The sequence below is a fragment of the Aestuariispira insulae genome, assembly GCF_003385955.1.
Lineage (GTDB): Bacteria > Pseudomonadota > Alphaproteobacteria > UBA8366 > Aestuariispiraceae > Aestuariispira > Aestuariispira insulae.
Genome location: NZ_QRDW01000004.1, coordinates 345032 through 402485, shown reverse-complemented (window position 1 = coordinate 402485; position 57454 = coordinate 345032). Strand labels below are relative to the sequence as shown.

Annotated in this window: 53 protein-coding genes and 2 tRNA genes (2 of these 55 cut by a window edge); 19 read left to right on the top strand and 36 right to left on the bottom strand. The window is 53.3% G+C overall.

Going from position 1 to position 57454, the window contains the following annotated elements:
* The 3 genes from DFP90_RS12720 to DFP90_RS12710 all read left to right on the top strand — a co-directional run.
* Positions 1-1600: the 3' portion of an EAL domain-containing protein gene (locus DFP90_RS12720; protein ID WP_115936856.1), read on the top strand. It extends 5 nt beyond the left edge of the window; the window shows 1600 of its 1605 coding nt (coding positions 6-1605); the start codon falls outside the window, past its left edge; its stop codon occupies positions 1598-1600.
* 105 nt (positions 1601-1705) lie between these two features.
* Positions 1706-1795: transfer RNA gene (locus DFP90_RS12715), tRNA-Ser, on the top strand.
* A gap of 100 nt (positions 1796-1895) precedes the next feature.
* Entirely contained in the window at positions 1896-2492 is a 597-nt protein-coding gene (locus tag DFP90_RS12710; RefSeq protein ID WP_115936855.1) for a PAS domain-containing protein, read from the top strand.
* A 16-nt stretch (positions 2493-2508) separates the two neighbouring features.
* Here DFP90_RS12710 and DFP90_RS12705 read toward each other — a convergent pair whose 3' ends face one another.
* The 3 genes from DFP90_RS12705 to DFP90_RS12695 all read right to left on the bottom strand — a co-directional run bounded on the left by DFP90_RS12705 (position 2509) and on the right by DFP90_RS12695 (position 4122).
* On the bottom strand, positions 2509-2712 hold the full coding sequence (locus DFP90_RS12705) for a hypothetical protein (protein WP_115936854.1): 204 nt from the start codon (positions 2710-2712) through the stop codon (positions 2509-2511).
* 247 nt (positions 2713-2959) lie between these two features.
* Positions 2960-3178, bottom strand: coding sequence for a translation initiation factor IF-1 (gene infA, locus DFP90_RS12700; protein WP_115936853.1), 219 nt, complete (start codon positions 3176-3178; stop codon positions 2960-2962).
* Between the two features lie 176 nt (positions 3179-3354).
* The gene (locus DFP90_RS12695) at positions 3355-4122 is read right to left on the bottom strand and encodes an SDR family NAD(P)-dependent oxidoreductase (RefSeq protein WP_115936892.1); all 768 of its coding nucleotides are present in this window, start codon (positions 4120-4122) and stop codon (positions 3355-3357) included.
* 156 nt (positions 4123-4278) lie between these two features.
* Here DFP90_RS12695 and DFP90_RS12690 point away from each other — a divergent pair, with 156 nt between their 5' ends.
* Entirely contained in the window at positions 4279-5625 is a 1347-nt protein-coding gene (locus DFP90_RS12690; protein ID WP_115936852.1) for a diguanylate cyclase domain-containing protein, read from the top strand.
* Positions 5626-5640: 15 nt separating this feature from the next.
* Positions 5641-6312, top strand: coding sequence for a DsbA family oxidoreductase (locus DFP90_RS12685; RefSeq protein WP_245957058.1), 672 nt, complete (start codon positions 5641-5643; stop codon positions 6310-6312).
* 28 nt (positions 6313-6340) lie between these two features.
* Here DFP90_RS12685 and mfd read toward each other — a convergent pair whose 3' ends face one another.
* Entirely contained in the window at positions 6341-9835 is a 3495-nt protein-coding gene (mfd, locus tag DFP90_RS12680) for a transcription-repair coupling factor (RefSeq protein ID WP_115936851.1), read from the bottom strand.
* Between the two features lies 1 nt (position 9836).
* Positions 9837-10112, bottom strand: a complete 276-nt coding sequence (locus tag DFP90_RS12675; protein WP_115936850.1) for an FAD assembly factor SdhE — start codon at positions 10110-10112, stop codon at positions 9837-9839.
* Between the two features lie 187 nt (positions 10113-10299).
* On the opposite strand from DFP90_RS12675, the gene recG reads away from it, so the two are divergent.
* Entirely contained in the window at positions 10300-12381 is a 2082-nt protein-coding gene (recG, locus tag DFP90_RS12670) for an ATP-dependent DNA helicase RecG (RefSeq protein WP_115936849.1), read from the top strand.
* A 24-nt stretch (positions 12382-12405) separates the two neighbouring features.
* Here the strand turns inward: recG and DFP90_RS12665 are convergent, their stop codons facing one another.
* Positions 12406-13152, bottom strand: coding sequence for a DUF502 domain-containing protein (locus DFP90_RS12665; RefSeq protein WP_115936848.1), 747 nt, complete (start codon positions 13150-13152; stop codon positions 12406-12408).
* Between the two features lie 231 nt (positions 13153-13383).
* Between DFP90_RS12665 and DFP90_RS12660 the strand changes: the two genes are divergently transcribed.
* From DFP90_RS12660 to DFP90_RS12645, 4 genes are all read left to right on the top strand, one after another.
* Complete coding sequence (locus DFP90_RS12660) at positions 13384-14082, top strand: Crp/Fnr family transcriptional regulator (RefSeq protein WP_115936847.1); 699 nt, start codon at positions 13384-13386, stop codon at positions 14080-14082.
* Between the two features lie 459 nt (positions 14083-14541).
* Positions 14542-14617, top strand: a tRNA-Lys gene (locus DFP90_RS12655).
* Between the two features lie 288 nt (positions 14618-14905).
* Positions 14906-16033: a DUF2336 domain-containing protein gene (locus DFP90_RS12650; protein ID WP_115936846.1), complete on the top strand. Its 1128-nt coding sequence runs from the start codon at positions 14906-14908 to the stop codon at positions 16031-16033.
* Positions 16014-18167, top strand: a complete 2154-nt coding sequence (locus DFP90_RS12645) for a bifunctional diguanylate cyclase/phosphodiesterase (RefSeq protein ID WP_115936845.1) — start codon at positions 16014-16016, stop codon at positions 18165-18167. Before DFP90_RS12650 ends, DFP90_RS12645 begins: the two co-directional genes overlap by 20 nt.
* Here the strand turns inward: DFP90_RS12645 and DFP90_RS12640 are convergent.
* The 5 genes from DFP90_RS12640 to ssb form a co-directional block, all read right to left on the bottom strand.
* Positions 18157-18393, bottom strand: a complete 237-nt coding sequence (locus DFP90_RS12640; protein WP_115936844.1) for a hypothetical protein — start codon at positions 18391-18393, stop codon at positions 18157-18159. The genes DFP90_RS12645 and DFP90_RS12640 overlap by 11 nt on opposite strands.
* A gap of 165 nt (positions 18394-18558) precedes the next feature.
* Positions 18559-18735, bottom strand: coding sequence for a hypothetical protein (locus DFP90_RS22885; RefSeq protein ID WP_181905334.1), 177 nt, complete (start codon positions 18733-18735; stop codon positions 18559-18561).
* A gap of 94 nt (positions 18736-18829) precedes the next feature.
* Positions 18830-19342 (bottom strand): pantetheine-phosphate adenylyltransferase, encoded by a 513-nt coding sequence (coaD, locus tag DFP90_RS12635; protein WP_245957057.1) that lies wholly within the window; start codon positions 19340-19342, stop codon positions 18830-18832.
* Positions 19326-22166: a DNA gyrase subunit A gene (gene gyrA / locus DFP90_RS12630; protein WP_115936842.1), complete on the bottom strand. Its 2841-nt coding sequence runs from the start codon at positions 22164-22166 to the stop codon at positions 19326-19328. The genes coaD and gyrA overlap by 17 nt, the downstream gene beginning before the upstream one ends.
* 306 nt (positions 22167-22472) lie before the next feature.
* Positions 22473-22967 (bottom strand): single-stranded DNA-binding protein, encoded by a 495-nt coding sequence (gene ssb, locus DFP90_RS12625; RefSeq protein ID WP_115936841.1) that lies wholly within the window; start codon positions 22965-22967, stop codon positions 22473-22475.
* A gap of 220 nt (positions 22968-23187) precedes the next feature.
* Between ssb and DFP90_RS12620 the strand changes: the two genes are divergently transcribed.
* Positions 23188-24396 carry an ABC transporter substrate-binding protein gene (locus tag DFP90_RS12620; RefSeq protein ID WP_115936840.1) on the top strand — a complete coding sequence of 403 codons (1209 nt, stop codon included), beginning with the start codon at positions 23188-23190 and terminating at the stop codon, positions 24394-24396.
* A gap of 215 nt (positions 24397-24611) precedes the next feature.
* Positions 24612-26759 (top strand): HAMP domain-containing methyl-accepting chemotaxis protein, encoded by a 2148-nt coding sequence (locus DFP90_RS12615; RefSeq protein ID WP_115936839.1) that lies wholly within the window; start codon positions 24612-24614, stop codon positions 26757-26759.
* 103 nt (positions 26760-26862) lie between these two features.
* Here the strand turns inward: DFP90_RS12615 and DFP90_RS12610 are convergent, their stop codons facing one another.
* The 4 genes from DFP90_RS12610 to DFP90_RS12595 are packed head-to-tail and all read right to left on the bottom strand — an operon-like array spanning position 26863 to position 30175.
* Positions 26863-27801 (bottom strand): branched-chain amino acid ABC transporter permease, encoded by a 939-nt coding sequence (locus tag DFP90_RS12610; RefSeq protein WP_115936838.1) that lies wholly within the window; start codon positions 27799-27801, stop codon positions 26863-26865.
* 2 nt (positions 27802-27803) lie between these two features.
* Positions 27804-28667 carry a branched-chain amino acid ABC transporter permease gene (locus DFP90_RS12605; protein WP_115936837.1) on the bottom strand — a complete coding sequence of 288 codons (864 nt, stop codon included), beginning with the start codon at positions 28665-28667 and terminating at the stop codon, positions 27804-27806.
* A gap of 15 nt (positions 28668-28682) precedes the next feature.
* Entirely contained in the window at positions 28683-29393 is a 711-nt protein-coding gene (locus DFP90_RS12600; RefSeq protein ID WP_115936836.1) for an ABC transporter ATP-binding protein, read from the bottom strand.
* Positions 29393-30175: an ABC transporter ATP-binding protein gene (locus DFP90_RS12595; protein WP_115936835.1), complete on the bottom strand. Its 783-nt coding sequence runs from the start codon at positions 30173-30175 to the stop codon at positions 29393-29395. The genes DFP90_RS12600 and DFP90_RS12595 overlap by 1 nt, the downstream gene beginning before the upstream one ends.
* A 368-nt stretch (positions 30176-30543) precedes the next feature.
* Between DFP90_RS12595 and DFP90_RS12590 the strand changes: the two genes are divergently transcribed.
* The 4 genes from DFP90_RS12590 (at position 30544) to trmFO (ending at position 36323) form a co-directional block, all read left to right on the top strand.
* Positions 30544-31275, top strand: a complete 732-nt coding sequence (locus DFP90_RS12590; RefSeq protein ID WP_115936834.1) for a type 2 periplasmic-binding domain-containing protein — start codon at positions 30544-30546, stop codon at positions 31273-31275.
* Between the two features lie 306 nt (positions 31276-31581).
* Positions 31582-34422, top strand: a complete 2841-nt coding sequence (gene uvrA / locus DFP90_RS12585) for an excinuclease ABC subunit UvrA (RefSeq protein WP_115936833.1) — start codon at positions 31582-31584, stop codon at positions 34420-34422.
* Between the two features lie 98 nt (positions 34423-34520).
* Positions 34521-34856, top strand: coding sequence for a DMT family transporter (locus tag DFP90_RS12580; RefSeq protein ID WP_115936832.1), 336 nt, complete (start codon positions 34521-34523; stop codon positions 34854-34856).
* A 111-nt stretch (positions 34857-34967) separates the two neighbouring features.
* Complete coding sequence (gene trmFO / locus DFP90_RS12575; protein WP_218044660.1) at positions 34968-36323, top strand: methylenetetrahydrofolate--tRNA-(uracil(54)-C(5))-methyltransferase (FADH(2)-oxidizing) TrmFO; 1356 nt, start codon at positions 34968-34970, stop codon at positions 36321-36323.
* On the opposite strand, the gene DFP90_RS12570 is transcribed toward trmFO, so the two are convergent.
* The 7 genes from DFP90_RS12570 to yajC are packed head-to-tail and all read right to left on the bottom strand — an operon-like array spanning position 36317 to position 42334.
* Positions 36317-37123 carry a substrate-binding periplasmic protein gene (locus DFP90_RS12570; protein ID WP_181905333.1) on the bottom strand — a complete coding sequence of 269 codons (807 nt, stop codon included), beginning with the start codon at positions 37121-37123 and terminating at the stop codon, positions 36317-36319. The genes trmFO and DFP90_RS12570 overlap by 7 nt on opposite strands.
* 26 nt (positions 37124-37149) lie before the next feature.
* On the bottom strand, positions 37150-37998 hold the full coding sequence (locus DFP90_RS12565) for a phytoene/squalene synthase family protein (RefSeq protein WP_115936829.1): 849 nt from the start codon (positions 37996-37998) through the stop codon (positions 37150-37152).
* A gap of 23 nt (positions 37999-38021) precedes the next feature.
* Positions 38022-38936, bottom strand: a complete 915-nt coding sequence (locus DFP90_RS12560) for a phytoene/squalene synthase family protein (RefSeq protein WP_115936828.1) — start codon at positions 38934-38936, stop codon at positions 38022-38024.
* A 14-nt stretch (positions 38937-38950) separates the two neighbouring features.
* The gene (locus DFP90_RS12555) at positions 38951-39340 is read right to left on the bottom strand and encodes an Mth938-like domain-containing protein (RefSeq protein ID WP_115936827.1); all 390 of its coding nucleotides are present in this window, start codon (positions 39338-39340) and stop codon (positions 38951-38953) included.
* Between the two features lie 3 nt (positions 39341-39343).
* On the bottom strand, positions 39344-40282 hold the full coding sequence (secF, locus tag DFP90_RS12550) for a protein translocase subunit SecF (RefSeq protein ID WP_115936826.1): 939 nt from the start codon (positions 40280-40282) through the stop codon (positions 39344-39346).
* 19 nt (positions 40283-40301) lie between these two features.
* A complete protein-coding gene (secD, locus tag DFP90_RS12545; RefSeq protein WP_115936825.1) occupies positions 40302-41882 on the bottom strand; it encodes a protein translocase subunit SecD in 1581 nt (526 codons plus the stop codon).
* Between the two features lie 50 nt (positions 41883-41932).
* Entirely contained in the window at positions 41933-42334 is a 402-nt protein-coding gene (gene yajC, locus DFP90_RS12540) for a preprotein translocase subunit YajC (protein ID WP_115936824.1), read from the bottom strand.
* Between the two features lie 242 nt (positions 42335-42576).
* Between yajC and DFP90_RS12535 the strand changes: the two genes are divergently transcribed.
* Positions 42577-43434 (top strand): ATP-binding protein, encoded by an 858-nt coding sequence (locus DFP90_RS12535; RefSeq protein ID WP_115936823.1) that lies wholly within the window; start codon positions 42577-42579, stop codon positions 43432-43434.
* 12 nt (positions 43435-43446) lie between these two features.
* On the opposite strand, the gene DFP90_RS12530 is transcribed toward DFP90_RS12535, so the two are convergent.
* From DFP90_RS12530 to DFP90_RS12470, 13 genes are all read right to left on the bottom strand, one after another.
* Positions 43447-44478 carry a LysM peptidoglycan-binding domain-containing M23 family metallopeptidase gene (locus DFP90_RS12530; RefSeq protein WP_181905332.1) on the bottom strand — a complete coding sequence of 344 codons (1032 nt, stop codon included), beginning with the start codon at positions 44476-44478 and terminating at the stop codon, positions 43447-43449.
* A gap of 86 nt (positions 44479-44564) precedes the next feature.
* Positions 44565-45209: a protein-L-isoaspartate(D-aspartate) O-methyltransferase gene (locus DFP90_RS12525; RefSeq protein ID WP_115936821.1), complete on the bottom strand. Its 645-nt coding sequence runs from the start codon at positions 45207-45209 to the stop codon at positions 44565-44567.
* 30 nt (positions 45210-45239) lie between these two features.
* Positions 45240-46526 (bottom strand): serine--tRNA ligase, encoded by a 1287-nt coding sequence (serS, locus tag DFP90_RS12520; protein WP_115936820.1) that lies wholly within the window; start codon positions 46524-46526, stop codon positions 45240-45242.
* A 151-nt stretch (positions 46527-46677) separates the two neighbouring features.
* Entirely contained in the window at positions 46678-47508 is an 831-nt protein-coding gene (gene tatC, locus DFP90_RS12515; protein WP_115936819.1) for a twin-arginine translocase subunit TatC, read from the bottom strand.
* Positions 47505-47939: a Sec-independent protein translocase protein TatB gene (gene tatB, locus DFP90_RS12510; protein ID WP_115936818.1), complete on the bottom strand. Its 435-nt coding sequence runs from the start codon at positions 47937-47939 to the stop codon at positions 47505-47507. The genes tatC and tatB overlap by 4 nt, the downstream gene beginning before the upstream one ends.
* Before the next feature lie 47 nt (positions 47940-47986).
* Positions 47987-48223: a twin-arginine translocase TatA/TatE family subunit gene (locus DFP90_RS12505; protein ID WP_115936817.1), complete on the bottom strand. Its 237-nt coding sequence runs from the start codon at positions 48221-48223 to the stop codon at positions 47987-47989.
* Between the two features lie 151 nt (positions 48224-48374).
* Positions 48375-49448, bottom strand: a complete 1074-nt coding sequence (locus tag DFP90_RS12500; protein ID WP_115936816.1) for an ABC transporter ATP-binding protein — start codon at positions 49446-49448, stop codon at positions 48375-48377.
* An 85-nt stretch (positions 49449-49533) separates the two neighbouring features.
* The gene (gene scpB / locus DFP90_RS12495; protein WP_115936815.1) at positions 49534-50208 is read right to left on the bottom strand and encodes an SMC-Scp complex subunit ScpB; all 675 of its coding nucleotides are present in this window, start codon (positions 50206-50208) and stop codon (positions 49534-49536) included.
* Positions 50208-51074, bottom strand: coding sequence for a segregation and condensation protein A (locus DFP90_RS12490; RefSeq protein WP_115936814.1), 867 nt, complete (start codon positions 51072-51074; stop codon positions 50208-50210). Before DFP90_RS12490 ends, scpB begins: the two co-directional genes overlap by 1 nt.
* A gap of 74 nt (positions 51075-51148) precedes the next feature.
* A complete protein-coding gene (gene nagZ / locus DFP90_RS12485; protein WP_115936813.1) occupies positions 51149-52174 on the bottom strand; it encodes a beta-N-acetylhexosaminidase in 1026 nt (341 codons plus the stop codon).
* Positions 52155-53078 (bottom strand): SPOR domain-containing protein, encoded by a 924-nt coding sequence (locus tag DFP90_RS12480; RefSeq protein WP_115936812.1) that lies wholly within the window; start codon positions 53076-53078, stop codon positions 52155-52157. Before DFP90_RS12480 ends, nagZ begins: the two co-directional genes overlap by 20 nt.
* A 25-nt stretch (positions 53079-53103) precedes the next feature.
* Complete coding sequence (argS, locus tag DFP90_RS12475; protein ID WP_115936811.1) at positions 53104-54855, bottom strand: arginine--tRNA ligase; 1752 nt, start codon at positions 54853-54855, stop codon at positions 53104-53106.
* A gap of 10 nt (positions 54856-54865) precedes the next feature.
* Positions 54866-56035 (bottom strand): deoxyguanosinetriphosphate triphosphohydrolase, encoded by a 1170-nt coding sequence (locus DFP90_RS12470; protein ID WP_115936810.1) that lies wholly within the window; start codon positions 56033-56035, stop codon positions 54866-54868.
* 124 nt (positions 56036-56159) lie between these two features.
* On the opposite strand from DFP90_RS12470, the gene erpA reads away from it, so the two are divergent.
* Positions 56160-56543 (top strand): iron-sulfur cluster insertion protein ErpA, encoded by a 384-nt coding sequence (gene erpA, locus DFP90_RS12465; protein ID WP_115936809.1) that lies wholly within the window; start codon positions 56160-56162, stop codon positions 56541-56543.
* A gap of 50 nt (positions 56544-56593) precedes the next feature.
* Positions 56594-57394, top strand: a complete 801-nt coding sequence (locus tag DFP90_RS12460) for an exodeoxyribonuclease III (protein ID WP_115936808.1) — start codon at positions 56594-56596, stop codon at positions 57392-57394.
* 29 nt (positions 57395-57423) lie between these two features.
* On the opposite strand, the gene DFP90_RS12455 is transcribed toward DFP90_RS12460, so the two are convergent.
* Positions 57424-57454: the 3' end of a M81 family metallopeptidase gene (locus tag DFP90_RS12455; RefSeq protein WP_115936807.1), read on the bottom strand. It continues 1448 nt past the right edge of the window; only the last 31 of its 1479 coding nucleotides appear in the window; its start codon lies beyond the right edge, outside the window; the stop codon is at positions 57424-57426.

The following is a 57454-nucleotide window of genomic DNA, read 5'->3' as shown; positions in this document are numbered from 1 at the left end:
TTCGATTCTGACCGCAGACGGCGAAATTTACGAAGATGAAGAAACGCTCAAACGTAAGTTTCAGCTATATGTGGATGTGGCGGGTGACATTCTTCGAGGAACCGGGGAAACCGAACGTTGGCTGGGCAAGGATGGCGCCGCTCTTGCCGGAGAGAACCTTACGCACATTATTGCCAGGCAATCATTGTTTTTATCTTCCGAGATTATATTTCATGCTGCGTCCGGTGAGCGTTTGAAACCCTGCCAGATCGTTTTGAAAAAACCGACAGGGGGAAATGCAGGCTTTAAGCTGAAAGGTGAGCATCTGCCGCAGCAGGATGAATTTAAACTGGAATTCACCCAAGATCCCGGGATGGATATCGGGGATGACGAATTTAACTCGGTCAAGGGATTGGCCAACTCAGTTAGTGGGCATTTAGCGGATAACCCCGACACCGATCTTGATTTGACATTTGTAGAAATCGGCGATGTGGAAGCCCTCGCTCGGGATATGACCGTCAACAAGGGTGAAATTGACGATTTTACCCGTGAGATTGAGGACCGGTTGCGTCGGGACAGTATCTCGCCAGATGCGGTCAGCCGGGTTGAGAATGGCAAATATGGCGTCGTGCATGAAAATGGGGCTGATCTCAAGGCGATGCAGCAGGATCTGCAGGGCTTGGCGGAAAGGGTCGATCCTTCCGGTCGCTTGCTGAATGTTGCAACCAAAACAATAGAGCTTGATTCGGATGGCATTGATGAGGCGGATATCGTTGACGCGGTTGAGCATGCCGCCCGTGAATTTGCGGATCAGGGGCTGGATGCGATCATTTTTGATACGCTTAGTGACAGTCATGCTTCCTATATGGATAAAAAGCGGGACCAAACGGAAATGTTGGTCAGGGCTTTGGCGGAAAATTTATTAACCGTTGCCTATCAAAGTGTGGTGGATGCCCATCTCTGGAAAACGGATCATCTGTTGGCCGAGTTCCGCGCGGATTTCGAGGAAGACGGCCTCGGTGCTGAGGAAATCCTGAAGATCGTTTCTGGTAATCTTGAGCTGCGGGCGCAGATTGATGAGGCCCAGGTAAAATTCATTTCCGGCGGAGATTGGCTGGAGGGGCTTACGGTCGCGATCAGTCTGGATATCCATTCCCTGGCAACCCGGGATATGCTTGCCAATCTGCTTGCATTTGCGGATCGCGCCGGCGACAGGCATGTGGTTTTGCGGATCGGCGGGCTGACGCCGGAGATTGTTGAAAAGATTGATGCACTCAAGATCCTGCAGGATTCCGGTTTTGCCCTGGCTTTGAAATCCGAGGAGATCGGCGCGCAGGATGAAGAAAAACTGAAGCGGCTGCCCGCGGATTACGTCATCTTAGATGAAAATCTGGTCAGTTCGGAAACGGCCCTGAATGCCAATTTGAACATGTTGATTGAAATGGCAAAACGCTGTGGAGCGAACGGCAAGACATTGATGTTTGAAGGGATCTCCAGCGGTGAAGTGGCAAAGTTGATCTCGAAAATTCCAGGTTCGGTCGCAAGCGGGCCCTATTTCGGCAATGCCATTGAAAGCTTTGAGGAACTTCGTTATCCGATGAAAGTGAAGGGAAAAAGTTGATTGGGCGCATATCCGGTCTTGCCTGGCCGGATTTTGCAGGATAGAAACACCCCTGCCCTCATTCTGGCATCATGATGATCGGTTCAATACCGGATCATTCTTATAGGACAGGTGGCAGAGTGGTTGAATGCAACGGTCTTGAAAACCGTCGTGCGTGGAAGCGTACCGTGGGTTCGAATCCCACCCTGTCCGCCATCTTATCTCGATAAAATTCATGCGAGCTGACGTAACAGTTCTTTGGCCTGGTCGGCAGGAAACAGGTTGCGAATTTGATTTTGTTGCCGAATGACTTACCATGATACTCTTTGAAATGGCGAATCCGGATGATGATCGGAACGCATGGGGGTATGGACACTACATGGTTTCTGACTCTGCCCAACAAAATCAGGGCTTGGCGATTCGCCAGGACGAATGGCATGTGGTCCAGAAAAATCGCGACGCCTTTTTCGAGTTACTTCCTTCTTTCCAGCAACGTGCCATTTATCGTTATTGGGAAGAAAAGATGCTTGCCCGTGGTGCATTACCGGGGCGTGCCGATTTTGATCCGGTCGATGTCTATCGAACCCTACCCTGGCTCAATCTTGTGGATGTGAAGTGGCAGCCGGAGCAAGGAAGCTATCGCTTTCGCCAGCGTTTGATCGGTACGGCGTTAACAGAAAAATTCAACCGGGATGTCACGGGTGGCTGGTATGAGGATATTTATCATCCTGACTACCTGGAGGATCATATTAGGCCATTGTTGGAAATCATCGAAGGGCGCAAACCTTGCCTGACCCGCATTCGCTTTCCCTCACCTGACCGAAAGCATGTGATTTACACAAGGCTGATGCTTCCAATGGCCAGCGATGGCGAGAATGTCGACCTCATATTGCAAGTGATGAATTTCGATTGATTGTTTCCAGATCGGTCTAGTTGGTCGCGGGCCTCAGGTTCAAACCGACTACTTCAGCTTTTGCCGGCTCATCTTCCAACCCGGTTAGGGATGACAGCATCATAGCGGCTGCAGTGACGCCTTCTTTATGCGCTTCCAGCTTGCTGACCGAACGGGCCAGGGCCTCTTCAGCTGTTTCAAAATAAGTTTCTTCGATCAGGCCGCGCATTGACGGATCCATGGTCTGCCCCCGGAATGATGCGTTGAATATCCAGAGAGCTATTTACAAAAGAATTGTAAATTGAACGTTAAATGCTGTGGCGTGATCGAAAGAAAGCTGTGGATAACGCACGCTTTCTTTGTATGGGGCTGATTTGCAAAGAAAAATAGATGCTACATCCAGATGCAAACAGGACGCAAAAACAACCTTGCCGGACGCTCATTCGTCCGGCATTCCAATGAAGCTCTTATTATGAAGCGCTTTCGGCTTACTTATGCCGGAAAGTGATGCGGCCCTTGGTCAGGTCATAGGGAGTCATTTCAACATCCACTTTGTCGCCGACCATGACGCGGATGCGGAATTTGCGCATCTTGCCTGCCGTGTGGGCAATGATTTCATGCCCGTTGTCCAGTTGAACACGGAACATTGCGTTGGGGAGTTTTTCAACAACCGTCCCCTGAAACTCGATCAGATCTTCTTTAGCCATGAATTCTTTCAGTATCCCTGAAGGGGCAATCAAAAATGTTGTCCCCGGACCCAGGTCCAGGGAAGCACTGCCATGGTATGTTTCATCTCGTTCGGAAATTCAAGCTAAGAGTGACGAAATCCGGATTAATTTCTGAAAAATGTCTAGGATTTGCGGTTTTAGGCAACTTTTGGCGCTCAGGGAATCATCAGGGAATGGCCGCCATCTATGGTAAGGATGCTGCCGGTCATATATCCGCTGCCCTCCCCTGCCAGCAGCAACAACGGTTGGTCCAGATCCGCTAATTGGCCAAATCGTTTTTGTGGAATGCCCGCACACATTTTTTTCCCCATGGGGCTATCCAGAAACTCCCGGTTAATATCGGTTTTAAAGTAACCGGGCGCCAGGGCATTAACCCGAATATCGTACCTGGCCCATTCGATCGCCAGGCTACGGGTCAGTTGGATCACAGCAGCTTTGGAAGCACAATAAGCGGAAAGGCCGGGTTTGACGCTGACGCCAAGCATGGAGGCGATATTGATGATGCTGCCAGTGCGCTTTTGTTCAACCATCATTTTTGCCAATGTCCGGGCTGTCAGAAAAACGCCGTTTAAATTGGTTTGAAGCACTTGATTCCAATTGTCGTAATCTTGCTCCAACGCGGCAGTTGAAGAGGCAATGCCGGCATTATTCACCAAGATATTGATTCCGCCGGTGAGGTCCCATGCTTCATGGATGCTTTTTTTTATGGAGGATTCCTGCGTGACATCCATGAGACAGGAATGGGCGGAAATCCCCTGTTTCACCAACTGCCTGCAGCTATTCTCCAAAAGATTCGCCCGCCTGGCGCAGAGGATTACCTGGGCACCGGCATTCCCCAGAATGTGCGCAAAATGCAGGCCCAGGCCTGTGCTGGCACCGGTAATAAGGGCTGTTTTGCCCGATAGCGTCTTCTTTTCTGTCATGGTGATCATGTAACCATGCAATTTTCCGGAACGGAAGCGATCATTTCCCGTGTTAGTGTTGTTGTCTGTCCCCGTAAGCGTTTATGATCAACGGGGTAACAGGCTATTATCCCCTTGTTGCATCTAGGGACAAACGCAATTCCGGAGAGGTATGGCATGGCGCATAGCAAAGCGCGTATTTTGGTCGCGGACGGGGGGAAAGCGAACGCGACGGCCTTGAGCGGCATCTTGTCGGGTGAAGGTTATCATGTGACGGTCGTTGCCGATGATGAGGATCTAAAAACCGGGATTGAACGATCCCGCCCGGATGTCATCTTGATCGGCCCGTTGGCCGATGATGATCCGGTGAATGCCGCTTCCGCTTTGAGAGAGGTTGGGATTAATGCGCCAGTCCTGCTCTATGGCGGCGATGGTTCCCAGCATCTTTACGACCAAGCCAAAAAAGCCGGTGTTGATGATGTTATGGAAGGTATACCGACCAAAGAAATGCTTCTGGCCCGCCTGCCGCATCTGGTTCGTTTGTCGACATTGCAGGCGGAAATGTTTCGCCGATTGGAGACATCCCGTGAATTCGGCTTAGAAGTTCGCGAGGATCAGTTTGACCGTTTCGGTGATAAGCCGTTTCAGGTCATGTATATTTGCGCCAGCCAGGACCCGGAAATCGATTCGGCGGACATCAGCCGCGCATTGATCGACGCGGGATTGTCCGTTCGTCAGGAAAGCAATGTATATCATGCTGGCAACCGCCTGGGAGACGAGCGGTTTGAGGCTTGTGTGGTGCGTATCAATATTAAAGAGGATTTGGAGACAAGCCTCTATCTTTGCTCCCAAGTGCGCGACAATCCCCGATTATTCAGCCTGCCGGTTTTGATTGCTGCGGATGCCGGGTTGATAGCGGATGAAAAAGCCTTCTATGACGCAGGCGCTACACTTGTCTTGCCTGGCGGATTGCAGCCTACCAAAATCGCCCGGCATGTAGAAATTCTGGTGGCACGCCAACGGTTCAAATGGAACCTTAGAGATCCCCTTCTGGCCACCTTAACTGATGCCACGGGCAACCCGCGGGAAGGCACTTACAGTGAGGCATTTTTTGAAAAACACTTGGAAAGGGTTTTAACCGCGGCAAAGACTCAGAAGACAGAGCTGTCCGTGAGTGTTTTTTCCATCCGCAATTTCCATGAGGTTCAGTCCAGATATGGCGAGGAAGCAGCTCGGATCCTGATGCGTCAAATGGCCAGTTGGATCAAAGGGCTGCTACGTATTGAGGATGTCACTGCAAGGCTGTCGGATGCAGAATTTGGTGTCGTGTTGCCGGATACGTCCCTTGATGATGCCCGAAGTGTCGCCAATCGCATTGTCGGCATTCTGCATCATTCGGATTTCCGCCTGACTGACGAGATCATGGAAGCGGTTCAGGTCAGTGTCAGCCTTGGTGTGGCGGCTTATGAGCCGACGGATCAGGGGCAAGATCTTCTCGCCCGCGCCAAATCGCAGATTATCTGATGGGGCTGGCTGATCATGGATAGTGGAAAGATTGGCATCGAAGTTTTTTCGGATCCCATCTGCCCCTGGTGTTTCATCGGCAAAAGGCGGCTGGAAGAGGCATTGGATCAACGCGAGGATATTGATGTTGAAGTGACCTGGCGCACTTTTCAGCTCAATCCGCAGATGCCCGCTGACGGCATGGACCGGCGGGAATATCTGGAAGGGAAATTCGGCGGACCGGAGAATGCCGACCGGGTATATGGGAATATTGCCCGCGCCGGGCAGACTGCAGGGATCGATTTCGCTTTCGATAAAATACAAGTTACTCCCAACACCCAGGATGCCCACCGATTGATCCGTCTATGCCAAAACCGGGATGCGGGGCTGGCCGAACGTCTGGTGAAACGGTTGTTTGAGGCCTATTTCCTGGAAGGTCGGAATATCGGTGACCGCAGCACCCTGGTTGATCTGGCGGGCTGTGTGGGATTGGCCCCGATGGATGCGGAAACGCTGTTATTAGGCAAAGACCTGCTGCGCGAGATCCTGGAAGAAGACAATATGGCGCGTCGTCTCGGCGTGAATGGGGTGCCTTGTTTCATCATTGATGGTCAGTTCGCGCTTTCCGGCGCCCAAGAGGCTAAAGCCTTTTTCCCACTATTTGATCTTGCTGCGGAAAGGCGCAGAAGCGGCAGTCTATCCCGTTAAAGAATTTGGCGTGGATTGCGGCAAGGGCTTAACTGCCCTTCTCCGCAATCTGGGCCAGCTTGGCCATGAATTTAGTGACCCCGTTCAACCGCTGCTGAGATGTTTCCCAAGGCCTCATAATCACCAGTTTCTGGTCTGGCCTCAGTTTTAGGCTGCCCAACTGTTGTTGCAGGAAACCGACGAGGCCGACGGGATTCGGAAAGCTATTATTGCGGAAGGTAACCACGGCACCTTTCGGACCGGCATCGACTTTTTCAATAGATGCCCGCTTGCAGAATTGTTTGATTTCAACAACTTTCAATAGGTTTGAAACCTCTTGCGGCAAGGGGCCGAAACGGTCGGCCAGCTCGACGGCAAAGGAATCAATTTCCGATTTGTCCTTAAGGTCGGAAAGGCGGCGATATAGGCTCAGGCGCACGGACAGGTCGGCCACATATTGTTCCGGAATCATGACGGCACTGCCCAGATTGATCGTTGGCGACCACGTTTCCTGGACCTCTTCGACAAGATTGTCTTTGGCGGCTGCAACGGCTTCCTCCAGCATGCGCTGGTAAAGCTCCACGCCGACTTCCTTGATGTGGCCGGATTGCTCGTCACCCAGCAAGTTCCCCGCCCCGCGGATATCCAAATCATGGCTGGCTAGGGAGAATCCTGCACCCAGGCTGTCCAGGGTCTGCATCACTTCCAGGCGCTTCTTAGCGGAATCGGAAAGGATCCGGCCGGGCGGCAAGGTCAGGTAACAATAAGCCCGGATTTTCGAACGTCCGATACGTCCGCGCAGCTGATAGAGCTGTGCCAGACCGAACATATCGGAACGGTGAATGATCATCGTGTTCGCGGTTGGAATATCCAGCCCGCTTTCTACGATATTGGTCGACAGAAGCAGATCATATTTGCCATCGACAAAATCATTCATGACCTCTTCCAGGCTGGTCGCCGTTAGCTGGCCATGGGCGACGGCGATTTTAATCTCCGGCACCAGTTCTTTTAGTTTCTGATGCATCCGGTCCAGATCGGCGACACGCGGGCAAACATAATAGACCTGGCCGCCGCGATGATGTTCGCGCATGATCGCTTCGCGCAAAACAACGGGATCATGAGGCAGGACAAAAGTGCGCACCGCCAGACGGTCCACTGGGGGCGTTGCAATGATCGATAGTTCCCTGACACCGGTCAGGGCCATTTGCAGGGTCCGGGGAATCGGCGTGGCGGTCAGGGTTAAGACATGGACATTAGCGCGTAACTGTTTCAGGCGCTCTTTTTGCGTCACGCCGAAATGCTGTTCCTCATCCACGACCAACAGCCCCAGATTCTGAAACTCCACGCCTTTGCCAAGTAACGCATGAGTGCCGACCACGATATCGACACTGCCGTCACGGATGCCCTGTTTGGCGTTGTTCAAGTCCTTCCCGGTGACCAGTCTGGACATTTGCACAACATTGACTGGCAAGCCTTCGAACCGTTCCTTAAAATTCTTATAATGCTGGCGGGCCAGCAAGGTGGTTGGCACCACAACGGCGACCTGCATGCCGCTCATGGCGGCAACAAAAGCGGCACGCATGGCCACTTCGGTCTTGCCAAAACCCACATCACCGCAGACCAGGCGGTCCATGGGCCTACCCGACCCAAGATCACCGATCACATCGCCGATCGCCCGGAATTGATCATCGGTTTCCGAATAGCGGAAACGCGCGCAAAATTCGTCATAAAGGCCGGATGGCGGTGTGACCGCCTCGCCTTTTCGAAGCGCACGCTCGGCCGCAATCTTCAGCAGTTTGTCGGCAATATCCTTGACCCGCTCCTTGATCTTGGCCTTGCGGGCCTGCCAGGCGACGCCGCCCAGCTTATCCAATTGCGCCGTGCTGTCTTCGGAGCCGAAGCGTGACAGCATCTCGATATTTTCCGCCGGGACATAAAGCTTGTCGTCGTCGGCATAAAGAATGCGCAGACAGTCATGGGGCGCTTTGTCGACTGTTAGGGTCTCCAGGCCGTCGTACCGGCCAATGCCATGCTCTACATGGACCACCAGGTCGCCCAGCTCCAGCGCTGAGATCTCGGAGATGAATTCTTCCCCCCGGCGCCGTCGCTTGACCGGGCGTGCCAGTCGTTCGCCCAGGATATCCTGTTCGGAATAGATGGTTATGTCGTCTGTCCGGAAGCCCTTTTCCAGATCCATGACGGCAATGGCGGTCTGATTGCTGGACAGTTTGGAGAGCTCGCTCCAGTTTTGGACGGAAACGAGATCGCTCTTGCCATGTTCGGAAAGAAGATTGCTTAGCCGGTCCAGCGCGCCATTACTGGAGACGGCGATGACCGTTTTGCTGCCTTTGTGGCTATTTAACCGCTCGATCAGCTGTTCGAAAATATTGCTGTCCGGTTTTTTCCTGGCTTCGGTGAAATCCAATACACCCTTGCCGCCGGCATCGATCACCTCTTGCTGGCCAACGCCTTCCGGTTGCTGGAAGCTGGAAAACTCAATAACCGGCCGATTGCTGAGAATACGGTTAAACTCGTCAGTCAGGACAAAAAGCGCCTGCGGCGGGATCGGTTTATAAATCGTGGCGCTGTCTGTTGCGGTTTTTTTCTGGCTTTGCGCCTGTTCGTAAATGGTTTGGCGTGCCTGGAAGTAATCCAGGATGGCCTCATGTCGTGTTTCCGTCGCCTCACCTGCCTGGCTGTTCAGGAAAACGGGGGCGCCGGGCAGATAATCAAATACTGTCTCCATTTTTTCATGGAAGAGCGGCAGCCAATGTTCCATGCCCGGGTGACGTCGGCCTTCACGAACAGCTTCATAAAGCGGGTCGTCTTCTGTAGTGGCACCGAAATGTTCTCGATATTGCTGGCGGAACAAAGCCTGGCTTTTTTCGTCCAGCGTGACCTCACTCACGGGAATGAGGGACAGGCTTTTAACCTTGCCGGTGGTGCGCTGGCTAACGGGGTCGAAGCTGCGGATTGATTCCACTTCGTCACCGAAAAGATCAATTCGGACCGGCTCTGCGCGTCCTGCCGGGAAAATATCGATGATGCCACCGCGAACGGCATATTCACCGGCTTCACGCACGGTGCCGGCGCGATGGTAACCATTTTGCAGCAGGTAACCGTAGAGCTGATCTTCATCCAGCTGCCCGCCCACAGATGCCGCCAAATGGGCTTTTTCGAGACTTGCTTTTGCGGGAAGGCGCTGTAATGCGGCGCTGACGGTCACAATGAGAATATCGGGAATGTCCCGGCCCTCGGCCAACTGGCACAAAATCTTTAGGCGCTGGGCCACGGTTTCGGCATTCGGCGAAACCCGATCATAGGGAAGACAGTCCCAGGCCGGGAGGGACAGCACCTTAAGAGACGGCTTCATGAAACCGATTAGGTTACGCATCCGCTCTGCATGGCTGTCGTCATGGACCAAAAAGAGAATTGGCCCCTCAGCTTGGTCAACGGCTTCCGAAATCGTCAGGGCGTCCACGCCGGTCGGCGCAGAACAAACCGTCGCCCGGCCCGGAGCAAGGATATGTTTTCCGAGATTCATTTTAACGTAAATCAGTTTTCTGTTGGATGGCATAATCGATCATTTGGCGCAGCAACGGGCAGTCAAGCTGTTCCGGGATATCCCTCTCCCGGCGCAATATCGCATAAAACTGCTGATCGGGTACATGCATCAGGGCTTCGAACTGGTCGAGTTCCAGATCGCTGAGCTTTTCCAGATACTGTTTGGCAAAGCCGCCGACCAGGATGTCCAATTCCCGTATGCCACGATGATCCGCCCGGAAATTCAGTTTCTTGAGGCGTTTTTCCCGTTCGGTCATCTCAGTCACGACATATTCCTTTTCATCCTACCTGGTTTTCAGGTACCTGTTCTGTTCCCTATACGGGTCTGCAAGCATATAAGCATTCCAATCATCAAGAGCAATTCAAGATTGGTTGGCTTGCCTGTTTAGCGGCACTAAACTGCTGAACCTATAGTTATAATTTTCATGGGGTTGAAGCCGGGATATGCGGCCGGATGTTCTTTTTCCATTCTTTGCCGAAGTGACCAGCCTGCCGGGGGTGGGCGCGCGTATCGGCGCACTGCTCGGCAAATTGGCGGGGCCGCATGTTCTGGATCTGCTCTGGCATTTGCCACGCGAAGTGATTGACCGACGGTATCGGCCCCAGGTCGCGGATGCTGCGCCGGGGCGTATCGCCACGTTGGAACTGACCGTTGATCGACATCACCCTGCTTCCGACCGGCGGCGGCCGCACCGGGTGACCTGCCATGATAAGAGCGGCCAGATCACGTTGATCTTTTTCAAAGGCAACAGTGGCTATATTCAGCAAATGCTGCCTGAAGGGGAGATCCGTCTGGTCAGTGGGCGGGTCGAACATTATTCCGGCAAACCGCAGATGGCGCATCCGGATTTTATTGTGCCTCTTGCTCAGGCCGATGAAATACCGTCGATTGAGCCGGTTTATCCGTTGACCGCCGGGGTGACACCAAAGGTTGTTTATAAGGCCGTGCATGGCGCGCTTGGCAAAGTGGTCCCGCTTGGCGAATGGCTTGATCCGGCCTTTCTGGAAAAGAAAGCCTGGCCCGCCTGGCATGATGCCTTGCAGCAGGCACACAACCCTGCAACGGAAAAAAGCCTGATGCCCGAAGACCCGGGCCGCGAACGCCTGGCCTATGATGAGTTGCTCGCCAATCAGCTGGCGTTGGCCATTATGCGGGCACAAGCCCGCAAACAGGCAGGTCACAGTTGGATCGGGGATGGCCGGTTGCGCAAAAAGGTTCTGGAGGCCCTGCCCTTTGCCCTGACGGGATCTCAAGAAACCAGCCTCAAGGAAATCTATGAGGATATGGAGTCAGACCGGCGCATGTTGCGACTGGTACAGGGCGATGTTGGCAGTGGCAAGACGGTTGTGGCGCTGTTGGCGATGTTGAAGGCGGTTGAATGCGGCGCTCAGGCGGCACTGATGGCACCAACGGAAATCCTAGCCCGACAACATTATGAGTCGATCAAGCCCTTGGCGGATGCCGCAGGCGTGACGGTATCGGTCCTGACGGGCCGGGATAAGGGCAAGGCGCGCAAAGGCCTTTTAGCGGAGATTGCCGACGGCAGCACGCAGATTGTTATTGGCACTCATGCCCTGTTTCAGGATGATGTGAGCTATGCCCGCCTGGGTTTGGCCGTGGTGGATGAGCAGCATCGTTTTGGGGTGCATCAACGCCTGGCCATAGCTGCAAAAGGAACCGGCGTTGATATGCTGGTCATGACCGCGACGCCGATCCCGCGCACCCTGATGATGACTGCCTATGGTGATCTGGACGTTTCACGCCTGATGGATAAGCCACCGGGGCGCAAACCCATCCAGACAGTAGTGGTCAACATGGACCGGCTGGATGAGGTGGTCGCAGGGTTGCAGCGAAAGGTTCAGGAAGGGGCCCAGGTCTATTGGGTCTGCCCGTTGGTGGAGGAATCCGATGTCATGAACCTGACCGCTGCTGAGGACCGGTTTGCCCATCTGCAAGCAGTCTTTGGAGATCATGCTGTTCTGGTGCATGGGCAGATGAAGGCCACTGAGAAAGATGCGGCGATGGAGCGATTTGTCAAAGGGGATGCGCGTATTTTGGTGGCAACCACGGTGATCGAGGTCGGGGTGAATGTGCCGGAAGCCACGGTCATGGTGATAGAGCATGCGGAAAATTTCGGGCTGGCCCAGTTACATCAGCTGCGCGGGCGCATCGGACGGGGCGACAAGGCTTCCACCTGCATCCTGTTGCGGGCCCCTCACCTGACAGAAACGGCGCGCGAGCGGCTTAAGGTTATGAGCGAGAGCGAAGATGGCTTTCTGATCGCGGAAAAGGATCTGGAGCTGCGTGGTGCTGGCGAAGTGTTGGGAACGCGGCAAAGCGGCCTGCCGGAGATGAAACTGGCGGATTTGTCGCTCCATGGCGACTTGATGAAGGCGGCCTATGATGATGCCAGATTGATCCTGGCCAATGATCCCGGCCTGGAGAGTGACCGGGGCCGCAATCTCCGTACACTGCTTTACCTGTTTGAGCGTGATCAGGCGATTGCCAATTTGCGATCCGGATAGATTTCTAACGCCCGGATTTATTGCTTAATTGCCGTGGCCCGACTTTTTAAGATCTTCCAGCGCGCCATCGATTTCGTCCTTGGTCCGCATGGCGGTTTCGGCGGCTATCTTGATGCCTGTTTTGTCTTCCGGTGTCACAAGTCCCAGCGAAATCAGGGCTTTGAAGGCCTCATCTACGGGCATATCCAAGATGATCATGTCTTCACGGGGCACAAAGAGTAAGAAACCAGAGGTTGGGTTCGGCGTTGTCGGCACATAGACATTGACATAATCGCCATCCAGCAAGCGTTTGATTTCACCTTTGGAATTGCCGGTCACAAAGGCAATTGTCCAGGCACCCCGACGCGGGTATTCCACAAGCACAGCCTGACGGAAAGCATCGGACTGCTGTTTTAAGACGGTTTCGAAAACTTGCTTGGTTGCGGAATAAACGCTGCGGATCACCGGCATGCGCTGCAGCACGGCCTCACCCATGTTGACAAAGTAACGGCCGACCAAGCCCGCTGTCAGGGCCCCGATCAAGGTGATGAAAACCAGAAGCACGATCACCCCTAGCCCCGGCAGTCCATAGCTGAAGCCGATCACTTCCCGCAGATAGGTGTCCGGGTTCAAATGCCCCGGGATAAGCGGCACGATCTGGCTATCCACCAGTTCGATGAACCAGATTGCAACCGCCGCGGTGATGGCAATGGGTGCTGTCACAAGAATGCCGGCCAGAAAATAGGCGCGCAATTTTGCAAAAAGACCGGGTTTGTGCGGATGTGCTGTCATTTTCAGCCTATAGCTATTCGTTGGTGAACGCGATACCCATCATAGGTTTCGCCGTTATATCGCCTGCGGTCGGGCGGGTCTAAGGATTTTTGCTGGATTGCCAGCGGTTTGACAAAAGATTAATCAAGGTCTTCATATCGTGTTACCCAAAACGAAAATCAATCTAGGCACTCGCCACGACAGATTGATTCCGCTAGTATTTGCCCAGGGTTAGGCAGGACATTGATAAAAATGACAGATCAACAGGAATTTTCTCTGCGCAACATCAAGATGTTCAAGGATGTGCCGGAAGAGACGCTGGCCATCATGGAAGAGCGCTGTGGCTGGAAAACCTATGCGCCGCACGAACAGATTATTGATCGGCAGAGTGATTCCCGTGACGTCTATTTCATCACCCGTGGGCGTGCCCGCGTGGTGAACTATTCGGCTTCTGGCCGGGAAATTTCGTTTGATGACATTGGGGATGGTGCGGTTTTCGGTGAATTGGCCGCGATCGACGGGGAGCCACGCTCGGCAAATGTGGTGGCTTTAACGCAGACAACTGTCGCGACCCTGTCGCCCAAAGCCTTCCATGAGGTTCTTGAGGAATGCCCGTCGGTTGCCATGAGTCTGATGCAGCGCCTTGCTCACATTATCAGGATTTCTGTCGACCGGATCATGGATCTGTCCACATTGGGGGCCCATAACCGCGTTTATGCGGAATTGTTGCGCCTGGCCCGGGATCGGCGGATTGATAATAACCAGGCGGAAATCACGCCGGTTCCAATTCATAGTGATATTGCCAGCCGGGTCAGCACGACCCGCGAAACGGTGGCACGCGTATTTGGTGAATTGACAAAAAAAGGCTTGGTGGAGCGCAAGGGCAATACACTGGTGGTCACCGACATGGACCGTCTTCAGGAGATGGTGGAGGAATTCCGCGGCGACTAGCTTGAGCAAGCGGTTAAAGTCTGCATCTTTCCGACATTCTGTGAGCGTCGTCACTGTGATTTTGATGTTAGTCCGGTATTGTAAGGCCATTACAAACCTTCCTTTTGCCGGTAATGCGCAATGACTGTTATTCAAACCCTACTTCTTTCCGTGCCGATCGTGATGCTGGTGATGTTTGCTTGGGTCGAAGAGCAACTTCCACTGTTCATGTAATCGCGATTCACGAATTCAATATTCATTCTTCCAAACCGAAGAGCGGAGAGAATTGTTTTTGTTTCCCTGCCCGGTGTTAGCAAATTGTGCGAAGCTCAGAATCCGCAGTTTTGCTGGGGTGAAAATGGTGACGAAAAAAATTCAAAAAATTTTAAAATTTCCCGTTGACCTCACCGGTCCAGAACCCTATAAACCGCCTCACCCGAGCGGCACTGCTTCACAGAAACAAACGCCGCAACATAAAACGGGCGCGTAGCTCAGTTGGTAGAGCATCTGACTTTTAATCAGACGGTCACAGGTTCGAATCCTGTCGCGCTCACCAAAACCCCCTGAAGTCTCAACGACTTCCGGGGGTTTTCTTTTTTCTGATTTATTCTTTTGCATAGCGGGAGAAATGATCGGCGGCCGGAAAGTAATCTCAGCATTGCTCCCTGTTTTCTATTCTCAGGCCGTCTCACCAGATCTTGGGAACTGGGAAAAATTCTACACAAATACTTGACAGGTTTTGTTAGTGCTCAACTTTTTTGTTGCTGCGCGAATCATTTGGTGCAAGAATCCGCGCCCAGAGGGAGAATCCTTAATAACGAAACTAGAGAACTAGGGTCGAATCTTGCTGGGGATCGATGAATTATTGTCGATCGCGCGTAGGAAATCCGTTGAAGGCCGCACCAGGCTGGCAGAAATTGTCACTGACCTTTTCCTGGATGAAGGGGATCTAACGGATGTGGAGCGCGCGTTGATGTTTGACATCCTGCACAAACTCGTGCGGGAGGTTGAGCTGTCTATGCGCAAGACCATTTCCGAAAAACTGGCCTCTCTCGACAATGCCCCCAGGGATCTGATCCGGGAACTGGCCAATGATGATATCGAGGTGGCCTTCCCCCTGCTGACAAAAAGCAAGGCCTTATGGGACCAGGATCTGATTGAGGTGATTTATCACCGGACGCTGGAGCATCAACTCGCCATCTCGATCCGGGATGACCTGAGCGAAGATGTCTCTGAAGCATTGGTCGCCACTGGTGAAGAAACCGTCATCAAGTCTCTGCTTGAAAATGGAAATGCAAAATTTGCCCGCCAGACTATGGAGTATCTGGTGGATGAGGCCAAGCGGGTCAATTCTTTCATGGAACCATTGGTCAAGCGCGAGGACTTGCCGCTGGATTTGGCCAAAAAGATGTATCTATGGATCTCGGTGGCGCTTCGGCAGCATATCGTGGACAAATATGATGTGGATTTTTCCGAACTGGATCTGGCTATCGATCAGGCCAGTCGGAACAAGATACGTGAACTTGGAGAGCAAGCTGAAGACACCGACAAGATCGATGCCCTTATTGACGCCTTGGAGGCGGAGGGAAAGCTGGTCCCGCAATTGATGGTTTTTGCCATGGAAGATGGCATGGTTTCATTATTCATTGCGATCTTCCGGCGGTTGACCGGCCTGCCGGGCCCACTGGCGCTTCGGATCGTGTTCGAACCGCAAGGTGAAGGCCTGGCCATTGCCTGCAAGGCCATAGGCGTTGAAAGCGCATGCTTCCAGTCTTTGTTTAGCTTGAGCCGGAAGGCACGGCCAATGCATCGCAAAATACTGAAAAAAGAATGCCGTAAGGTTTTGGAATTATACGAAAATACGAGCAGGGATGCGGCGGAGAAAGTCCTGAGGATGTGGCAGTGCGGTTCGGATTACCTCGCTGCCATCCGTCAAATGGAGGGGGGAGAACGTGCCTTTACCGACATTTAACCAGAAAGATTTCACCAGGCTGACGGATGGCGCAGTCAAAGAACCGGCATCCAATGTTGTGACGCCCCGTGAGGTTAAAGCGCAGGAATCCATAAGGCGTTTTAAAGATATCGCTAGGCTGGTTTCTGACTGGATCTGGGAAACCGATGATGAATTCAGACTGACATTCACTTCACAGCGTGTCATGGAAAATCTTGGCTTCCACCCCCTTGAGTTAAAAGGGCGGCGGCTTACCGAGATCGGAAAATTTGTCGGCGAGGATGGGAAGCCCCTTTTCCTGAAATGGAAAGCACCATTCCGGGACAAGCTCTTTGTTGTGAAGGACCGGGCCGGGAAAAAACGGCTGATGTTGATGGGCGGTGTGCCTGTTTATGACAATGCCTCCGGAGCGCTGATTGGTGCGCGGGGAACAGCGGAAGACATTACCGAGCGAACACTGGCAGAAGAAAAACTCAAGAAGAGCGAAGAACGTTATCGGACGCTTTACAACAAAAGCCCGGTTATGGCTTTTTCCACCAATCGGGATCATCGCATCACCAGTGTTAGTGAATATTGCCTGAAAATTCTCGGCTATGAAAAATCCGAGATGATAGGCCGTATTATGACCAGTTTTATGCCGGAGGATGCGGATAAAACCGAGCTGTTGCAGGCCGAGGATCTTCCTGAAGATGATTTTCGCGAGGAAAATTGCCGGTTTCTTTGTAAGAACGGAGAAGAGCTTGATGTTGTAATCTCATCAACGGCGATCCGAGAAGAACAGGGTGCCATTGTTCAGATCCTCAATGTTTTGGTCGATATAACAGAGCGTAAGCGCTATGAGGCCAGTCTGGTCAGGCAAGCCAATTACGACTCCCTCACCAATCTCCCCAATCGAGGCCTGGCCATGGATCGCCTGGGACAGGCCATAGCACGGGCTCGGCGGGAAGATTATATGGTCGCCCTGATGTTTGTGGACCTCGATAACTTCAAGAAGGTCAATGACACATTGGGGCATGCGGCCGGCGATGAGCTGCTTGTGAAGATGGGGGATCATCTGAGTGGCTGTATCCGTGAGAGCGACACGGTCGCCCGATTGGGCGGAGATGAATTTTTAATCATCCTGCCGGATCTGAAAGCGGTTGGCCATTATGAGATTGTTGCGCAGAAAATTCTTGATCGCTGCTCCCTGCCCTTTGAATTATGCGGCCATGAGGTGGTGGTGACGGCCAGTATCGGCGTGGCGCTCTATCCAAATGACGGCGATACACCGGACATCTTGATGCGGAACGCTGATTCCGCCATGTACCGATCAAAGTCAAAAGGTAAAAATACCTTCCAGTTCTTTGCACCAGAAATGGATGGCCTGGCGCATCAGCACCTCATCTTGGAAAATCAACTGCGTCGGGCTTTGTCGCGTGATGAATTGGCGCTGCGCTATCAGCCTGTCCTGGATGCGAAATCCGGTGAGTTGGTCGGAATGGAAGCCCTGTTGCGCTGGCGACACCCCAAAATGGGTTGGATACCACCTGGCAATTTCATCCCTCTGGCTGAGGAAAGCGGACTGATTGTTCCCATTGGCGAATGGATATTGGAAACCGCCTGCCGGGACGCGAGACAGTTGAATGAAAAGCTGGGCAAGGAAATGTTTGTGGCGGTCAATGTTTCCGCACGGCAATTTGCCAATCAAAAACTGGTGGATGCTGTTTCCAGCGCGTTGGAAAAAAGCGGTCTTTCCTGTGGTCTGCTGGAGTTGGAAGTAACCGAGGGTGTGGTCCTTGATCATGTGCCGGAAAACAAAGAAACTCTGATCCGATTGAGCGAGATGAATGTTCGTTTATCCATTGACGACTTTGGTACCGGCTATTCGTCACTCAGCTATCTAAAGAAATTTCCGTTTGATACGCTCAAAATTGATCGTGCTTTCATCAGTGATATCCAGGAAGATTCGGAGAATGCGGCATTAACCAAGGCGATCATTGCCATGGCTCACGCTTTGGGCCTGACGGTGATTGGTGAAGGCATTGAAACCGAGGAACAGGCTGCAATTCTTGAACAGTGGCACTGTAACTATCTTCAGGGATATCATTATTCGAGGCCACTGAGCATCGAGGCCTACGAGAATTTTGCTCGGAAACTGATCAGAACTAAAGCTTGATCAGAAGGCTGTAGAGGTAAATGACGCCAACCCATACAGCAAGGCTGACTGAAATGGCGAGAATTAACCCCGCGAAGAAGCGGAAGCCACTGTATCTGCGGCCATCTGACGGTAGATTGGCCCCTTGATCTTGCGAGTCCAGATCTGAACGGTTTTCGGTGAGCGAGATATCCCCGCTACTCGGTCCGTTGCTGCCGATCGTCAGTTTGTTTTCGAAATCAATCATTTCTCACTCGCAAGCCTTGGTATCGACAGAATTATACAATATTAGTCTTAAAAGTTGATTAATCAGGTAATTTAAGTACTCGATAGTTTTTATTGTATGGCTTCTTGTATTCTACAAGAGATTCGAGAGAAAAACACTTAGCGAATTTTTCGTATGATTTGTGCGTCATGCGCAAAGATAGTCAATGATCGCGAATCGAACGGCATTCCAATAATAAAACCCGTCTTTGTTATCCTCGTTGGACATACGGATGGTCTGGCGATCTGCAGCAATCGCTGCAAATTGTCCATGTTCCTTTACCATGGAGGTGGCCTTGTTACGGATCTCTTTTTGCTTTTGCATGTCCCTGTTCCCTAACTCAGTCTTCTGACGGAGTATTTGGGCGCCGATTTGGCAAAAACCCGAAACATGAAGAAGGCTAACTAGTGAGGATTTGTCAACTTTTGAATTTTTCTTTCAGGCAGTTTTCAACATGACTGGGAACAAATTGGGCAATATCACCACCCAAAGCACAAATCTCTTTCACAAACCTGCTGGAAATAAACTGATGCTTTTCAGATGCCATCAGGAAGATGGTTTCGATTTCCCGGCTGAGCTTGGCATTCATGCCCGTCATCTGAAACTCGTAGTCAAAATCGGAAACGGCCCTCAAACCTCGAACAATCAGTGAGGCACCAACGTTTTCAGCATGGTGAATCAAGAGGTTATCAAAGGGGGTTACTAATATCTCACCACTAACATCCAATTTGGAAACTGCTGTTTCCACCATGGCGACCCGCTCTTCCAAACTGAAGAGCGGGCTTTTGCCGGCATTGACGGCAACGGAGACAATCAGCCTGTCACACAAATGATTGGTGGCGCGGGAGATGATGTCCAGATGTCCGTTGGTGATGGGGTCGAACGTGCCGGGATAAATCCCGACACGAAGCGCCTTATTCGCCGCTGTCATTCCGCGGTTCCTCGCCATCGTCATCATTGCCGGAATTTTCTGCCGGGTTTTCAACCTGGCCAGTCTCTAAATTGCTATCCTCATTAGTGGTGTCGCCGTTTTCTTCGCCCTCTTCTCCTTCATCTTCATCACTGCCTTCATCCCGGAGCTGGGCGACGGAAACAACCTTATGATCGTTGCTGATGTTAAACAGGCGGACACCTTTGCTGTTCCGGGAAATCTGGCGAATGCCAGACACAGGCATGCGAATGATTTGGCCCCCGTTTGTGACCAGGATGATTTCGTCCAAATCCGGTTCGATTGGGAAAGAGGCAACAACAGAAGTATCCTGATCGCGCAGGACCATGTTGCCAATCCCTTTCCCGCCCCGGCCGGTTACACGGTAATCGTAAGCGGAGCAAAGCTGTCCCATGCCGTCATCGGTGATGGTCAGGAGAAATTCTTCCTTGGCTTCCATGGCAGCATAGAATTCCTGGTCCAGGAGCGCCGCTTTCTCACGGTCACGATCAATATCTTCCGCGCTTCGTTCAGAATCGATCACGGCAAGGCGTCGTTTGGCATTGGCGGCTTGTAGATACTCGCGCCGCTCATCGGCCGATTCTTCGCCATGTCGGATAATGGTCATGGAGATAACCGTATCCCCTTCGGCAAGACGGATACCGCGGACCCCGGTGGAATTACGTCCGGCAAAGACACGGACATCGGTCACCGGAAAGCGCATGGCCATACTGCCAGAGGTTGCCAACAGAACGTCATCTTCCGGCGTACAGGTTCGGACACCAACCAAGTGATCGCCTTCATCCAGCTTCATGGCAATTTTGCCGTTGGATTTAATGTTGGTGAAATCACTGAGCAGGTTGCGGCGTACATTTCCGGTCATGGTGGAGAACATCACATGCAGCTCACCCCAGCTCTCCTCATCTTCGGGCAGCGGCATGATCGTGGTGATATTCTCATCCGGATCCAGAGGCAGCAGATTAACCATCGCTTTACCACGTGCCTGCGGGTTTCCAAGCGGCAGGCGGTATACCTTCATCTGATAGACCATGCCCTTGTTGGAGAAGAACAGGACCGGTGTGTGGGTGTTGGTGACGAAGACCTTAACGATAAAGTCCTCATCCTTCATATTCATGCCGGAACGGCCTTTTCCGCCGCGGCGCTGCGCCCGGTAGGTCGAGAGCGGAACGCGCTTGATGTAACCGCCGTGTGTCACGGTAACCACCATGTCCTCGCGCTGGATCAGGTCTTCGATATCATGCTCAAACTCGTTTTCTTCCAGCGTGGTCCGGCGCGGGGTGGCGAACTGATCCTTGATCTCAATCATTTCGCCGCGAATCACTTCCATGCGGCGGATCCGGGATTGCAGAATTTCGAGGAAATCCTTGATCTGGGCGGCCAGCTCTTCGGTTTCCGCCGTCAGCTTGTCCCGTTCCATGCCGGTCAGACGTTGCAGGCGCAATTCAAGGATGGCGCGTGCCTGTGCCTCTGAAAGACGGTACTTGCCGTCGATGACTTCATGACCCGGATCATCAATAAGGCGGATGAAATCCTCGACCTCATTGGCGGGCCAGGCTTCGGCCATAAGGGATTCGCGTGCAGTTGCCGGGTCCGGTGCGCGCCGGATCAGCTCGATCACCGGATCAAGGTTGCTGATCGCGACCAGCAGGCCGGCCAGGATATGGGCGCGTTCCCGCGCTTTGCGCAATTCAAACGTGGTGCGTCGGATAACGACTTCTTCACGGAAATCGACAAAAGCCTGAATGAACTGCTGCAGATTCAGCATCTCCGGTCGGCCACCGTTGAGTGCCAGCATGTTGGCACCAAAGCTGGTCTGCAGCTGGGTGTAACGGAACAGCTGAGCCAACACCACCTCGGCAATGGAATCGCGTTTCAGCTCGATAACGACCCGGACACCATCGCGGTCCGATTCGTCGCGCAGGTCGCTGATTCCTTCAACCGTTTTGTCGCGCACAACTTCGGCGATGCGTTCGATCATCTTGGATTTGTTGACCTGATACGGGATCTCGGTCACCACAATGGCTTCTTTACCCTTGGAAACCTCTTCTACATGGGTTCGTGCCCGCATGATGATGGAGCCGCGGCCTGTGGTGTGGGCCGCCCGGATACCGGCCCGGCCCAGGATGATGCCGCCGGTCGGGAAATCCGGACCGGGCACGATTTCACAAAGCTCTTCCAGGCTAACCATGGGATTGTCGACAAACGCAACACAGGCATCAATCACCTCGCCCAGGTTATGGGGCGGTATATTGGTGGCCATGCCAACGGCAATACCCCCGGCCCCATTCACCAGCAGGTTCGGGAATTTTGACGGTAGAACGGTTGGTTCCTGAATGGATTCGTCATAGTTGGGCTGGAAATCGACGGTTTCCTTATTGATGTCATCCAACAGGGTCTCAGCCGCCTTAGCCAGGCGGGCCTCGGTATAACGCATGGCGGCGGCCGGGTCGCCATCCATGGAGCCAAAGTTGCCCTGCCCATCAATCAGAGGAAGCCTCAGGGAGAAATCCTGGGCCATGCGGACCATGGCATCATAAATGGCCGAATCACCGTGCGGATGGTATTTACCCATCACATCGCCCACAATACGGGCGGACTTGCGGTAAGGCTTTGTCGAATCGTAACCGTTTTCCTTCATCGCATAGAGGATACGGCGGTGAACGGGCTTCAGGCCGTCGCGCACATCAGGCAGCGCACGGCTGACGATCACACTCATGGCATAGTCAAGATAGGACCGCTTCATCTCTGATTCGATGGAAACGGTGGAAATATCGTAAACGGCAGCAGAATTGGGTGTATCGGTCAAAGTCTTACACGCTTGTTTTTGTTGATTAAACTGTGGTGAATGTCCGGTTTTTCCGGTTTCTTGTTGGATCCGGTGATTGTCTTGCCATCACCGTTAAGGATCTGCCGGGATGAGATCCCAACATCTTGTGTTTTCTAGCATAGATTCTCGGGGGCGAACAACGAAATATCGGCTTTTTCCGGCTGTTTGGACACGCAAATATGGATTGGCGGAATTATCCATCAATCCGACCCCGGAATTGGCATGAAAAAAGGCGTGCCCGATATGGGCACGCCTTGTTGAAAGCCTCGTTGATTCCTTATCGGATCAAAACGGAATTTCGTCATCCAGATCGGCGCTGCCGTAGCTGCCGCCACCGCTGCTGCCGCCGCCGAACGAATCGCCGCCACCAAAGGAGCCGCCATCGGAAGAACTGCCGCCAAAGCTGTCGCCGCCGCCCATGCCGCCGCCTTCACCGCGACCATCCAGCATGGTCATATTGCCGCCAAAGCCGGAGACAACAATTTCGGTGGTGTATTTTTCCTGGCCTGTCTGGTCGGTCCATTTGCGGGTCTGCAATTTGCCTTCGATCAGGACCTTTGACCCCTTGCGCAGGAACCGTTCGGCAACCTCAGCGATTTTGCCGAAAAGAACGACGCGGTGCCATTCGGTTTTTTCCTGATTGTTGCCGTCCCGGTCACGCCAGCGCTCGGAGGTTGCGATATTCAGGTTGGCAACCTTATCACCGCTCTGAGTGTTGCGGACTTCTGGGTCTCTGCCGAGATTTCCCACCAAAATTACCTTATTCAGGCTGCCTGACATAGTTACCCCGTTTCTTCTAGGATGTTATTCAACTGAGGCGCCACCATAGAGGAACAGACGCCCGGTTGCCACCTGATTTTCAAGACTATGCCCGAAAGGGCATGCTAAACTGTTGCGCGCCGACCCGGACTGGTTAATGATGTGTTCCAGATGAAACGGATCAACTGTTTCACGCAATAAAAATAGTCGTCGATAACCAGAGGGTTAAAAGGGAGACATCATGAGAAATTCAATGAAACGTGCGGGCCTGCTGGCCAGCGCAGCTGTAGCTTTCGGCCTGGCTGCTCCGGCTTTTGCCGATGATATTAAAATTGGCGCATTGATGCCGCTGACCGGTCAGCTGCAGGAACTGACGCCACCGATTCTCAATGGCGCGAAGCTGGCCGTTGAAGAGGCCAACGCCGCGGGTGGCGTGATGGGCAACACGGTGATCCTGGAAGTGAAAGATACCCAGTTGAACCCAACCGTGGCGAATGATGCCGCGCAGAAACTGGTTTCCGTGGATGGTGCTGTGGCTTCCGTTGGTCCGCTGGCTTCCGGTATCACCGCAGCTGTCGCGAATACGGTTACCATCAATGCCAAGCATCCGATTGTTTCGCCGTCTGCGACCGCACCGACCATCACGGATCTGGATGACAATGATTTTGTCTTCCGAACCACAGCGTCTGACGCTTATCAGGGAGTTGCGCTGGCACAGTTGATGGCGGAAAAAGGCTCCAACAAGGTTGCTGTGATCTTTGTGAATAACGATTACGGTGTTGGTTTGGCCAAATCCCTGGAAGATGCCATGGCATTGACAGGTGGCACTGTAACCGGATCTGCTGCTTATGAGCCCAAAGCCACTTCTTATCGTGGTGAATTGAGCAAACTGGCTGAAGGTGGCGCTGAAGAACTGGTTGTCGTTGGCTATCCGGCGGACGGCGGTATCGATATCGTTCGTCAGGCATTGGAAGAAGGGTTCTTCTCCAAATTTGTCTTCACCGATGGCATGAAGGCACAGGGTCTGATCGACAATATCGGCGGTGCGAACCTGGCCGGTTCCTATGGCACCGCGCCGCGTGGTGTTGAAACCGAGGCCTCCAAGGGCTTTGCCAAAATGTATTCCGACAAGTTCGGTGCGGATCCGAGCGGCCCATACATCCATAATAACTATGATGCGGCCATGATCTTGATGCTGGCCATCGAAAAAGCGAAATCCACCGATGGCACCGCTATCCGCGACGCCATGCGCGCCGTGGCATCCGCTCCGGGTGATATCGTTGGCCCGGGTGAATTTGCCAAAGCGAAAGAGTTGATCGCGGCCGGCAAGGACATCAACTATGAAGGTGCTGCGGGTTCCCAGGATTTTGATCAGAATGGGGACGTAGCCGGTACGTTTGAACATTGGGAAGTTGAAGGCGACGCTCTGGTAACCGTCAAGATTTTCTAATACCGAAAAATACCGGCGCATACCCAATAATTGCGCCAGAGAATCAAGAAAACCCGTGGCTTAGGTCACGGGTTTTTCTTTTTTTTGATCACAAGAGGCCATAGACTTGCGTTCAAGGGAAAAAGAAACGCTCGAAAGCATGAGGCTTTAAGGAAATAGAAATTCGGGAGCATTAGCCTGTTTCTTCGAGTTTGGGAGACTCACGGGAGAGTAAAATGAGTGTAAAGGGCAAGTTGATCGCCTCTTTTGCTGCGATCACATTGTTGGCTGTATTTGTGGGCGGGGTTGGCCTGTTCGCATTTAAGCAGATCGAAACGACTTTTACGGAAATTGTGGAGGTCCGGCTTCCAGAGATGAAGCTGGCGCAAAAACTATCCGGCTATAGTCAGGCTGTGATATCGACGGCGCCTTTGATGCTTTCAGCAACAAATATTGAAGAAAAAGATGCCATCTATGAATCGATGGATGAAATCATCGACCATCTCTTCGATACAACGGAAGAATTGCGGGCACAGGTTGGTGACACAGAGGAAATCGCTCAGATCGATGGCTTCGTCCAGCAATTGGCAAATTCGGTTGATGACATGGATGCTTCACTTGGTGAGTTGATCGATGCCAGAACCGCGCTGGACAGCCAGTTGGGCAGTTTGAAAAAAACCACAACCGATTATCAAAAAACGCTCTCAATCCTCGAGCGTTTTTCAGCTGGCGGCATTCAAAGTACGTCGGACCGCAGCAAGCAGCTGCAGGTTCAGGCGGAAAAAGATCCTGTAGTGTTGGAAGAAAAAGGCAAACAAGCTGCGGAAATTCTCTTTCAGATGACCAAGGCTGTTTCAGATCAAGCGCCGATCCAGAAACTGAAGGAACTGGGAGACAAATTTTCGTCTGTCATGTTGCAGGCCGCCACTGAAACGGACCCTGAACGTGTGCGAATCTCGACAGGGCGTGCCGAGATTGTCATTAAGGATATTCCCAATCATCTCGGCACTTTCAATGACCGGGTGAAAGAAACCTATACCAAACATGCGAAGACATTTCAGGACCTGTCCAAAGGTGATCAGTCTATCCCTGCCCTGCGGATTACGATCATTGAGGCCGAAGCGACATTAAAGGATCAGTTTTCAACAGCCCGCGATTTCGCGACCCGGCTTAATGACAATGTCTTCAGCGTGCTGACCGCCTCTGAGGAGGCGATTGATGTTTCCCAGCAGGGCGCGCGCACGAACATGGATCTGATGTCCAAGGTGATCCTGGCCGCCATGGCGGGCAGCGCGGTTGTCTCGGTGATTATTCTATGGGTGGTGGTCATGCGGAACCTTCTGCGGCGTCTGGCTCTGCTGCAGAACAGCATGACCGAGCTTTCCGAAGGCAATATGGAGGCGGCGATCCCGACCGGCGCCAGGGATGAGCTTGGTGCCATGGCTTCTACCGTCGAGGTCTTCCGGGATAACGCTTTGCAGGTAAAGCGTCTTGAAGAAGAGCAAAAGGAACAAGAGCGTATTGCACAGGAAGAAAAGCGCAAATCAATGCAAAAGTTGGCCAACGAGTTCCAGAGCAGCGTCGGTGGCGTGCTGGAGCAGGTCAACCAGGCGATTGTGAATATGCGTGAAGAAGCCAATGCCATGCTTTCGACCGCTGAACATACCAATAGTGAAGCCAACGCGGTGAACTCTGCCTCCTCTTCAGCCTCCGAGAATGTCCAGGCTGTGGCCACGGCGGCGGAACAGCTCTCCGCCTCGATTTCGGAGATTAGCGGTCAGGTTTCCCAGGCGGCGCGGACGGCTTCTGACGCCGTGACAGAGTCCGAGAAATCCAATGCCATGGTTCAGGAATTGGCCAAATCTGCGGAAAAGGTTGGTGAGGTTGTGCAACTGATCAGTGACATTGCTGAGCAAACCAACCTGTTGGCACTGAATGCCACGATTGAGGCGGCGCGTGCGGGTGATGCGGGCAAAGGCTTTGCCGTGGTGGCGAATGAAGTGAAAAGTCTGGCATCGCAAACAGCCAATGCGACCGAGGAAATCAGCCAGCAGATGACCGGCATCCAAAATGCCACTGGTCAGGCGGTTACCAGCATCAAAGGCATTGGCGCGGTGATTTCGAGGATCAATGAAATCAGCACCGGCATCAGTGCGGCTGTCGAAGAGCAAGGGGCCGCCACCAATGAAATTGCCGGCAGTGTACAGCAGGCCGCGATGGGGACCGATAATGTGACCGCTTCCATCGGCAATGTGACCGAGGCGGCGGGCAAGACCGGGAATTCGGCCCGTCATGTTCTCGAACTGGCCAACAAAGCGAATGAGCAGGTTTCCGCTCTTCGCTCCCAGGTGGATCAGTTCCTAAATAATATCCGGGCATCCTGATCCGGGGACGGAAAAACCGGGAAAAAGAAAAGCGGCGGTTCAGATGACTGAACCGCCGCTTTTTCTATGGATCAAATTGAACCAGCCAATTTCGGATACAGATTTAATCCTTGTCAGGTTGCGGGGCATTTTCCGGCAATAACCCCTGCGGCCTGGTCAATAGGATCGCCTGCAGCAAAATACCAATGAAAAGCACACGAAGGTAGGCACCTTGTGTGGCCATATCAGCAGGCAGGATGCTGGAGGTAATGAACTCGGTGCCGGACCATACACCCCAAATGATGAAAGCACCCAGAATAGCCCCTTTGTTGTTGCCGCTGCCGCCGGCAATCAACATCACCCAGATCAGGAAGGTCGCCAACAGAGGATCAAACGCTTCCGGGCTGATAAAGCCGGTGAAATGGGTATAGACCGCCCCACCCAGCCCCATGATGGCAGATCCCAGCACAAAGGATTGCAGGCGGAAGCTGAGGGAGTTTTTACCCATGGCCCTGGCCGCGATTTCATTTTCGCGGATGGCACGTTGAACCCGGCCCCAGGGAGACTTGTAGGCGCGTTCACACAGGAAATAGGCTATGCCGAGGACAACCATAACCATGATCATGTATAACAGCGCATGGCCGCCATCGAAGATATTGTTGAATTTGCCGGAAATGCCGGTGAAGCCATTCACGCCACCCGTCATCCATTCTTCATTCTTGAGCACGAGGCGGATGATTTCGGCAATGCCGATGGAGGCGATTGCCAGATAATCGGATCTAAGGTTGAGTGTGATCAGCCCGACGAAGAACGCCATAATGCCGGAAACAATCATAGCGGCGGCAAAGCCAATGATCATTGGCGCACCGATGCCGCCCCAATGGGGAAGATCACCGACCGAGGTCACAATGGCAGAGCTGTAGGCACCGACCGCGAAAAAGGCTGCAATCCCCACATTCAACATACCTGTGAAGCCCCATTGCACATTGAGCCCCAGTGAAAGAATGCCGTAGATCCCGGCCATTGTCAGGAAGAGGATCCCGAAATTAATAAGACCTTCCATGGTTAAGAACTCCTTCCGGCAAAAATCCCTGTCGGGCGAACGATCAGGATGACAACCATAATGGCGAATGCCACGGCAGGCTTATAAGAAGGGTCGATGAATTGGGTCGACAATTCCTGGCTGATACCGATCACTAAGCCGCCGGCAATGGCACCGTAAGGGTTGCCGATACCGCCCAGGATAGCGGCGGCAAAGACCGGCAAAAGGATATTCCAGCCCATTTCCGGGAAGACACGCGTGTCGAGGCCCAGGAAGATTCCGGCTGCGGCTGCCAGGGCGCCGCCCATCAGCCAGGTGCACAGGATAACCTTCTCGGTATTGATTCCGGTCAGGCGTGCAAGTTCCGCATTGTCGGCAACAGCGCGCATGGCTTTACCCATCTTGGTTTTACGCAGGAACAGATGCAGCGCGATGATCAGCAGCACGGTGCCCACCAGGATGATGATCTGATCCGGCTTGATGCGCAGGCCGCCACCAAACTTAATGGCTAGCTGGATTCCTTTTTCATAAACCTGTGTGCTGGGTCCCCAGATCAACTGGATCAGGGAACGCAGGATCAAGGCCATGCCGAAACTGGAAATCAGCAGGATGACCGGATCGCTGTTGCGGAAATTCCGGTAGATCAATTTGTCGATGATTGCTGTCAGAGCGGCGGTGACTGCCAGTGAGACAATAATCGCCAGCCAAAGCGGCAGTTTCATGACCGTGAAAACCACAAAGACCACATAGGCCCCGATGGTCATCAGGTCTCCGTGACTGAAATTGGCAAACCGGAGGATGCCGAATGTCAGAGACACCCCGACGGCGCCGAGCGCAAGAATGCTGCCCAGGATGGTGCCGTAGAGGACGAGTTGTAATATTTCCATGGATCTCCCCTACCCTTAACCGCCAAGGAACATTTCGGCGACCTCACGGTTCGCCAAAAGGTTTGCCCCGGTATCTTCATAACGGTTTTTGCCGCTGGCCAGGACATAGCCCCGGTCCGCCAGGCCAAGTGCCTGTTTGGCGTTCTGCTCCACCATGAGGATCCCGATCCCAAGCTCGTTGATCTGTTTCACGATCGAGAAAATCTGATCCATGTATTTTGGACTCAGACCCGCCGTCGGCTCATCCAGCAGCAGAAGCTTCGGGTCCAGCATCAATGCCTTGCCCATGGCCACCATCTGGCGCTGTCCGCCGGAAAGCGTGCCGGCCGGTAATTTGCGCTTCTCCTTCAAGGGCGGGAAAAACTCATAAATCCGATCCAGGGAATCGGAGATATCATCCTTGCGGACGAAGGCACCCATTTCTAGGTTTTCGTGCACGGTCAATGTGGGGAAGACGTTGTTGGTTTGTGGCACATAACAGATACCGCGGCGCACAATGGCGTCGGAAGTATCATGGGTAATGTCGTGGCCGTCATAGGTAATGGTGCCGCCCCGGATCTTCAAAAGACCAAAAACGGACTTCATCGCTGTCGACTTTCCAGCCCCGTTCGGACCAACAATAACAACGACTTCGCCGTCATGCACCTTCATATTGAGGTCGAAAAGAATGTCTGCTTCGCCATAACCGCCAGTGACATTCTCTATTGTCAGCAACACGTCACTCATCAGGCTTTGCCCTCCGTCTCCTGATGGGCCGAAGAGCCAAGATAGGCTTCCAGCACTTCTTCATTGGAACGGACGCTCTCAAAATCGCCCTGACAGAGAACCGCGCCCTGGGCCATGCAGACAACCGGATCGCAAAGATGTGCGATCAGGTCCATGTCATGTTCGATCAGGGCGAAGGTATAACCGCGTTCATCGCGAAGCTGTTTTATCATCTCCGCAAGCTTGGCCAGAAGCGTCCTGTTCACGCCGGCTCCCGGTTCATCCAACAGGACGACTTTGGCTTCTGTCATCATGGTGCGGCCCAGCTCCAACAGCTTTTTCTGGCCTCCGGAGAGGTTGCCGGCCAGTTCATCCCGGATGTGGGTCAATTGCAGAAATTCAAGAACTTCTTCGCCCTTTTTGCGAACCTCCCGTTCCTGATTGCGCACGCCCGCCCAGCTGAACCAGGTCCGGAACAGGTTTTCCCCATTCTGGCCCGGCGGCACCATCATTAGATTCTCAAGCGCAGTCATGCGTTCAAATTCATGGGGAATCTGGAATGTCCTGACGATCCCCTTGTGAAACAGCTGATCTGCCCGAAGCCCCGTTACATCCTGGCCCTGATAGATAATTTTGCCGGATGTCGGGGCGAATGCTCCCGCGATCATGTTGAACAGTGTGGTCTTGCCGGCACCGTTCGGACCGATCAGGCCCGTTATCGTTCCTTGTTCAATATCAAAGCTGCATCCATTCACAGCTTTGACACCCCCGAAGGATTTCGACAGGGATTGGATTGAAATCAAAGCCCTCGCCCTCGCTTCAGTTGCTAGTTTTTATTATTCCCAAGCGTCGCTTATAGCTGGTCCTCCCTGTGTTTGCCAGCAGTTGTGTCTTATGCGACGCCAAGACAGTCTGGGCGAGCCGGAAAAATATTTCAAGCTTAAAACATATTAGGAAATTTGCTGAGCTATCTTATGCGGAAACGGGAATAACATTCCTGTTTCCGGTGTGATCTTGTAATTCCTTTGCGCAGTGGTGGGTGAGCGGGTGCCTGCAGCCCTTTTGGAGATTAAGTGTTCGTCAACATTCTGGATGGATACTTGGAAATGACTGGGCCGATACCGCCGATTGCCACAGGAGTTAAGCGATCAAAAATTGGATCACGATCTTTGTGCTGTTCAGCTTCTTTCCCCTGCCATCCCTTGGTCAGGGAAAAATAACATTCTGTTATGAATCGATTGCTCAGCCGCCCTATTATTTTGGAGAGGGAGCGGAAGTACCAAGACGGAATCCGGGACTGTATATATCGCTGGTGAAAATCATCGCTGAAAGCGAAGGCATAGACATTTCTTTTCGTCGCATGCCGTGGATACAATGCCTGCGATGGTTTCGCAGAGGTGACATTGATGCCCTACTCTCTTCGCCCTATCTGAAACAGCGGGAACGATTTGGTGTCTATCCCGGCGGGTCCGGCGATCCGGATGAACGTTATCGAATCTCCCGAAAGTCCTACTACGAATATACGATTTTCCCCAACAGTTCCCGGATTGGAAAACACTACTACACCCGGCGTAACATTTTGATCTCCGTCATCCGCGGATATGGGATAGAGAATGCTTTGCGCAAAAAAGGAATAGATCGGTTTGTTTTTGTTGATGCACCGCGGGACGGCCTGCAACTGCTGGAAAGCCGACAAATAGGCTCATTTATCAATCTGGAGCTGCCGACCGACTCGCAAGTGGACATACTCAACTTGCGCAATCTCCGAAAGTCGAATCTGCCCGTTTGGACCCGAAACGATTACGTTGTGTTCAATCGTGTATTTTATAAGAAAAACAGGGAATTGGCCGACAGATTTTGGTCAGAGATCTTTCATCAGAAAAAATTCTTTGGTCTGGATTAACAATCTTGAACGGCATTCGGTTCCGGCCCGGACGACGAAACATATATGATGTGCTGACATAACGTTGTCAGCAGTCTTCAAATATGTAAGAACATCACGGCAACATTGCCTGGGGCGTCAACCCGAATGATCACAATGCTGTAGGGGTGGTGGTGATGGCGGGAAATCCCTATATAGTCTCGGCTGGCCGGAAGATGTCGGGTGCTTGACACTTTCCGCTCGCTGACGTCAATCAGGCAGGCAATCAATGGAACTGGACGGTCGGAATAATCGTAGGACCTGTTCAGAGAAGACAGGTAGAAGAGAATGAATCCGACGATCACAGTACGCGGTGCCAGAGAGCATAATCTTAAGAATGTGGATGTTGATATCCCCCGCGACCAATTGGTTGTGATCACAGGCCTTTCCGGTTCCGGTAAGTCCTCCCTCGCCTTTGATACCATTTATGCCGACGGCCAGCGCCGCTATGTCGAATCTCTCTCTGCCTATGCGCGTCAATTCCTGGAAATGATGCAGAAACCGGACGTGGACCAGATTGAAGGCCTCAGTCCGGCGATTTCGATAGAGCAGAAAACCACCTCAAAAAACCCGCGTTCCACAGTCGGCACCGTCACGGAGATATACGACTATATGCGGCTCTTGTGGGCGCGTATCGGTGTTCCCTATTCCCCAGCGACCGGGTTGCCCATCGAAAGTCAGACGGTAAGCCAGATGGTTGATCGGATCATGGCCATGGGCGACGGCACGAAACTCTATTTGCTGGCGCCGATAGTGCGTGGTCGAAAGGGGGAATATCGCAAAGAATTCAGTGAGTTACAGAAAAAAGGTTTCCAGCGAGTTAAAGTTGATGGTCAGTTCCACCTGATTGAAGAAGTCCCTGCCCTTGATAAAAAGCTCAAGCATAATATCGATGTGGTTGTAGATCGGGTCGTGGTCCGTGAGGGGCTTGAAACCAGGCTCGCGGATAGTATCGAAACAGCGCTGGAGCTATCGGATGGTCTGCTCTTTGCCGAGGATGCAACATCCGGTGAACAATCTGTTTTCTCGGCCAGTTTTGCCTGTCCGGTGAGCGGCTTCACCATTGAGGAGATCGAACCCCGGCTGTTCTCCTTCAACAACCCTTTCGGTGCCTGTCCGGCCTGTGATGGCCTTGGAACAGAGATGTATTTTGATGAGGAACTGGTCGTGCCGGACCGGTCCAAATCCTTGCAACAGGGGGCGATCGCGCCCTGGGCAAACTCCTCCTCCCCCTATTATAAACAGACCCTGAAGGCGATCGCGGAGCATTATGGGAACTCCATTCAGACCCCGTTCGAAGATCTGCCTGAGAAAGTTCAAAAGGCTGTTCTTTATGGTTCGGGCAAGGATGAAATCACCTTTGCCTATGACGATGGTTTGCGTTCCTACAAAACCACCAAGGCTTTTGAAGGAATAGTCCCGAATATGGAGCGGCGGTTCCGGGAAACCGACAGCAATTGGGCGCGTGAGGAACTTGGCAAATATCAGGCGGTCCATCCCTGCGGCCGTTGTGATGGGCATCGGCTTAAACCCGAGGCACTGGCGGTCAAGATCGACAGCTGTCATGTGGGCGAGATTGCGCAGATGTCGATCCGCCAGGCTGGCGACTGGTTCAACGCGCTTTCAGACAAACTTGGCCAGAAAGATCTGGAAATTGCCACCCGTGTTCTCAAGGAGATCAATGAACGGCTTGGTTTCCTGAATAATGTTGGTCTTGAATATCTCAGCCTTTCCCGCAATTCCGGTACCTTGTCCGGTGGGGAAAGCCAGCGGATCCGGCTGGCAAGCCAGATTGGCTCCGGCCTGACAGGTGTTCTTTATGTGCTGGATGAGCCTTCCATCGGACTGCATCAGCGGGATAACGACCGGCTTCTGGAAACGCTCAAGCATCTGCGGGATCTCGGCAACACCGTGATTGTGGTCGAGCATGATGAGGATGCCATCCGCACGGCGGATTACCTGATTGATATGGGCCCTGGGGCCGGCGTCCATGGTGGCGAGGTCGTCGCCTGCGGAACGCCGGACAAAGTCTTTTCAAACCCGAACAGCCTGACCGCGCAATATATAACGGGCATGAAGCAGATCGCTGTGCCGTCCAAACGCCGCAAGGGCCATGCGCGACAGAAACTGGTGCTGGAAGGCGCGCGGGAAAATAACTTGAAGAATGTGACGGCCAGAATCCCGTTGGGCACTTTCACTTGTGTGACCGGCGTTTCCGGTAGTGGAAAATCATCTCTGGTGATCGAAACCCTTTGGAAGGCCTTGAACCGTTCATTGATGAAAGCCCGTGAACATCCGGGCGACCATGACCGGATCACGGGTGTGCAGTTCCTGGATAAAGTGATTGATATCGACCAATCGCCGATCGGCCGGACGCCAAGATCCAACCCGGCCACTTATACCGGTGCCTTTACCCCGATCCGTGAATGGTTCTCCGGACTGCCCGAAGCCAAGGCACGCGGTTACACGCCGGGACGGTTCAGTTTCAACGTCAAAGGCGGTCGCTGTGAAGCCTGTCAGGGTGACGGGGTGATCAAGATCGAGATGCATTTCCTCCCCGATGTCTATGTGCAATGTGATCAATGCAAAGGCAAACGCTACAACCGGGAAACCCTGGATGTGCAATATCGCGAAAAATCCATTTCCGATGTCTTGGAAATGACGGTTGATGAGGCTGCGGAGTTTTTCAAGGCGGTGCCCTCGATCCGGGATAAGATGATCACCCTGCAGCGTGTGGGGCTTGGCTATATCAAGGTTGGTCAGCAGGCGACCACGCTTTCCGGCGGCGAGGCCCAGCGTGTTAAACTGGCCAAGGAATTGAGCCGAAAAGCAACGGGGCGCACCCTTTATATCCTTGATGAGCCAACCACTGGTTTGCATTTTGAAGATGTGCGCAAGCTGCTTGAGGTGCTGCAAGCCCTGGTGGATACCGGTAACACGGTTGTGGTGATCGAACATAATTTGGAAGTGATCAAGACGGCGGACTGGATTATCGATATCGGACCGGATGGCGGGGACAAAGGTGGTGAGATTGTTGCCATGGGCACACCGGAAACAGTCTGTGAAGAAGCGCGGAGCCATACCGGGCACTATCTGCTTCCCTATCTGGGACGGCAGGCGGCTGAATAGGTAACCGCATCCTTCCGGGTCGGGCTGGATTTGATTTCGATTGCACGCTGTCACTTTCGGTGGCAGCGTGCAGTTCTGTTTACATATTGGTGAAGATAATGCCCAAGGCGACTTTGTTTTTGATTTTCGCCATCCTGAGTGAGGTGGCGGGAACCACTGCCCTGAAATTCACGGATGGTTTCACCAAGCTGGTGCCGTCTGTTATTACCGTTGTCGGATATTGCCTGGCCTTTTATCTACTGTCGCTTAGCCTGAAAAGCATGAGCATTGGTTTTGCCTATGCGGTCTGGGCCGGAGTTGGGATCGTGCTGATCGCTTTGATCGGCGTGATTTTCCTCGGTGAAAAGGCGGATCTGAATGGTGCCATCGGCATCGGCTTGATTGTGGCCGGCGTGGTGATTTTGAACAATTTCTCGAAGATGGGCGGGCATTAAGCCGCTAAGGGCTGCTTTCATGCTAAGCTTTCCTTGACTTAAGGTCAGGGAGGCTTAAATCACCTCTTCCAGAAGCGCGACTGCGCAAAATAACTAAATCCAAGGCGGAAAATGACAATGAGCAAACAACCGGTTCATGTGATTGGCGGCGGCCTCGCCGGGTCTGAGGCAACATGGCAGCTGGCCAATGCCGATGTGCCTGTGATCCTGCATGAAATGCGGCCAGAGGTGAAAACCGATGCCCATTCGACCGAAGGGCTGGCTGAACTGGTTTGCTCCAATTCGTTCCGTTCAGATGATCATGAATATAATGCGGTCGGCCTTTGCCATCACGAGATGCGGCAGATGGGATCGATCATTATGAAATGCGGGGATGAAGCGGCAGTGCCGGCCGGTGCCGCGCTAGCCGTGGACCGTGATGAGTTTTCCGGGCTTGTTACCAAGGCTTTGGAAGCCCATCCGATGGTGACGATTGAACGGGGGGAAGTCCCGGACATTCCACCCGCCGATTGGGAATCGGTGATTGTGGCAACGGGCCCCCTCACCTCTGAATCGCTCAGCCGCGCCATTCACAAGCTCAGCGGTGAAGAAGAATTGTCTTTTTTTGATGCGATCGCCCCCATCGTCCATCGAGACAGCATCAATATGGACCAGGCCTGGTTCCAGTCGCGTTATGATAAGGGCGAAGGCTCCGATTATATCAACTGCCCGATGACCAAAGAGCAGTATGAGAATTTCATCACGGGCCTGTTGGAGGCGGAAAAAACCGAATTCAAGGAATGGGAAAAGGACACTCCCTATTTCGAAGGCTGCCTACCGATCGAGGTTATGGCCGAGCGTGGTCGTGAAACCTTGCGCTATGGCCCCCTGAAACCTGTCGGCCTGACCAATCCGCATCAGCCGGATGTCAAAGCCTATGCCATCGTCCAGCTGCGCCAGGATAACAAACTCGGCACATTGTGGAATATCGTCGGCTTCCAGACCAAGATGAAATATGGCGCACAGGTAGAATTGTTCCGGACCATTCCGGGATTGGAAAATGCTGAATTCGCCCGGCTTGGCGGTATTCACCGAAATACCTTCCTGAACAGCCCGCGCCTGCTGGATGACCAACTTCGCTTGAAAGCGGATCCGCGCCTGCGTTTTGCGGGACAGATCACCGGTGTTGAAGGCTATATCGAAAGCGCGACTATTGGTTTGCTGGCAGGACGTTTTGCCGCTGCTGAATATCACGGCCAAAGTTTTACCCCGCCACCGCAGACGACCGCATTGGGCGCGTTGCTGGGGCATCTGACTGGTGGGGCCGAGGCGGATACCTTCCAACCGATGAATGTCAATTTCGGTCTTTTCCCGCCGCCGCAGCCGCGTGAAGGCAAGCGAAAGATCAAAGGTCGCGATCGTAAACTCTCGATTACTGAACGGGCCAAGGTCGACATGGCCGAATGGATGAAAAAACTGGATCAGTAAATAAGCTGGTTGCCGAGATTGTAGCGCTCAAAGAAGCGTTGCAATTGGCCAGACTTTTTTAACTGCTGAAGCATTGCTTCCATCTCGGCCGTCGCTATGGGGGCGTCCGGATGAATGATTGTGCCCAAATGATAGAATTGATCAGGCTGTTCGGAAACGAGAAAGAGGTCGTGCAATTCCGGTTGCTGTCGCAGCTCATGCGCCAGGAATGAGATAGGCATCACGGCGACCTCCACACGATGCTTGCGCAAGAGGTCGAGATTCTTTTTCTGGCTGTTGCTCAGGATTATATTGAAATGAGCCTTCAGCCATTTCTGGTCGGCATTGAAATTGGCGAAACCGTAATGGAAGCCCAGGATCGCCGCAATTTTCCGTTCCCGAAGGGGCAGGAAATAGGATTGATCGCGGTCTGGCTTGGCCAAGGCGATGTAATATTCACCGCCACGCAGGATTGGGCGTGTGGATTGATAGGCAACACCTGAGCCTTCCCATCCCCATTCAGGCATTTCGAAAAAGAACATGTCGCCGCGTCGTTGTTCCAACGCACGATAACGACGTTTGGATGTTGTGAATTCAAGTTTGAATTGAAAATTTTCCTGATTTTCATTCAGAAATTCAAGAAAATCATGGGTAATGCCCTGGTTGTTTTTTTGATCTAAATAGGGGGGAAAATGATACCCCAGAACCTTGATCGGCAGGCTGTCGCCAAAGGCCGCTGGCGGCGGTATGAGGAAAAATGACAGCGCGAGGAAAGAAAAACAGATCATCAGTTTTTGGCGGATAGCCAGGGATTGTCCCATATTCATCCTTCCCTATTGATTGACCCTCAAAAGCGCCGCAGAAGATGTCTAACGATCAATTTAAGATTCCGCAGACTGGACGGCTGGGCAAGCAACGGCGAATAGGTATCATAACCGGCTTTTTCCAACTGGCCCAGATAGCTTTCCGCAAAGCTGGCAAGATGAAGCGCGGGTAAGGCCTTTGATTCGATTTTACTGCGTTCTTTGCGTACCTGACGAATCAGGCCTGTTGCCTCCTGGCAGATCTCACGCACAGCGGGTTTGAGCGTGTCGGGATTTCTCAACTCCAGAAGGTCCTGACGATCAACCCCGTATTTTTCCAGCAAATCCGTTGGTATCAGGATCTGTTTTTGACGAAGGGTAAAAGGCAAAGCGCGCATGGTTCCAACAAGCGCCCAGGCGGTGCCGATTTGACGTGCGGCCCTTTTGCTGACCTCTTCCGAACAGCCAAGCGCTTCGGCAAAAAGCTCATTTAAAATCCCCCCCGTATTGCGCGCGTAGAGGATAAGCGCGTCTATATCCGCCGGTTCGCTGTCGGAAAGATCTTTTTCGCGGGCGTCAATCAAACCTTCCAAAAGCGGTCGGGAGAGCTTGCAGGTGCTGATAGCTTCATGCATCGGCTGGACCACCTCATGGCGGCGGGGCTTGCCTTCATAACATTCCGCAATTGCCTCACGCCACCATTGCAGGCGAATTTGACCCAGCATGGTTTCCGAAACTGAATCCCTCGTCTTGGCGATTTCATGATTAAAAGCGATCAAGGCAAACAGATATTCCTGTGCTGACGCCGGGGCGGTTAAGGCAACAAGGAAACGATCCTTGTCCTTTTCCCGCGCGATTTGCGCGCAAGCTGTAAGCAAGTTCTTTTCAGGCATGGATACCACTCATTTTTTGAAAGTCACGGGGTGAGCCCCAATGCCTTGCGGGCCTGTGCTTCAAGTGTTTCAGAGTTCGATTGAAGAGAAGCCAACGGGTTCTCACGCATCTGGTTATGCATAGAGAGATAAATACCGAGCAAACCATCAAAAACCAGCTTCTCGCGGCTCTTCATCAATTGACGGGAATCTGCCTTCGCCTGCTCCATTTTTAACCGGTGATGGTCAGCGCGCTCTAGCAGGCTTCGGCAAGCTTTTTCCAGCATTGGCCCGTCTGATTGCTTTATATCGGAAAGCAGTTCGCGCGGGACGGTCAACAGACGGCCGCCGCCTGCCGCATCTTTGCATAAATCCCGGATGATATGCACAAGATAGCAGAAGATCGCCATTTCCCTGGCGAGGTCGAATAGATCTGATTCCAAATCGAGCTGATATTCCGATCCCTCGTTTTTGCACAAGAGAATATAGAGATAGACTGCGGTTGGAGCGACTGTTGCGCCTTCCGCATAGCCATAGAAATCATCCCAGGTTTCCAGTGGACTGTTTTGAATGTCGCTATGCATCGCCGCAGAGAGGGCCAACCAGGGCCTCTCCCCCAGGTCACTATTACCGACTGTCGCGGCCATGGCCCTGAAAACGGGTGCTATCGCATGGTGCGGGTCCAAATCCGATGCAGAACCAGTGATCGCTTGGCGGGCTTGTGCCTTCCAACTTTCGAGAACTGATAGGGCCTCGGCCTGCTTTGAAATCCGCTCATGCTCACAAAGCAATTGATATTCATCGTCAACATAATCGTCGATGAACCGCATAGAGGCATATGTTGCGGCAAATAAACTGCGCTTAGCCTTTGGAAGTGCGCGGCTGACCAGCCAAAGATTGGACCCGCCCCGTCTTGTTATTGAGGCGCAGAAATCAAGATCGCATTGGTCCGGCATCATTGCCTTGTTGTCCGTCAGGTCTGATTGGGAAGCGCGATAACTGCGGCCCCTGCCCGCCGTCCTTCAGACATGAGGATGTTGAAGGTCCGGCAGGCCGCGCCGGTTTCCATCGGTTCGATGGCAATGCCGTTTTCACGCATTGCCTGTTTGATTGCACTCGGAATGAGCTGCATCCGCTCACCACAGCCAATCAATAAAACCTCGATAGGTTCGTCCAGTTTGGTGAAGATGGACAGGCTCTCGACCGTCAGATCTTGGATATCCTTCACATCCCAGGTCTGCACGCTTTCGGGCAGTAAGGCCAGAGAGGTGTCGTCATAGTCCTGGTGGGAAACCTTGAACCGGCCGGGGCCGTAGGAATTGACAACGGTCTTGTTGCCCGGGATGGAAGGTGTGATATCCATGATTTAGGCTTGGGCCTCCGCACCGTTGGTTTCGCTATCTTCTTCCTCTCCGCGGTCCGGGTTCATATAAAGCAGAACCGGAACAGCGAGCGCGATAGAGGAATAGGTTCCGATCAAAACACCCCAGATCAGGGCGATTGAGAAACCACGAAGGACTTCACCACCAAATACACCCAGTGCCACCAATGCCAACATGGTCGTGACACTGGTTATCAAGGTACGGGAAAGCGTTTGGTTGACGGAAAGGTTGAACAGCTCTGCAAGCTCCATCTTCTTGTATTTCCGCATATTCTCCCGGACCCGGTCGAACACAACCACGGTATCGTTGATGGAATAACCGGCAATGGTTAGCAGAGCTGCGATGGTTGCCAAGTTGAAATCCAACTGCAGAAGGGAAAACAGACCGATTGTGGTGATCACATCATGGGTCAGCGCGATCACGGCGGCTACGCCGAATTGCCACTCAAACCGGAACCAGATGTAGATCAGGATTGCTCCGACGGCAGATACAACCGCCCAAAGGGCCGCTTCCTGAAGTTCCGCACCAACGGTCGGGCCGACCGATTCCGTTCTGCGGTATTCTTTGACTGTGTCACCAAGTGCGGCTTTCACTTTCTCAATTGCCGCTTGGACACTTTCCTCTCCGCCTGCCTGCTCTTGGATCCGGATCAGAACATTATCGGTTTCGCCAAATTCCTGGATAGAGACATCACCAAGGTCCAGGCCACCGACAGTAGAGCGGATGGCACTAATATCGGCAGGGCCTTCGGTTTGGATTTCGATCTGGATTCCGCCAAGGAAATCGATTCCGAGATTAAGCCCTTTGCCAAAAAACAATCCGAGCGAGCCCAGTACCAGAAGAACCGAAAACGCAAAGGCAATGACGCGTTTGCCAGTGAAATCGATCTTCGGCGTATCGGGAATGAGTTTCAGAAGTTTCATAATTCAAATTCCTTCCCGATTAAATCGGCAACGCCTTGGGGCGTTTGCGCATATACCAGGTGACCACAAAGAAACGGGTCACCATGATCGCGGTGAACATGGAGGTGACAATTCCCACGGAAAGCGTGACGGCAAAGCCTTTGATCGGGCCAGACCCGAAGGTAAACAGCAGGACTGCTGCGATCAGGGTTGTCAGGTTTGAATCGATAATGGTGGTCAAAGCCCGGCTGTAACCGGCTTCGATGGCATTGGCCGATGTGCGGCCATTGCGCATCTCCTCGCGGATACGTTCAAAGATCAGCACGTTGGCATCAACGGCCATGCCGATGGTGAGAACGATGCCGGCAATACCCGGCAAAGTGAGGGTCGCCTGCAAACCGGACAGGATCGCAATGATCAAGGCAACGTTGAAGATTAGGGCGCAATTGGCCAGCAGGCCAAACAAGCCATAAGACATAACCATATAGACCAGGACCAGGATCAAACCGATAATGCTGGCCCATTGACCGGCCTCTACGGAATCTTGACCCAAGCCCGGACCAACGGATCTTTCCTCAAGTACGGTCATATCCGCCGGCAATGCACCGGATCTCAGCAACAAAGAAAGATTCTGGGTTTCCTGAAGTGTAAAATTGCCGGTGATGATGCCACTGCCGCCGGGAATGGCGCTTCGGATCACGGGAGCGGTAATAACTCGGTTATCCAGGACAACAGCAAACGGCAGACCGACATTGTCCGCGGTGACTTTGGCAAATTTGGCGCCTCCTGCGGCATCGAACTGAAAGCTGACGGCAGGCCTGTTATTCTGGTCGAAACTGGCCTGGGCATTGGTCAGGTGATCACCTTCGACCCGGATCCGTTTTTCCACCAGATAGGATTGAACCGGCGACCCGTCTTCTCGGCGCTCATATGACTCCAATAATTCACTGCCCGGGGGCACGCGGCCATTCATGGCTTCGCTCAACGAATTCTTGGCATCGATCATGCGGAAATTCATCTGGGCTGTGGTGCCGATCCAGATTTTCACCTGCTCGGTATCTTCCGCACCAGGAACTTGAACCAAAATCCGGTCTTCACCCTGGCGCTGGATGACAGGCTCTTTGGTGCCTTCGGGATCGATCCTTTGGCGAATGACTTCAATTGAGGTCTCAATGGCCTCGTCAATGGCGGCTTTCCGATCCTGATCGGTAAGAACCATAGTAACCAGGCCCGTTTCACCGGTGGTGATTTGCAAACGGCGATCGATATCACTCAACAATGTGCGGGCTTCCGATGCCTGTTCCGGCTTTTTCATCGTCACGGAGATGCCTTCCCCGGAGATGCCAAGCCCCTGATAGGGCATGCGGGATTTCCGCAAAATCTGGCGCGCTTCGTCAACGGCGGATTCCAGTTGCTTCTGGATATAGCCTTCCACATCGACCTTGTAGAGAAGATGGGCGCCGCCTTGCAGGTCAAGGCCGAGATTGATCTGTTTGCCGGGAAGACCACTGGTCCCCTGCCCCAATGTTCCTTCGGGAAGGAAGTTTGGTGCGGCGTAAACCACACCGAGCAGGCAAACAGCACCTACAAACAGTTTTTTCCATAACGGGAAATTCAGCATCGACCTCTATCCTGCAGTGTTACAAGCATTTTTTACCAGTTATACCGGCCTTACTTGTCTTCTTTTTTCTTAGCACCAAACAGAGCGCCCAAGCCGGATTTCTTCTCTTCAGCCGGTTTCGCGGCATCATTGGCCGGCTCGGTTTTGCTCAGGACATCCATGATGGTCTGGGTGGCCACTTTCACTTTGACATTTTCCGCCAGCTCAACCTGAACTTCGGTATCAGAGATAACTTTGGTGACAGTGCCGTAAAAGCCGCCGCCAGTGATGATTTTGTCGCCGCGGCGCACGGCAGCGATCTTGGCCTGATGTTCCTTTTGTTTTTTCTGCTGCGGGCGGATCAGCAGGAAGTAAAAGATAGCGAAAATAGCGATCAGCGGCAGGAAAGAGGTGAGCAGATCGCCACCACCGGCAGCACCAGCCTGCTGGGCCATAGCTTCAGAAATTAACATGGGATACTCCTTGAATTGATGTGTTACCGGGAACACCGAAACGTATAAATAATGGCCGGTGGCTGTATTTCATCCCCCAAGGCCATTGTCGATACATCCCGGTGGCCAGACAATGTCGCCGGACTATAGCGTGCAAGCCGGATTATGCAACGCTTTGCGCGGCTCAGGCTTGCTGTTTTGACCGCCTGTGTTAGGGTCCGCAACCAAATTTTGGAAATCCGTCGGTTTGAAGAGGCCCTTTCATGGCAAAATCAGAACTCCTGCCCGTGCTCACCCGTATTGCAGATGCTCTGGAGAGGATCGCACCGAAGGCGATCCCGGCTGTTGATATCTGGGCGTCCAACGCGTTCATCTGGCATGCATCTCCGGAACATCTTGAACCGGTTCAAAAGGTGAATCGGGTGGAGATTGGTTTATTGAAAGGGATTGATTCGCAAAAAGAACTGTTGCTGGAAAATACCCAACGGTTCGCCAAGGGGCTGCCAGCCAACAATGCGCTGCTGTGGGGCGCGCGCGGCGGCGGGAAAAGCTCTCTTGTTAAAGCGGCGCACGCTTGTGTGAATGATGGTGCGGAAAAACCGCTTGGCCTTGTGGAGATCCATCGTGAAGACATCCCTACCCTGCCTAATCTATTGACGTTGCTGCGATCTTCAGATCGTCGATGGATTCTGTTTTGCGATGATCTCTCGTTTGACGGTCAGGATGACAGCTATAAATCTCTGAAAGCGGTTTTGGAGGGCGGTGTCGAGGGGCGGCCGGACAATGTGATTTTCTATGCCACCTCCAACCGGCGGCATCTGATGCCCCGCGATATGATTGAAAACGAGCGTTCAACGGCCATTCACGCATCCGAAGCAGTTGAAGAAAATGTTTCTCTGTCCGACCGGTTTGGTCTCTGGCTCGGTTTCCACAACTGTGATCAGGATACCTATTTCGATATGATCGCCGGCTATATCGCTGCCTTTGACCTGGAGATTCCGGAAACCCAATGGCGTGCAAAGGCTGTGGAATGGGCCGTGACCAGAGGGTCGCGTTCGGGACGTGTCGCCTGGCAGTTCATCCAGGATCTTGCCGGTGAGTTGGGACGTAAACTGGATTAGAGAACTGCCCGTTCATCCTTCCAGGTAAGGCCGCGGGTTCAGTATTTTCTTGCCGCGGCGGACCTGAAAATGGAGCTGCGGCCTGTCAACATTACCAGAGCTGCCGACTCGCGCGATCGTCTGGCCGCGCCGGACACGATCTCCCCGCTTTACCAGAATATCACCGGTATGGGCATAGGCGGTCATGTAGCCATCTGAATGTTTGATCAGGATCAAGTTGCCATAGGCATGCAACTCACTGCCGCTATAGGCCACAACGCCATTCTCCGATGCTTTGACCGGTGTGCCACGCGGAGCCGCTATATTGAGTCCATCATTCTGAAGCCCTTTGCCTTTGGGGCCAAAACTGGAAATCACTCGGCCTCGAACCGGCCAGAGGAATTTGGATGAGGTTCTCTTTGGCGGCTGCGAGATCGGGGTCGGTCGCTTTGCTACACGTCGGTAGGGCTGTGCCGGGCGGACCGCTGGCTTGGGATATCCCTTTTTGGTGAATGTTGTCTTCAAGGGCTGTTTTGGAGGCGCAGCCTTTTTGGACGAGGTATTGGTTTTGTTGGCTGCCTTGGGTTTTGCTGCGGGGGCTTTCGAGATGATTTTCTTAGATCGCGCTTCACCCAACTCCCCGGGCAAGGTCAGAACCTGGCCGACATTGATGGTGTAGGGTTTGATTAGGCCGTTCACGCGAACCAGTTCATTCATCGCGACGTCAAATTGGCGGGAGATGCCATAGACCGTGTCCCCGCGACGTACTTTGTAGGTCCTGGCCTTGGGGATTCGCAATTTCTGGCCGATTGCCAGTTTGTAGGGCGGATTCAATCCATTGGCGGCGATGACGGTCCGCAGCGGTGTGCCGTAGGCACGTGAAATGGAATAAAGGCTCTGTCCTTTTTGAACGATATGGGTGCCGGATGCAGAAACCCGCACAGGTGCCGGCGTATATTTGCCGCTTGATGACGACGTGGATTCCTGTTTGTTTTTCGGGTCATAGAGGACGACTTTCGCCTCTCTTCCCAATAGGCCGCAGGCCCCGAGCTGAAGAAGCAGCATGAGGAGGAAGAGTTTCGATATGTGGCGAAGATGGCGGTTCATGATTGAAATGTAGCGATGCCAAAATGTCGGAACAACGGCAATTTTCAACCGGCTTCCGGGCGACCTGGCAAAAGCGGTACAAAGCGGACCGGTCCAAGATCCTCAACATCAATGCCCGCTTCGGTTTTTCTCACTTTCAAAAGATCCTGGTGATCCCGATGTTCCCCCACGGGAACAACCATAATGCCGCCGACGGATAGCTGGTCAACCAGGACCGGGGGGATATCGGCCGCTGCTGCGGTCACAATGATTCGCGAAAAAGGTGCCTGTTCCGGCCAGCCCATGCCGCCATCACCGATCTTGGTGGTGATATTATGGCGGTTCAACTGGGCAAACAGCTTTTCCGCCCCTTTGGAAAGGCCCCGGTGCCGCTCAATGCTATAAACCCGGCGGCAAAGATGGGACAGGATCACGGTTTGGTAACCGGAACCCGTCCCGATCTCGAGCACCTTGGTGCGCTTATCAACATCCAGTGCCAGGGTCATCATGGCGACGATCAGGGGCTGGCTAATGGTCTGGCCAAGGTCAATGGGCAATGCGGAGTTTTCATAGGAATGATCCCGGAAGGCTTCCGGAACAAAAAGCTCTCTTGGAATGCTTTCCATCAAACGCAGGAAAGAATCATCCGTAATGCCATTTTGACGGAGTTCCAGGATCAGCCGCGCTTTATCTTCCTCAAGACCGGTCATGCCGCATGTTACCTTGTATTGGGCCCTGCGTTAGGACTGAGGCGCTTCGATACGCTCCAGTCCACCCATGTAAGGACGCAGTACATCCGGCACCGTGATGCTGCCGTCTTCATTCTGGTAGTTTTCCAGAACTGCCACCATCGTGCGTCCGACAGCCAGGCCGGATCCATTCAGCGTATGGACGAATCGCGTCCCTTTTTCGCCATTGGGACGGAAGCGCGCCTTCATGCGGCGTGCCTGGAATTCCCCGCAGTTGGAGCAGCTGGAAATCTCACGATAGGTGTCCTGGCCCGGTAGCCAAACCTCGATATCGTAGGTTTTGCGGGCGCCAAAGCCCATATCCCCGGTGCAAAGAACAATGACGCGATAGGCCAGGCCCAGGCGTTTCAACACCTCTTCCGCACAGGCAGTCATGCGTTCCAGCTCTTCTTCCGACTTGTCCGGATGGACAATGGAAACCATTTCCACCTTGGAGAACTGATGCTGACGGATCATGCCACGGGTATCTTTACCGGCAGAGCCCGCTTCCGACCGGAAACACTGTGTCCAGGCGGTATAGCGCTTGGGCAACTCGTCCTCTTTGAGGATTTCTTCCCGGGCCAGGTTGGTCAAGGTCACTTCCGCTGTGGGGATCAACCAGTAATCATCATCGGTATGGAACTGGTCTTCCTTGAATTTCGGCAGCTGGCCTGTGCCATAGAGCGCTTCACTGCGCACCAAAGCCGGTGTGATCGTCTCTGATAGGCCATGTTCGCCGGTATGCAGATCAAGCATGAAGTTGGCCAGGGCCCGTTCCAGGCGGGCCAGCGCCCCTTTCAATACCACGAAGCGGGCACCGGACAATCTGGCGGCTGCTTCAAAATCCATCAGCCCAAGATTTTCACCAAGATCGAAATGCTGTTTGGGCTCGAAAGAAAAACTTTTTGGATCGCCGACTTTCCGGATCTCGACATTATCCTCTTCATCGGCTCCGACCGGCACGCCCTCCAACGGCAGGTTGGGCAGGCTTTCCAATATGCCGGTTAGTTCAGCGGCGGTTTCTTTCTCTTTCTGCTCGGCTTCGGCAAGACCGGATTTCAGACCCTGGACTTCGGCCATCAAGGCTTCCGCGCGGGCGTCATCCTTATTGCGTTTTGCTTCACCGACTTCCTTTGACGCGCTGTTGCGGCGCGCCTGCATCTCCTGCATTTCGGTCTGCAGGGATCGGCGCTTTTCATCCAGTTCGATGATGGACTGGGCCTGTGGGGCAAGCCCCCGGGTTTTCATGGCCGCATCAAAAGCTTCTGGATTCTCGCGAACAAATTTCACGTCATGCATTTTTCTAACTCGGTTCCGGTTTGTTAGGATTAAACCTCAAATACTATCCGTGCGTTATAGGAAATGCTGACGGGCAGGTAAACCGTCCTGATGCCGTGGCCAAAATAAAAACGGGCCCGAATGGGCCCGTTTGAAAAGAGTGCTTATTCGACTATTTTTTGTCTTCGACGATTTCCTCGTCATCCACTTCCTCATCTTCCGGATCAAGGCCGAGCGCGATATCCCTCTCCCGCTGCTGTTTTTTGATGAGAACAGCGCAAATGATCGAAATCTCGTAGAGCAAGATGATCGGAATAGCGAGGCCGATCTGGCTCAGCGGATCCGGCGGTGTCAGCACAGCCGCTGCAACAAAGGCGATGAGAATGGCATAGCGGCGTTTCTTCCGAAGGCCCTCGGGCGTTACCATGCCGACCCGTGCCAGCAGTGAGAGAACCACAGGCAACTCGAAGCAAATGCCAAAGGCAAAGATCAACCGCATGATCAAAGTGAGATATTCGTTGGCCTTAGGCTCTAGCTGGACATCCAAAGTGCCGGCATTGCCGATCTGCTCGAAGCCTGCAAAGAATGACCAGGCAACCGGGATCACAACGTAATAAACGAAGGAAGCCCCCAGCAGGAACAGCGCCGGTGTTGCGATCAGGAACGGTAAGAAAGCCGATTTCTCATGTTTATAGAGACCCGGAGCCATAAACATATAGATCTGTCCGGCGATGATCGGGAATGAAAGCATGAAACCCGCAAAGAACGCGATCTTCACATCCACAAAGAATTTTTCATGGAGCGCAGTATAGATGATCCGCCGTCCTTCCTGGCCCGACCAGACCTGGTTCAGCGGCTGGACGAGGAAGTCAAAAATATGTCCCGCAAACGGAAACATCACAAAGAATGAAATCAAGAGAAACGCGACGGAGATCATCAGCCGCTTGCGCAGCTCGACGAGATGTTCCATCAACGGCGCTTTGCTATCATCAACCGTTGTCATGAAGTCTTAGCCTGTTTTTGATCGCCGTTCGGTTCGGGGGTGGTATTGGCGTCCGCGCCTTGCGCGGCCCCATCTCCAACCGGCGGGGTGATGCTGTTGGAGGGAGCCGGTTGGGCCTTTTCCTTCCAACTGTTCATATCACCTTCCAACTCCTTGACCGATTTGCTCATATCGCCGGTCGGATCAAGATAGTCTTCCATTTCTTTGCTGTAGTCACGGGAGCCGGCTTTCTCCAGCTCTTTTTTGATATCCTCCATGTCCGCTTCGCGCGCGATATCCTCGATACTATTCTGGAAATCGCCCGCAACCATGCGGATTTTTCGGATGATACCCGTGACGGTACGCAAAACGCGCGGCAATTCCTTGGGGCCGACCACTATGATGGTCAGCACCGCAATCACCAACAGCTCAGGCCAGCCAATGTCAAACATGGGGCAGCAGCCTTATTCCTATGCAAACACAATACGTAAGGTGAAAATCAGGAATTGGCAGCTTTGTCTTTGCTGTCAACGGAAGCATCAGCGGAGGATTCGGCTGCGATCTGCTTATTCTCATCAGCACTGTCGGCTGCTGCTTCGTCCTTGATATTCTTTTTGAAGGATTTCATGCCTTTGCCGATGTCACCCATCAGGCTGGAGATTTTGCCTTTTCCACCGAAAAGGATCAGGACAACAGCCAGAACGATCAACCAATGCCAAATACTGAAAGTACCCATACTTCTCTTCCTGTTCAGAATCTCAAAATGCGGCCAAACGGCCCGTTTCGAGGATCATTGCAGATGCTGCCCGGTCCCGCAATCCAAATTCGCGGAAAATGGCGTGACGCAAAGGTTACAGTTCCAAGACAGTTTATTCCTGTCGACAGTATCAGCGTGGAAACACAAAGGCCTGTGACTTGTCTAATTCGAGTGAGACAAAAGCCCCTTCAGGCGGAAGATACCGCCCGGCAACACGGGCATGGATATGCCATTCCTCGCCTGTAGTTTCACAGCTGCACATATGGATAAGGCTTGATCGGCCCAGCAATTTGGAAGCCAGTATCTTTGCCTGGCCTGGCCCTGGGCTGACACCGTTTGTTTCCTGAAGCCGGAAAGCTTCGGGGCGGATGATGACTTCAACGTCGCTTCCTTCCGCAAAGCCGTTGGCATCAAACTGCCCAACCGGAGTGTCGATCCGACCGTTTTGAACTGTCTTTTCTATGCGGTTCACTTCCCCGAAAAATTCGGCGACAAAGGCTGAGTTCGGTGCGTTATACAATTCCTCCGGTGTGCCGGTCTGCATAATCAAACCGTCTCTCATCACCACGATACGGTCAGCCATATACATGGCTTCTTCGGCATCATGGGTAACCATCAATGTGGCTGTGCCGGTTTTTTTGAGCACATGCAGCGTCCTGTCGCGCACCGCATCGCGCAGACGCGCGTCCAGGCCGGAAAACGGTTCATCCATCAGGATGAGGGTCGGGTCACTGGCCAGGGCGCGCGCCAAGGCAACCCGTTGTTGTTGACCACCAGAGAGCATATGGGGATAGGCCTCGGCATAGTCCTGCATGCCGACCTGTTCCAGGACAGAGGAAATTCGCTCTTCTCTTGCACCGTTACTCAGGTCACGGATACCAAAGGCGATATTTTCCCCTATCTTAAGATGGGGGAAAAGAGCGTAGTCTTGGAAAACAAGACCCACATTGCGATGTTCAGGGGCGATCATGGCCCCCTCGCCCGCCACTTTGTTCCCCTTGATCCAGACGGTCCCTCTTTCCGGTTCTTCCAAGCCGGCGGCAAGCCGTAATGCCGTTGTCTTGCCGCAACCCGACGGGCCGAGCAGACAGACGACTTCGCCAGGATTGATGGCCAAGGAGATTTTCTTGATGGCCGGTGTTGCGCCATAGAAATGTTCTACATCTCTGAATTCCAGCGCCGGCATTGGGGATTGCTGTGTCATGAAGCTCTTATATTGCGACTAAATTTCATCCGCAAGATACATCAGATGAAATTGAGATATCGTTAACCTGGGTCAATGTCGTGCATTAATCATCCAGAGCGATATTCTCCCCCTTTTCCACGGCTTCATAATCGTCGTCCAAGTCAAACAGACTGTCCTGTCCGTCGTCATCGCCCTCTTCTTCAAACTCGCTCTCGCTCTGCTGCATGGCAATCGTGCCGAGGCCGGGCCGTTTTTCCAAAAGGCCGGCGGCCTGTAATTCTTCGATTCCTGGCAGCGCACGAAGGTTTTCCAGTCCGAAATGATCCAGAAACCGCTCTGTCGTGCCCCATGTAACCGGACGACCCGGTGTCTGGCGGCGGCCCTTTGGTTTTATCCATTCTGCCTCAAGCAGAATATCCAGTGTCCCTTTGCTGAGCGCCACACCGCGAATATCCTCAATCTCCGCCCTGGTCACCGGTTGGTGATAGGCAATGATAGCGAGGGTTTCTATCGCAGCCCGGCTCAGCTTGCGGGGCACTTCCTTTGCGATCGACATAAAGGGAGAAAGATCCTGTGCGGTTCGGAAGGCCCAGCCATTGCCGATATGTCGAAGGTTAACCCCCCTGTTGGAATAAAGCTCTTCCAATTCCCGAAGTAGACCGGGTATGTCAGAATCCTCGGGCATGCGTTCTGCTAATGCTTCTTCCGATGCCGGTTCGGATGCGGCAAAAAGAATGGCCTCGAGCAGCCTAAGCCTGTTGAAATGGTCAAGGGACATTAATCGCTACCAACGTTATTATTGTCATTGTCAGCCTGAAGCTGGGGGTCTTCCCCCTCCTCGCCCTGTGTAGCGACGGTTTCGTCGCCTTCCGACGGGCGAAGGAAGATAGGTTCAAACATGCCATTTTGCCGTATTTCAAGCAGCCCCTCTCGCACCAATTCCAATGAGGCTGCAAAATGAGCGGCCATGGCGGACCGAATCACCAGCGGGTTTTTCAGATCCTCTGGCAGGAAATCCTGCAAGGTCTGCCAATTTGGTACTTGACCGACCAAGCCGCGCAACCGTTCGATCGCATCATCCATGGAATAAAGCTCGGTTGGCATGATGCGCAAAAGACTTGCGGTTTTTTTGTCCTGAATATGCCCGTAGGCCCGCAGTAATTCATAAAGTGAAAGCTCAAAAACGGATTGTTTTTCAACCCGGGTCGTTTCCGGTTCGCCGCGCCGGAAGAAATCCTGACCCAGTTGGAACCGCTCCATGAGCTTTTGCGAAGATTTCTGCATTGCCTCCAGTCGTTGCAGCTGGAAGGCAAGTCTGGCAGCAAGTTCAGCCGGATTTTCTTCTTCTTCGTCAGTGGGTTGTGCTGGTATTAGTAGGCGTGACTTTAAATAGGCCAACCAGGCCGCCATCACCAAATAATCCGCGGCAATCTCTAATCGGAGAACCCGGGCGCGGTGAATGTAATCCAGATATTGGTCAGCCAGCGCAAGAATTGAAATCTTGTGAAGATCCACCTTCTGGTCGCGAGCCAGGGAAAGCAACAGGTCGATGGGGCCATCAAAGCCATCAAGGCTCAACAGAAGAGAATCGTTGGTTTGCAAAGACGCAACATCATCTTCTTCGAAACTGTCGTCAGAATCCATGCGGGTGCGTCTCCCCGATGCCTATTTATCCCAACGGGTATTCTACCGGCAGCGCAGTCCCCTTGGCTACCGGCTTATTGGTTCAAGAGTTGTTGGAGGCGGTTAAAAAGGGCGTCCCGATCAATTGCCGGGGCCGGTTTCAAAGAGCTCTGTGCGGCTTGCCATTTTTCCCAGGCGTCATTGCTCATCAACCTGCTACCTTGGGCAACCGCCTGCATCTCTTCCCAATCACCGTTGCAGTGCAGAGCCAAATCGCATCCGGCATTCAACGCACATTCCGCGCGTTCACGTAGCGATCCCGTCAAGGCATTCATGGACAAGTCGTCACTGATCAGAAGGCCGTCAAATCCGAGTTCATCCCGGATGATTTCCCGAATCACCTGGTTCGACCGTGTTGCCGGCTGATCAGGATCAATATGGGGATAAACGATATGTGCGGTCATGCCGAGCGGGCAATCACTCATTGCACGGAAAGGCAGAAAATCGTTTTCGCGCAGTATATCCAGTGGTTCAGTGACTACGGGCAGTTCGTGGTGGCTGTCACACATCGCCCTGCCATGGCCCGGCAGATGCTTGATGACCGGCAGGATACCGTTTTCCAAATAGGCATCAACCGCTACCCGGCCAAGACCTGCCACAAGGAAAGGATCGTCGGAAAAGGCCCGATTGCCCAAAACGGCATCATTGCTGCCGGGGATCGGCACATCAAGAACCGGTGCGCAATTCACATTAATGCCGACCCCGTGAAGATCCGCGGACAAAAGGGTAATATTAATATGCAATGCTTCGGCAGCGGCCCTGGGATTTTCCGCAAACAAATCCCCAAACTGCCTCATGTTTGGGGCGTCATACCAATGTGGCGGCTTCAATCGGCGAACACGTCCACCTTCTTGATCCACCAAAATCGGTGCTGTAGGATCATCAATGCTGGCGCGCATTTCATCCGTCAGGGCGCGCAGCTGATCCGGATTATCCACATTGCGGGCAAACAGGATAAAGCCAAGAGGGCGGAAATCCTGGAAAAAAGCCTTTTCCTGTTCGGTCAGTCGATGCCCGGCACAGCCGAACAGGACAGCTTGCCTAGGCGCCGGGTTTGACAATGATGCAGCTCACTTTGCGTTTCTTTAGATCGTTACAGAGTTTCTGGGCAGATTCCTGACTATCGAGAGGACCGCCCCGCACGCGGAAAAAGGTGCCTTTGCCCTTAATCTCGATCTCCTGCACCTGCAGACTTAACTTTCCAAGCAGATCATTGTTTTTGCCTTGCTGGCGTTTCCATTCCGACTGTGCGGCTTCGGCCGATTTCACCGCGCTGATCTGGATACGCCAGTCTTTGCCGCTTACCGGTTTGGGGGTGACGGGTGCAGGCGCGGGTTCTGCCGGGTTAGCCGATGCGGTTTTTTCCGGTTCCTGCTTTGGTGCGGGTTCCGGGGCTTTCTCAACCTTTGGCGTCTCTACGATTTTTTCAATCACAGGCGGACTCTCAGGCGCAGCGAGATCCGGTGAAGGCAGGCGCGGTTCGTCGGGAGTTTGCGGTTCCGGTGGGCGCGGCTTGCCGTCTGCCCCCATCCGGGTTTGCGGCAGTGTGTCCTCGGCCGGTTCGGTGATGCTTGGGATCGGAGGGGTTGCCGGTTCCGTAACCACTGGCTCTGGTGGGCGCTTGGGCTGTTCGGGCGGCGGCAAAAGCCGTTCGATTTTGGTGTCGTCCTGATTAGGTTCAACTTGGTTATAAACCAGCTTGTCCTGATGCGGGATCTGCAGTCCACCCGGATCTTGCGGCTGTACCTTCGCCGCCCCTTCCGGGGTCAGCAAGGGGGCTGCCTCTTCACTGCCGCTGCGCACGCCCTGGTTATAAGCATACCAGATAACGCCGCCGAAACTGGTCAGCGCCACCAGTGCTACGGCGATCGGGAGAACCTTCATGCCCCCTTTAGAGGCACTGGACAGCTGTTGCCGCTCCAGCCCAGACAATTCACGATCCAGCTCGTCCAGCTCCTTGGACATTCAATAGACTCCCTGTTTCTATCACTCAGTGCAGCTCGGTAACTGCTTCCACCCCAAACACTTCGAAACCTGACGCAATAACCAGTCGCGCGGCGTCCACGAGGGCCAGGCGAGCCTTGGTCAGCTCCAGATTGCCCGGCGCGACAAAACGCAAAGTCGCATCGGCAGATCCTTTATGCCAGGCGGCATGGAAGGTCGCTGCCAGGTCCTGCAGGTAGAAAGCCACCCGATGCGGTTCATGCGCCTGGGCAGCTGCTTCGATCAGGCGCGGCCATTCCGCCATGGATTTGATCAGATCAATCTCGTGGTCCCCAGTCAACAGGGAGAAATCGGCATTTTCAAGGCAGGCTGCATCAAAGCTTTCGCCCGGGAAAGCTTCCTTCGCCTGGCGGAAAACCGAATGGCAGCGTGCATGGGCATATTGAACATAAAAGACCGGATTGTCGCGGGACTGTTCCTTGACCAGGGTCAGGTCGAAATCCAGCTGGGCGTCGCTTTTCCGGGTCAGCAGGAAGAAACGCACCACATCCTTGCCGACCTCGTCGATCAGGTCGCGCAGGGTGACAAAGGTCCCCGCCCGCTTGGACATCTTGATCGGCTCACCTTTGTCCATCAGGCGAACCAACTGGCAAAGCTTGATATCCAGCTCGGCTTCGCCACCTGAAATAGCGGTCGTCGCCGCTTTCATGCGTTTGACATAACCGCTGTGATCGGCGCCGAAAATGTCGATCTGGGTTTTGAAACCACGCTGGTATTTATCAAAATGGTTGGCGATATCGGGGGCAAAATAGGTCCAACTGCCGTCGGATTTCTTCAACGGCCGGTCCACGTCATCACCAAATTCGGAGGATTTGAACAATGTTTGCGGTCGCGGTTCCCAATCTTCCGGTTTCTTGCCTTTGGGCGGCTCCAGCACGCCGGTATAGATAAGGCCCTTGTTTTCAAGGGTCGCGAAAGCTTCTTCCACACGGCCAGCCTCAACCAGGGCCCGCTCTGAGGTAAAGACATCATGCTGGATGCCAAGCTCTGAGAGATCCTCCCGAATCAAATCCATCATGGCGTTGATGGCAAAAAGCTTGACCGTGGGCAGCCAGCTTGTCTCATCCTGACCGAGCAGACTGTCACCATGTTCCGCTTTCAGCGCCTGGCCAACGGGAATTAGATACTGGCCCGGATACAGGCCTTCGGGGATCTCGATTGCTTCGCCATGGGCCTCGCGGTAGCGCAGATAGGCGGAACGCGCGAGCACATCGACCTGGGCACCGGAATCGTTCACATAATATTCTTTGGTAACATTGTAGCCGGCTTTGGCCAGCAATCCTGCCAGGACATCGCCGACAACGGCCCCGCGGGCATGGCCGATATGAAGTGGCCCGGTCGGGTTTGCGGAAACATATTCTACATTGACCGCATCTCCGCCGCCAATCTCGGAGTTGCCATAGGCGGTTCCCATCGCATGAATACTGGCAAGACAGCCGATCCACGCCTGGCGGTCCAGCCGCAGGTTGATGAAGCCCGGGCCCGCAATCTCTGCAGAGGCAATCAGATCCGATTCAACAAGTTTGGCAACGATCGCTTCGGCCAGGTCACGCGGCTTCATGCCTGCCGGTTTAGACAGGACCATGGCGGCGTTGGTTGCCATGTCGCCGTGGGATGGGTCGCGCGGCGGCTCTACAGTCACCCGGCTGATATCAAGGCCATCCGGCACGGTGCCATCGGCGGCAAGTCCTGAAAGAACTTGTTCCAATTCGCTGCTTATCTTGTTAAAAATATTCATAATATTTGCTCTATACATTCAGTTTTACGGCCTCGGCCATTGCGAACCGGTCAGTCATGCCGGCGATATAGTCCGCAACGGCCCTGGCTGTGTCCCGTCCGAAATCGCGCCTGACCAGCGCCTGATTATTTGCCTGCCATTCGGCCGGCATCTTGTCCGGATATTTCAAATAATGCCGGAACATGCCGCAGACGATCTGGTAAGCCCGTTTCCGTTCCGCATTCACGCTGGGTGCACGATACATATGCTTAAACAGAAAGGCCTTCAGCTGGCGTTCTTTCTCTCTCATTGTATCGGTGAAAGCAACCATCTGTTGATCCGCTGTGCGAATATCTTCCGGGCGCTCTGCCGCAATGTGTTTCAGGCGGTTTTTTGTCTCTTCGACCACATCATCCACCATCTCGCCAATCAACTGCCGGACGGCCACTGCCGTTAGTACCGATTCCTCAACATTGGGATGGTCCGTGCGCAGTTTTTGAAAGACTGCGCCGACATGGGGCACCTGGTCACAAACTTCTTCCACTGTAAACAGACAGGCGCGCAGCCCGTCATCCATGTCATGATGGTTATAGGCGATATCATCCGCGATGGCCGCAACCTGTGCCTCCAGGCTTGCATATTCATCCAGGCGGAGGTCCTGGTTTTCATTGTAATGACGAATGGTGGTTGGCAAGCGGTCCGGGCCGCTCTCCGGGGTGACCATCGGGCCGTTATGTTTCACGACCCCTTCCAATGTTTCCCAGGTCAGATTTAGACCGTCGAAATCGATATAGCGGCGCTCAAGATGCACCAGCACGCGCAAAGCCTGGTCGTTATGATCAAAACCGCCATAAGGCGCCATCATCTCATCCAGCGCATCTTCGCCAGTATGGCCAAAGGGCGTGTGGCCCAGATCATGAGCCAGCGCCACGGTTTCGGCTAGGTCTTCATCCGTCCCCAAGGTCCGGGCGATGGCACGCGCGACCTGGGCGACCTCCAGGGAATGGGTCAGGCGTGTCCGGATGTGATCTCCTTCCGGAGAAATAAATACCTGGGTTTTGTTGATCAGGCGCCGGAAGGCGGATGAATGAATGATCCGATCGCGGTCACGCTGAAACGGCGTACGATAGCGTGAGGGGGCCTCATCATGGAGGCGGCCCCGGCTGTCCTGCCACCGTGTGGCATATGGTGCGAGATTCATGCTCATATCAATCCTGAGAGTTAACGGTGAGCGGGCAAAAACGCAACCGCGTTCAGCCCTTGGACCCATTGACAAAACACTATTTGTGCTTAGATAAGATGACAATTGAGAAGCCTCACAACGAATGCCGGAGTTTTTAGGCGTGTCGGACCCTTTTGCCATAGCGACAGATCAAGCGGATCGTGTGTTGTCCATTTCCGATTCGGCGGCCAAGCGGCTGGCGAAACTGATTGAACTGGAAAATGATCCGAACCTGAAACTGCGTATCACTGTCTCGGGGGGGGGCTGTTCCGGCTATCAATATGGCTTTTCCTTTGATGACACCGTGACATCTGACGATCTTGTGTTTGAGCGAGATGGTGTCACCGTCGTAACCGATGAGGTCTCGATGGATCTCCTTGCCGGGTCGGAGGTTCATTTCGTTGATGACCTGATGGGGGCTTATTTTGAGATCAAGAACCCGAACGCGACTTCTTCCTGCGGCTGTGGAACCTCTTTCTCCGCCTGATTTTCCGGGCATATCCAAATTAAAAAATTTAAGTGAACAGGCGGTATTCCATGCGCATTGCCACATTCAACGTGAACTCGGTCAAGGCGCGCCTGCCGCGCCTGCTGGAATGGCTTGAAGAATCCGCGCCTGATGTAGTTTTGCTGCAGGAACTGAAATGCGTGGACGAGCAGTTTCCGGCTTTAGAGATCAGTAGCCTAGGCTATGAAATCGCGACACATGGTCAAAAAACCTATAATGGTGTGGCCATTCTTTCCAAAAAGCCGATTGAAGATATTCGCCGCGGCCTTCCGGGCGATAGCAATGATGAACAGGCTCGATACATCGAGGCGACCATTGAAGGCGTTCGGGTGGCCTCCATCTATCTGCCAAATGGCAATCCGGTCGATACCGAGAAATATCCCTATAAGCTTGGGTGGATGGATCGTCTGGCGGCCCATGTGAAATCAAGCCTGTTGCCGATGGAAATGCCGATCGTTCTGGGCGGGGACTATAATATCTGTCCGGATGACCGGGATGTTTATGATCCCGACCGCTGGTCCAATGACGCGCTATGCAAACCGGAAAGCCGGGCGAGATTCCGGACCTTGCTGAATCTTGGCCTGACCGAAGCCTGGCGCGCCCTGCATCCCCATACGGAAGGGCAGTTCTCTTACTGGGACTATGTAAAGGGTCGCTGGCAGAAGGATGAAGGGCTTCGGATTGATCATTTCCTGCTCTCTGCCCAGGCGGCAGACCGTCTAGTGAGCTGCGAAATCGACAAGGCCCCCAGGGCCAAGGAAAAAGCCTCGGACCACACGCCGGTGATCCTGGAGATCCAGGATCACGAGTCTGCAAAAGAGGCGGCCTGACGGGCCGCCTTTCCTTTTTCTTACAAATTTTATCGGCGAACGCCGCTGCGCAATCGTTTA

Coding starts and splice junctions, on each gene's coding strand:
- DFP90_RS12615 (WP_115936839.1), top strand. CDS start 24,612: ATGAGTGTAAAGGGCAAGTTGATCGCCTCTTTTGCTGCGATCACATTG.
- DFP90_RS12620 (WP_115936840.1), top strand. CDS start 23,188: ATGAGAAATTCAATGAAACGTGCGGGCCTGCTGGCCAGCGCAGCTGTA.
- DFP90_RS12705 (WP_115936854.1), bottom strand. CDS start 2,712: ATGGATCCGTCAATGCGCGGCCTGATCGAAGAAACTTATTTTGAAACA.
- DFP90_RS12610 (WP_115936838.1), bottom strand. CDS start 27,801: ATGGAAGGTCTTATTAATTTCGGGATCCTCTTCCTGACAATGGCCGGG.
- mfd (WP_115936851.1), bottom strand. CDS start 9,835: ATGAATCTCGGAAAACATATCCTTGCTCCGGGCCGGGCGACGGTTTGT.
- DFP90_RS12505 (WP_115936817.1), bottom strand. CDS start 48,223: ATGGGTACTTTCAGTATTTGGCATTGGTTGATCGTTCTGGCTGTTGTC.
- DFP90_RS12525 (WP_115936821.1), bottom strand. CDS start 45,209: ATGACCGGTCTTGAGGAAGATAAAGCGCGGCTGATCCTGGAACTCCGT.
- scpB (WP_115936815.1), bottom strand. CDS start 50,208: ATGTCCCTTGACCATTTCAACAGGCTTAGGCTGCTCGAGGCCATTCTT.
- recG (WP_115936849.1), top strand. CDS start 10,300: ATGCGGCCGGATGTTCTTTTTCCATTCTTTGCCGAAGTGACCAGCCTG.
- tatB (WP_115936818.1), bottom strand. CDS start 47,939: ATGTTTGACATTGGCTGGCCTGAGCTGTTGGTGATTGCGGTGCTGACC.
- DFP90_RS12480 (WP_115936812.1), bottom strand. CDS start 53,078: ATGTCCAAGGAGCTGGACGAGCTGGATCGTGAATTGTCTGGGCTGGAG.
- DFP90_RS12460 (WP_115936808.1), top strand. CDS start 56,594: ATGCGCATTGCCACATTCAACGTGAACTCGGTCAAGGCGCGCCTGCCG.
- trmFO (WP_218044660.1), top strand. CDS start 34,968: ATGACAATGAGCAAACAACCGGTTCATGTGATTGGCGGCGGCCTCGCC.
- DFP90_RS12710 (WP_115936855.1), top strand. CDS start 1,896: ATGATACTCTTTGAAATGGCGAATCCGGATGATGATCGGAACGCATGG.
- DFP90_RS12695 (WP_115936892.1), bottom strand. CDS start 4,122: ATGACAGAAAAGAAGACGCTATCGGGCAAAACAGCCCTTATTACCGGT.
- DFP90_RS12675 (WP_115936850.1), bottom strand. CDS start 10,112: ATGACCGAACGGGAAAAACGCCTCAAGAAACTGAATTTCCGGGCGGAT.
- DFP90_RS12565 (WP_115936829.1), bottom strand. CDS start 37,998: ATGCCTGAAAAGAACTTGCTTACAGCTTGCGCGCAAATCGCGCGGGAA.
- argS (WP_115936811.1), bottom strand. CDS start 54,855: ATGAATATTTTTAACAAGATAAGCAGCGAATTGGAACAAGTTCTTTCA.
- DFP90_RS12605 (WP_115936837.1), bottom strand. CDS start 28,667: ATGGAAATATTACAACTCGTCCTCTACGGCACCATCCTGGGCAGCATT.
- DFP90_RS12530 (WP_181905332.1), bottom strand. CDS start 44,478: ATGCTGCTTCTTCAGCTCGGGGCCTGCGGCCTATTGGGAAGAGAGGCG.
- DFP90_RS12690 (WP_115936852.1), top strand. CDS start 4,279: ATGGCGCATAGCAAAGCGCGTATTTTGGTCGCGGACGGGGGGAAAGCG.
- DFP90_RS12560 (WP_115936828.1), bottom strand. CDS start 38,936: ATGATGCCGGACCAATGCGATCTTGATTTCTGCGCCTCAATAACAAGA.
- DFP90_RS12500 (WP_115936816.1), bottom strand. CDS start 49,448: ATGACACAGCAATCCCCAATGCCGGCGCTGGAATTCAGAGATGTAGAA.
- secF (WP_115936826.1), bottom strand. CDS start 40,282: ATGAAACTTCTGAAACTCATTCCCGATACGCCGAAGATCGATTTCACT.
- DFP90_RS12535 (WP_115936823.1), top strand. CDS start 42,577: ATGGCAAAATCAGAACTCCTGCCCGTGCTCACCCGTATTGCAGATGCT.
- DFP90_RS12665 (WP_115936848.1), bottom strand. CDS start 13,152: ATGACAGCACATCCGCACAAACCCGGTCTTTTTGCAAAATTGCGCGCC.
- DFP90_RS12640 (WP_115936844.1), bottom strand. CDS start 18,393: ATGATTGATTTCGAAAACAAACTGACGATCGGCAGCAACGGACCGAGT.
- uvrA (WP_115936833.1), top strand. CDS start 31,582: ATGAATCCGACGATCACAGTACGCGGTGCCAGAGAGCATAATCTTAAG.
- DFP90_RS22885 (WP_181905334.1), bottom strand. CDS start 18,735: ATGCAAAAGCAAAAAGAGATCCGTAACAAGGCCACCTCCATGGTAAAG.
- serS (WP_115936820.1), bottom strand. CDS start 46,526: ATGCATGACGTGAAATTTGTTCGCGAGAATCCAGAAGCTTTTGATGCG.
- DFP90_RS12600 (WP_115936836.1), bottom strand. CDS start 29,393: ATGAGTGACGTGTTGCTGACAATAGAGAATGTCACTGGCGGTTATGGC.
- DFP90_RS12660 (WP_115936847.1), top strand. CDS start 13,384: ATGACAGATCAACAGGAATTTTCTCTGCGCAACATCAAGATGTTCAAG.
- coaD (WP_245957057.1), bottom strand. CDS start 19,342: ATGACAGCGGCGAATAAGGCGCTTCGTGTCGGGATTTATCCCGGCACG.
- erpA (WP_115936809.1), top strand. CDS start 56,160: ATGCCGGAGTTTTTAGGCGTGTCGGACCCTTTTGCCATAGCGACAGAT.
- ssb (WP_115936841.1), bottom strand. CDS start 22,967: ATGTCAGGCAGCCTGAATAAGGTAATTTTGGTGGGAAATCTCGGCAGA.
- DFP90_RS12580 (WP_115936832.1), top strand. CDS start 34,521: ATGCCCAAGGCGACTTTGTTTTTGATTTTCGCCATCCTGAGTGAGGTG.
- secD (WP_115936825.1), bottom strand. CDS start 41,882: ATGCTGAATTTCCCGTTATGGAAAAAACTGTTTGTAGGTGCTGTTTGC.
- infA (WP_115936853.1), bottom strand. CDS start 3,178: ATGGCTAAAGAAGATCTGATCGAGTTTCAGGGGACGGTTGTTGAAAAA.
- DFP90_RS12555 (WP_115936827.1), bottom strand. CDS start 39,340: ATGGATATCACACCTTCCATCCCGGGCAACAAGACCGTTGTCAATTCC.
- DFP90_RS12490 (WP_115936814.1), bottom strand. CDS start 51,074: ATGGATTCTGACGACAGTTTCGAAGAAGATGATGTTGCGTCTTTGCAA.
- DFP90_RS12470 (WP_115936810.1), bottom strand. CDS start 56,035: ATGAATCTCGCACCATATGCCACACGGTGGCAGGACAGCCGGGGCCGC.
- yajC (WP_115936824.1), bottom strand. CDS start 42,334: ATGTTAATTTCTGAAGCTATGGCCCAGCAGGCTGGTGCTGCCGGTGGT.
- DFP90_RS12570 (WP_181905333.1), bottom strand. CDS start 37,123: ATGGGACAATCCCTGGCTATCCGCCAAAAACTGATGATCTGTTTTTCT.
- tatC (WP_115936819.1), bottom strand. CDS start 47,508: ATGACAACGGTTGATGATAGCAAAGCGCCGTTGATGGAACATCTCGTC.
- DFP90_RS12685 (WP_245957058.1), top strand. CDS start 5,641: ATGGATAGTGGAAAGATTGGCATCGAAGTTTTTTCGGATCCCATCTGC.